The 45,929-nt window shown below is 60.4% G+C and carries 36 protein-coding genes and 1 rRNA gene (1 of these 37 running past the window's edge); 17 read left to right on the top strand and 20 right to left on the bottom strand.

The features are described from left to right. A 16S ribosomal RNA gene (locus tag H7687_RS05680) occupies positions 1–72 on the bottom strand; the annotation flags it as partial. Between the two features lie 187 nt (positions 73–259). Between H7687_RS05680 and H7687_RS05675 the strand changes: the two genes are divergently transcribed. Then, positions 260–439, top strand: coding sequence for a hypothetical protein (locus H7687_RS05675; protein ID WP_183345966.1), 180 nt, complete (start codon positions 260–262; stop codon positions 437–439). Between the two features lie 58 nt (positions 440–497). Next, entirely contained in the window at positions 498–1,370 is an 873-nt protein-coding gene (locus H7687_RS05670) for an EamA family transporter (protein WP_183345965.1), read from the top strand. 79 nt (positions 1,371–1,449) lie between these two features. On the opposite strand, the gene H7687_RS05665 is transcribed toward H7687_RS05670, so the two are convergent. After that, entirely contained in the window at positions 1,450–1,704 is a 255-nt protein-coding gene (locus H7687_RS05665) for a YtxH domain-containing protein (protein WP_246404621.1), read from the bottom strand. 139 nt (positions 1,705–1,843) lie between these two features. Between H7687_RS05665 and H7687_RS05660 the strand changes: the two genes are divergently transcribed. Next, the gene (locus tag H7687_RS05660; protein WP_246404618.1) at positions 1,844–2,158 is read left to right on the top strand and encodes a hypothetical protein; all 315 of its coding nucleotides are present in this window, start codon (positions 1,844–1,846) and stop codon (positions 2,156–2,158) included. 85 nt (positions 2,159–2,243) lie between these two features. Here the strand turns inward: H7687_RS05660 and H7687_RS05655 are convergent, their stop codons facing one another. Beyond that, positions 2,244–3,680: an aminotransferase-like domain-containing protein gene (locus H7687_RS05655; protein ID WP_183345962.1), complete on the bottom strand. Its 1,437-nt coding sequence runs from the start codon at positions 3,678–3,680 to the stop codon at positions 2,244–2,246. A gap of 529 nt (positions 3,681–4,209) precedes the next feature. Here H7687_RS05655 and H7687_RS05650 point away from each other — a divergent pair. Further along, the gene (locus H7687_RS05650; RefSeq protein WP_183345960.1) at positions 4,210–5,229 is read left to right on the top strand and encodes a glycosyltransferase; all 1,020 of its coding nucleotides are present in this window, start codon (positions 4,210–4,212) and stop codon (positions 5,227–5,229) included. Position 5,230: 1 nt separating this feature from the next. On the opposite strand, the gene H7687_RS05645 is transcribed toward H7687_RS05650, so the two are convergent. The 6 genes from H7687_RS05645 to H7687_RS05620 form a co-directional block, all read right to left on the bottom strand. After that, a complete protein-coding gene (locus tag H7687_RS05645; RefSeq protein ID WP_183345958.1) occupies positions 5,231–5,764 on the bottom strand; it encodes a DUF1003 domain-containing protein in 534 nt (177 codons plus the stop codon). 126 nt (positions 5,765–5,890) lie between these two features. Further along, the gene (locus H7687_RS05640; RefSeq protein ID WP_183345956.1) at positions 5,891–10,807 is read right to left on the bottom strand and encodes a S8 family serine peptidase; all 4,917 of its coding nucleotides are present in this window, start codon (positions 10,805–10,807) and stop codon (positions 5,891–5,893) included. 292 nt (positions 10,808–11,099) lie between these two features. Beyond that, positions 11,100–11,804, bottom strand: coding sequence for a helix-turn-helix transcriptional regulator (locus H7687_RS05635; protein ID WP_183345954.1), 705 nt, complete (start codon positions 11,802–11,804; stop codon positions 11,100–11,102). A gap of 169 nt (positions 11,805–11,973) precedes the next feature. Continuing rightward, positions 11,974–12,327, bottom strand: coding sequence for a helix-turn-helix transcriptional regulator (locus H7687_RS05630; RefSeq protein ID WP_183345952.1), 354 nt, complete (start codon positions 12,325–12,327; stop codon positions 11,974–11,976). Positions 12,328–12,372: 45 nt separating this feature from the next. Further along, positions 12,373–12,903 (bottom strand): permease, encoded by a 531-nt coding sequence (locus H7687_RS05625; RefSeq protein ID WP_183345949.1) that lies wholly within the window; start codon positions 12,901–12,903, stop codon positions 12,373–12,375. Continuing rightward, positions 12,900–13,373 carry a permease gene (locus H7687_RS05620; RefSeq protein ID WP_183345947.1) on the bottom strand — a complete coding sequence of 158 codons (474 nt, stop codon included), beginning with the start codon at positions 13,371–13,373 and terminating at the stop codon, positions 12,900–12,902. The genes H7687_RS05625 and H7687_RS05620 overlap by 4 nt, the downstream gene beginning before the upstream one ends. Positions 13,374–13,571: 198 nt before the next feature. Here H7687_RS05620 and H7687_RS05615 point away from each other — a divergent pair, with 198 nt between their 5' ends. After that, the gene (locus H7687_RS05615; protein ID WP_183345945.1) at positions 13,572–15,197 is read left to right on the top strand and encodes a methyl-accepting chemotaxis protein; all 1,626 of its coding nucleotides are present in this window, start codon (positions 13,572–13,574) and stop codon (positions 15,195–15,197) included. Positions 15,198–15,304: 107 nt separating this feature from the next. Here the strand turns inward: H7687_RS05615 and H7687_RS05610 are convergent, their stop codons facing one another. From H7687_RS05610 to H7687_RS05600, 3 genes are all read right to left on the bottom strand, one after another. After that, complete coding sequence (locus H7687_RS05610) at positions 15,305–18,961, bottom strand: fibronectin type III domain-containing protein (protein WP_183345943.1); 3,657 nt, start codon at positions 18,959–18,961, stop codon at positions 15,305–15,307. Between the two features lie 211 nt (positions 18,962–19,172). Beyond that, positions 19,173–19,640 (bottom strand): hypothetical protein, encoded by a 468-nt coding sequence (locus H7687_RS05605; protein WP_183345941.1) that lies wholly within the window; start codon positions 19,638–19,640, stop codon positions 19,173–19,175. A 236-nt stretch (positions 19,641–19,876) separates the two neighbouring features. Beyond that, positions 19,877–20,308, bottom strand: a complete 432-nt coding sequence (locus H7687_RS05600; RefSeq protein ID WP_183345939.1) for a GSU0071 family protein — start codon at positions 20,306–20,308, stop codon at positions 19,877–19,879. A 572-nt stretch (positions 20,309–20,880) separates the two neighbouring features. On the opposite strand from H7687_RS05600, the gene H7687_RS05595 reads away from it, so the two are divergent. Continuing rightward, complete coding sequence (locus H7687_RS05595) at positions 20,881–21,198, top strand: hypothetical protein (protein ID WP_183345937.1); 318 nt, start codon at positions 20,881–20,883, stop codon at positions 21,196–21,198. Positions 21,199–21,329: 131 nt separating this feature from the next. On the opposite strand, the gene H7687_RS05590 is transcribed toward H7687_RS05595, so the two are convergent. Further along, a complete protein-coding gene (locus tag H7687_RS05590; protein ID WP_183345935.1) occupies positions 21,330–22,376 on the bottom strand; it encodes an acyl-CoA thioesterase in 1,047 nt (348 codons plus the stop codon). Positions 22,377–22,723: 347 nt separating this feature from the next. Further along, complete coding sequence (locus tag H7687_RS05585; RefSeq protein ID WP_183345933.1) at positions 22,724–24,502, bottom strand: ABC transporter ATP-binding protein; 1,779 nt, start codon at positions 24,500–24,502, stop codon at positions 22,724–22,726. 168 nt (positions 24,503–24,670) lie between these two features. Between H7687_RS05585 and H7687_RS05580 the strand changes: the two genes are divergently transcribed. Continuing rightward, complete coding sequence (locus H7687_RS05580) at positions 24,671–26,056, top strand: beta-galactosidase (protein WP_183346094.1); 1,386 nt, start codon at positions 24,671–24,673, stop codon at positions 26,054–26,056. Between the two features lie 369 nt (positions 26,057–26,425). Beyond that, positions 26,426–27,382, top strand: a complete 957-nt coding sequence (locus H7687_RS05575; protein WP_183345931.1) for a GGDEF domain-containing protein — start codon at positions 26,426–26,428, stop codon at positions 27,380–27,382. A 127-nt stretch (positions 27,383–27,509) separates the two neighbouring features. On the opposite strand, the gene H7687_RS05570 is transcribed toward H7687_RS05575, so the two are convergent. Next, positions 27,510–28,406 (bottom strand): OmpA family protein, encoded by an 897-nt coding sequence (locus tag H7687_RS05570; protein WP_183345929.1) that lies wholly within the window; start codon positions 28,404–28,406, stop codon positions 27,510–27,512. Positions 28,407–28,571: 165 nt separating this feature from the next. Between H7687_RS05570 and H7687_RS05565 the strand changes: the two genes are divergently transcribed. After that, positions 28,572–28,757, top strand: coding sequence for a hypothetical protein (locus tag H7687_RS05565; protein ID WP_183345927.1), 186 nt, complete (start codon positions 28,572–28,574; stop codon positions 28,755–28,757). Positions 28,758–29,058: 301 nt separating this feature from the next. Here H7687_RS05565 and H7687_RS05560 read toward each other — a convergent pair whose 3' ends face one another. Continuing rightward, positions 29,059–30,240, bottom strand: a complete 1,182-nt coding sequence (locus H7687_RS05560) for an MFS transporter (protein ID WP_183345925.1) — start codon at positions 30,238–30,240, stop codon at positions 29,059–29,061. A 929-nt stretch (positions 30,241–31,169) separates the two neighbouring features. Here H7687_RS05560 and H7687_RS05555 point away from each other — a divergent pair. Further along, positions 31,170–31,577, top strand: a complete 408-nt coding sequence (locus H7687_RS05555) for a hypothetical protein (protein ID WP_246404612.1) — start codon at positions 31,170–31,172, stop codon at positions 31,575–31,577. 237 nt (positions 31,578–31,814) lie between these two features. Here H7687_RS05555 and H7687_RS05550 read toward each other — a convergent pair whose 3' ends face one another. Continuing rightward, positions 31,815–32,444 (bottom strand): acetate uptake transporter, encoded by a 630-nt coding sequence (locus H7687_RS05550; protein WP_183345921.1) that lies wholly within the window; start codon positions 32,442–32,444, stop codon positions 31,815–31,817. Positions 32,445–33,185: 741 nt separating this feature from the next. Here H7687_RS05550 and H7687_RS05545 point away from each other — a divergent pair. From H7687_RS05545 to H7687_RS05535, 3 genes are all read left to right on the top strand, one after another. Beyond that, positions 33,186–35,462: a protease pro-enzyme activation domain-containing protein gene (locus H7687_RS05545; RefSeq protein WP_183345920.1), complete on the top strand. Its 2,277-nt coding sequence runs from the start codon at positions 33,186–33,188 to the stop codon at positions 35,460–35,462. A gap of 164 nt (positions 35,463–35,626) precedes the next feature. Continuing rightward, a complete protein-coding gene (locus H7687_RS05540) occupies positions 35,627–36,073 on the top strand; it encodes a MarR family winged helix-turn-helix transcriptional regulator (protein ID WP_183345918.1) in 447 nt (148 codons plus the stop codon). 296 nt (positions 36,074–36,369) lie between these two features. Beyond that, complete coding sequence (locus H7687_RS05535; protein ID WP_183345916.1) at positions 36,370–37,209, top strand: (Fe-S)-binding protein; 840 nt, start codon at positions 36,370–36,372, stop codon at positions 37,207–37,209. A 732-nt stretch (positions 37,210–37,941) separates the two neighbouring features. Here H7687_RS05535 and H7687_RS05530 read toward each other — a convergent pair. Next, positions 37,942–38,619 carry a fibronectin type III domain-containing protein gene (locus H7687_RS05530; protein ID WP_183345914.1) on the bottom strand — a complete coding sequence of 226 codons (678 nt, stop codon included), beginning with the start codon at positions 38,617–38,619 and terminating at the stop codon, positions 37,942–37,944. Between the two features lie 373 nt (positions 38,620–38,992). Here H7687_RS05530 and H7687_RS05525 point away from each other — a divergent pair, with 373 nt between their 5' ends. The 4 genes from H7687_RS05525 (at position 38,993) to H7687_RS05510 (ending at position 41,977) form a co-directional block, all read left to right on the top strand. Next, positions 38,993–39,472 (top strand): TIGR02594 family protein, encoded by a 480-nt coding sequence (locus H7687_RS05525; RefSeq protein ID WP_183345912.1) that lies wholly within the window; start codon positions 38,993–38,995, stop codon positions 39,470–39,472. Between the two features lie 17 nt (positions 39,473–39,489). Next, a complete protein-coding gene (locus H7687_RS05520) occupies positions 39,490–39,969 on the top strand; it encodes a hypothetical protein (RefSeq protein ID WP_183345910.1) in 480 nt (159 codons plus the stop codon). Between the two features lie 121 nt (positions 39,970–40,090). Then, entirely contained in the window at positions 40,091–41,065 is a 975-nt protein-coding gene (locus H7687_RS05515; RefSeq protein ID WP_183345908.1) for an HNH endonuclease, read from the top strand. Between the two features lie 24 nt (positions 41,066–41,089). Then, positions 41,090–41,977: a nuclease-related domain-containing protein gene (locus tag H7687_RS05510; protein WP_183345906.1), complete on the top strand. Its 888-nt coding sequence runs from the start codon at positions 41,090–41,092 to the stop codon at positions 41,975–41,977. Positions 41,978–42,111: 134 nt separating this feature from the next. Here H7687_RS05510 and H7687_RS05505 read toward each other — a convergent pair whose 3' ends face one another. Together H7687_RS05505 and H7687_RS05495 are read right to left on the bottom strand one after the other, a co-directional pair. Beyond that, complete coding sequence (locus tag H7687_RS05505; RefSeq protein WP_183345904.1) at positions 42,112–45,237, bottom strand: DEAD/DEAH box helicase; 3,126 nt, start codon at positions 45,235–45,237, stop codon at positions 42,112–42,114. 386 nt (positions 45,238–45,623) lie between these two features. After that, positions 45,624–45,929, bottom strand: the final stretch of a protein-coding gene (locus H7687_RS05495; RefSeq protein ID WP_183345900.1) for a DUF2845 domain-containing protein. It continues 378 nt past the right edge of the window; only the last 306 of its 684 coding nucleotides appear in the window; the start codon falls outside the window, past its right edge; the stop codon is at positions 45,624–45,626.

The raw sequence follows: 45,929 nt of genomic DNA, 5'->3' as shown, positions 1-45,929 counted from the left end.
ATCCCGTTCGACTTGCATGTGTTAAGCACGCCGCCAGCGTTCGTTCTGAGCCAGGATCAAACTCTCCAGTTTAAAGTGAAACCGGAAAATCCGATTCTAGTTTGAAACAACTGACTTGTTACATTTTGAAACTCGCAAATGCTGTTTCGTCTACTATTTAGTTTTCAAAGACCAAGCCGCCGTGTTGCGACAGACTCAGCACCCTACCTGAACCGTTGCTGCCTGTCAAGATTTTCTTTCAAAAATTTTTCGAGGCATTTTGCAGTGGCTCGATCCGGAGATCGCGCCCGAAGGACTGTCAGAACACCGCGAGGTGCTTCTGTGGCCCTTCTTCCTGCCGGCTCAATATTCGGTTGCAAAGAACGTCGTTGCTGCGGAGTCCAGCTTTATAGCAAAGCGCATCCCGAGCGTCAACGAATTAATGAATAAAATTCTCTAACCGAAAAAGAAGGGCGAAAAGATTCACTTTCTCCACCCGCCTCGGTTATACTCCGGCCATGTCCAACCTAGCCTTCGCCCTCATCATCTTTTCCGCCGTCATGCACGCCACCTGGAATACCCTGGTAAAACAGAGCCGGCACAAGACGGTATTCATATGGTGGATGTTCATCGCCTCGATGTTCCCCTTCACCGCCATCATCGCGATAGTGGACGAACCGTTCCACTGGCCCGGCCCACACACCCTGGCCATGATCTCCATCGGCTCCGTTAGTTTTGTCCTCTATCACCTGCTCAACGGCCGGGCCTATCGCGACGGCGACCTCTCCATCATCTACCCGCTTTCCCAGACCTCGATGGTGTATGTCCCGATCTGGGGAGTCCTGCTGCTGGGAGAGCGGCTTTCCCTGGTCGGGGTCTGCGGCATCCTCCTGGTCATCTTCGGCACGTTTTGCGTCCAGATGCAAAGGGTGTCGCTGGCCGAGGTGGCCCGCCCCTTTCGCGATCTCAAGAGCAGCGCGGTACGCGCCGCCCTCCTGGCCGGCTTCATCTATTCCATCGGCTCGATAGCCGAAAAGACCGGCGTCAGGGACTACCCTCCCGTTTTTTTCACCTATTTCCTGGTGATCGCCATGCTGTGCCTGATGTCGCTCAACCTGTGCCGCCCCAAGTACCGCGACCTCATTGCCGAGGAATGGCGCACCAACTGGCGCCTGATCCTGTGGAGCGGCCCCACCGTCATGCTCTCCTTTCTGAGCTTCCGCTACGGCCTGAACATGGCCCGGGTCGGCTATGCTGTCCCGGTGCGCCAGGTGAGCATTATGGTCGGAGTCCTGATCGGCATCTTTTTCCTGCGGGAATCCTTCGGCCGGATGCGCCTCATCTCGGCGGCCCTGATCGTGGCCGGGGCGGCCCTGATCCGGTTGGGGTAGGACAAAGAAAGGCCCGCGGCTTGTGCAACCGCGGGCCAAAATCGTTTGTTTTCCGCAGAAGGGGGATCGGCCTGTCTTTTTAACGCAGGTGCATGAACTTCCCTGCCTTCCCGCTCATGCTGGACATCATGCCCGCAATATCATCCATCCGGTCGCTCAGGTCGCGCATCATCCTGTCGCTCTTGTTGCCGATCGTCTTACCCATGCGCATCATTTTCTTGCGGCTCTTCTCACCTGCGCAGGGAGCAAAGAGAAGCCCCAGACCAGCACCGAGCACCCCGCCGCCAACCAGCATCATCAGGCCTGTCATCTGTCTCTTCATCCTTTCTGCCATGATAGCGCCTCCTTTAGGACGATATCTACTGATGCCCCATTTTACCGCTCTTCAAAAAGGGAAGTCTATCCATAAATAGTCCTTTAAATCATGAACTTCATGTCGGCTTCATGTTCCTGACGCAGGTCATGTATTCAAGATGGACAACAAACAAGGTCAGGTGTTAGAAAATATCACAGTTGCCATTGATGTTTTTGGTTGTATGTTTACGTCATCATTCTTCAAGGAGCGGCCCGCCATGCTACTGGAACGACTGATTGAAAAGGCAAACCAGGAGCCCGAGTATGATTGGGATGCGTATTACCAATGGTTCTTCACCGAACAGGCTGGGCACGAGGTAAGCGGCTATACCTTCTGGGAATGCAAAAAGTGTCTTACCATCAACGTACTCTATCTTCCCGCGCGCTACGGGAAATGCCGCTGCTGCTCCCTCATCTACCTGACATCCTCATAACGTTCTTCCAGTCACATCCATTTCCTCTAACATGCCTCCGACTGTCAATTCCTGAACGGCACTGTTACATCTGCAGATCGAAGATCTACAGCATCTCCTTGACCAGATCTCCTAAGGTTTCGACGCCGCGCTCGGCTTTTTCATCCCAGAAGGCGGTCGAGAGCCTGATGAAATTCCGGTATTTTCCGGACAGGGAGAAGATCGCGCCCGGGGTGATGCTGATGCCCCGCTCCAGGGCGCGGTGGAACAATTGCACCGAGTCCACCTGCTCCGGCATTTCAATCCAAAGCATGAAACCTCCGGAAGGACGGGTCATCCGCGTTCCCTCAGGGAAGTGGCGCACCACCGCGTCGGTCATCTGCGACGCGTACTTGGCGTACAGCCTCCGAATCGCCCGCAGATGGTGGTCGTAGCCGCCGGTGGCCAGGAATTCGGCTATGCCCAGCTGGGTCGGCGAGGCGGTAGCCAGGTTGTTCATCATCTTGAGCCGCTCCATCTCCGCCTGGAACCTGCCGCCGATGGCCCAGCCGACACGGTAACCGGGAGCAAGGGTCTTGGAGAACGATGAGCAGTAGATCACCAGCCCCTTGCGGTCGAATGACTTGGCCGCGATGGGACGCTGTTGCGCGAAGGTGAGGTCGCCGTAGATATCGTCCTCGATGAGCGGGATGTCGTGCTGCGCCAGGAGCTGGACCAGTTCGCGCTTGCGCTCGTCGGGCATCACTGCCCCCAGCGGATTGCTGAAGTTGGGGATCACCAGGCAGGCGCTGATCTTGTTGTTCTCGATGGCGTAGCTCAGGGCCTCGATGCTGATGCCTTCACGCGGCGTGGACGGGATCTCCAGGGCCTTCAGCCCCATCTCCGCGATCAGTTGCAGGAAATTGAAGTAGAAAGGGGATTCGACCGCGATGGTGTCGCCTGCCTTGCAGGTGGCCCGCAGGGCGAGTTGCACCGCCTCGACGCACCCCGACGTTATCAGAACCTCGTCGGGACGGACGCTGACCCCGCAGAGCAGCGAACGCTTGGCGATCTGGGTGCGCAGCCGCTCGCTGCCGGGCGGCATCATGTACGAGATGCTCTGGGCGCCGAAGCGCCTCATTTCCGCAGCAGTTATCCGGTTCAGCTTGTCCATCGGGAAGTGCTGCGGATTGGGAACCGCACTCGCCAGGGGGAGGAGTTCCGGCTTCATCATGTTGCGTATCACCAGTTCACAGAGGTCGCTGAAGGTGACCGCGGTCGGCTGCAGGCGCTGGTTTTTTGCCAGGGGCGGCGCCGTGATTTCGGGGACCTTGGGGCAGACGTAGTAGCCGGACTGCGGCCGTGCCTGGATGACCCGGCGGTCTTCGAGCACCGCGTAGGCCTGCATGACCGTGTTGATGCTCACGTTGAGTTTGGAACTTAGCTGCCGGATGGAAGGGAGCCGCTCCCCGACCCGGAAGGTCCCGCCGTCGATGAGCGACACGATCTCGCTCCCCACCCGCTCGTACAGAGGCCTGCACTCTCTCACCGTTTCCAAGGCCATACCACCTCCCCCGTCCTCACCTGCCGTGCGTGCCGCGGCAGGGCTGCCGTCGTCAGAAGCCGCCAACTCTTGAAAGTTACTGGGCAACTGTACCGCATATCCGTCACAGGCCACAGTCACAGTTGTGCTCATTTCAAAAGGGTACAGTTATCATAGACGTGAACTGTTACCATTACAATCCACAATCACTGGATCAGTATTGCCCGCCCCCCTCTGCCAGTCCCAGGTTTGGCAGTGCGGTAACACAACATCTTCTTTACTTAAAAAAGCAGCCTGTCCCCTTTTCTCCTTTTCTCGATGTCTCCTTTTCTCCATGACTCAGAGGTCCAGTAGCTCAATATACTCTCTGCACGAAGCGGAGAACGCCCCCCTCACGTCCTCCCCTTTGCGAAGGGGAGACAGAGGGGATTTGTCTCAGACAGTGGGAGGCAGAACCTTCCGGCAGTTCCGGAGGTCCAATTTTCCCTTTGGCAGCCGGCCCGGCAGCTGGTAATGTGGCGGCGCAACGTCAAAAAGGAAGGAAGTCCCAATGGCACCAGCAACGTCCAATCCGTCACTCTCCATACTGATGCCGGTCAGAAACGAAGAGCAGCACCTGCCGGCGGCGCTCGCCTCGCTGTCGGCGCAAAGCTTCCGGGACTGGGAACTGGTGGCGGTGGATGACGGCTCCACCGACCGTACCCCCGACATCCTGGCGCGGGCCGCCGCGGCCGACGCGCGCGTGCGGGTACTGGCGACCGGCGGGCAGGGGCTGGTGCCAGCTCTCAACCTGGGGCTTGCCGAGTGCCGATCGGAGCTGGTGGCACGCATGGACGGCGACGACATCTCCCACCCTGCCCGCCTGCAGGCACAGATCGGCTACCTGGCCGCGCACCCCGAGGTGGGGCTCCTGGCGACCAGCTTCCACCACTTCCCCCGGCGCCACATCGGCAGCGGCATGATGGGCTACCAGCAGTGGCAGAACTCGCTTTTGTGCCACGATGCCATCCTCGCCGACATCTTCGTCGAATCGCCCTTCGTTCATCCCAGCGTCATCTTCAGAAAGGAAGAAGTCCTGCAGGTGGGAGGCTACCGCGACATGGGGTGGGCGGAAGACTATGACCTGTGGCTGCGCCTGGCGGCGGCCGGGACACGGTTCGCCCGCCTTCCCGAGACGCTCTTCTTCTGGCGCGAGCGCCCCGAGCGGACCACCCGCACCAACCCCGCCTACGCCGCGCAGGCGATGAGACTGTGCAAGCTGCACCACCTGCTGCAGGGATTTCTCAAAGGGGAGCGGAGCGTGATCCTCGCCGGTGCCGGACTCGAGGGGCGTGCCTGGTACCGCATTTTGGGTGAGGTGGGGATCCGGGTCGAGGCCTGGGTCGACGTCGACCCGAAGAAGATCGGGAGGCAGTTGCACGGCGCGCCGGTGCTGGCAACAAGGGATCTTGAGACCAGCGGCACAAAACTTTTGATGACGGTGGGGGCCCGGGGGGCGCGTGCCGTGGTGCGGGAGAGCACCCGGCAGGCGGGCTTCGTCGAGGGAATCGACGCCGTCTGCGTAGCCTGAGCTACTCCTCCTTGTTCTCCTGCTCGACCTGGTCCATGGTGTCCAGCACCTTCTCGGGCTGCACATCCTTGGTCAACTCCTCGAGTTCGGGGTTCCTGGACTCCTCCACACCGAGTTTCTCTCCGATGGCGGTTAAAAGGGTGATGATCCTCGTCACCTCGTGCTCCGCCAACAGGTCGATGTGCAGGTTCAGCTCGGCGCGCCGGTCGGCCGAGGCCTGCATCCGGTTCTGGCTGATGAGGACGAAGGTGGAGAGGAAAATTGCCTCCACCGACGCGAACATGGCGAGTATTACCAGGGTGGGGTCGAAACGGGGCAGGAAGGTAAGCCAGCCGACGTTGATGAGGATCCAGGCACCGAAGAGGACCAGGTGGATGTAGACGAAGGTCATGCTGCCGGTGAAGGAGGTGATGGCGTCGGCCAGCCGCTCCTGCGCTCCCTTGCTGCGCTCCTCGGCTTGGCGCCGCTCCAGAAGAGCCGCGATGTTGCGGCTCACTACAGAGGCCATCGCCTGGTCGGATTCGGGCTGGCGCATCGCTCTCCTCCACGCGCGGAACCCACCCCGGTGGGCTCAACGCCGAAACACTACCAGTACCTCCGGGCAAGTCAATGAAGCGCCGCGGGCTCCCCTGCCCCGCGGCGTTCGTTTTGTCGCCTCACCTTAAAGTGTCACGACGCACGGGGCAGGAGACGTTATGTAGCGGCTTTCCGCATAGCCGGTTTTGGTCGCCTTCACCCGGAAGCTGTAACTGCCGCTGGTGGCTGTGCTGAAGTAGACGTAGTTGCCTGTCCCACTGTAGGCGGGCAGCCAGGCTCCGCCATCGCGGCTGTACTCTACCACATACGTCACGCCGGAGACGTTGCTGTTGCCCCAGGCGATCTGGAACCTGCCGGTGCTGTTGGTTGCCGGCACGGTTATGGACGCGGGGGCGGCACAGGCCAGGAAAACCGTGCAGGGGGTGCCTGTCGCGTAAGGGCTATCGGCATAGCCATTCTTCACGGCCTTGACCCGGAAGACGTAGCTGCCGTTCAGCGTCACGCTTGGGTAGGCGTAGGTGCTGGTACCGCGGCTGACTTCGGTCCAACCGCCGCCGTCACGCTGATGCTCGAGGACGTAGGTAACACCCGCCACGTTGCTGGTTCCCCAGTTGATCTGGATCTTCCCGGTGCTGTTGGAGGCGGGGACGGTGATGGTGGATGGGGCGGCGCAGGCCAGGAAGACCAGGCATGGGTTGGCTGCCCCGGTGTAGGGGCTGTCGGCGTAGCCGGTCCGGACCGCCTTGACCCTGAAGCTGTAGCTGCCGTTGTCGGCCACGGTCGGGTAAGCGTAGGTGCTGGTACCGCGGCTCATCTCACTCCAATCCCCGCCGTCGCGGCGGTATTCCAGCACGTAGGTCACACCGGAGATATTGCTGCTTCCCCAATAGACCTGGAATTTGCCGGTACTGTTGGAGGGGGGGACTGCCAACGATGACGGGGCGCCACAGGCGAGAAAGACAAGGCAGGGGTTAGCACCGACGGTGTAGGGACTGTCCACGTAGCCGCTCTTCACTGCCTTGACCCGAAAGCCATAGCTGCCATTTTGTGTCAGTGTCGGGTAGGCGTAGGTGCTGGTACCGCGACTGAACTCGCTCCAGTCGCCGTCGTCGCGCCGATATTCCAGGACGTAGGTCACGCCGGAGACGTTGCTCCCCCCCCAGGTAAGCTGCACTCTGCCGGTGCTGTTGCTGGCCGGAACGGCTATGGAGGCCGGGGCGCCGCAGAGTAACACCACCGTGCAGGTGTTGGCGCTTACGGTGTAGGGGCTGTCGGCATACCCGTCCTTGACCGCCTTTACCCTGAAGGCGTAACTGCCGTTTTGGGTCACGGCCGGATAGCCGTAGGTGCTGGTGCCGCGGTTTGTCTCGGTCCAGTTGCCGTCGTCGCGACGCATTTCCAGCACATAAGCCGCGCCCGAGATGTTGCTGGTCCCCCAGTAGACCTGGAACCTCCCGGTGCTGTTGCTGGCCGGAACCGTCATGGAGGCCGGGGCGCCGCAGGTCAGGACCACGGTGCAGGGGGTGCCGGATACCACGTACGGGCTGTCCTCATAGCCGCTCTTGACGGCCTTGATCCTGAAGGCATAGCTGCCGTTTTGCGTCACGCTCGTGTAGCTGTAGGTGCTGGTGCCGCTGTAAATCTGGCTCCATCCCCCACCATCGCGGCTGTACTCCAGGACGTACGTCACCCCGCTCACGCCGCACCCCCCCCAGGAGACCGTGAATTTGCCGGTGCTGTTGCCGGCCGGCACGCTGATGCCGCCCGGAGCAGGCAATGGCAGCGCGGGAACCACGAGGACAGTACCGACCCGGCAGTTGTTGGTTTCATTCTCTTCTTCTACCTGGTTGCTGTAGTCGGCGCAGGCAATGAGGTAGAAGGTGCCGCCGGGCAGGGAAGCAGGGATGGAAACCTGCGTGCTGGCGCTGACACAGCTTCCCGCGGCCAGAGGTGCAGTAAGGCTGCGGCTGCCGACAAAGCGATCGTCGGCGGAATAGGCGGCATCGGCGGAGAGCACGAATCCCACCAGGAAAGAGGTCGTGGCACCCGGTCCGTTGTTGCAGACGGTGTCGGTAACCGTGATGCTCCCCCCCTGGACTGCCGTGGGCGGCCCCGCTACCGACTGCACCGTCAGGTCCGCTTTGGCCAAGCGGGTCACGGTGAGATCCTGGCTTTTGGTGTTGCCGAGGGTGTCGCTGGCAAGGACGCGGAAGAGGTTGTCCCCCAGCGCGAGCGGCAGTTCCACCTCGAAATAGCCGTCGCTGGACCGGTAATTCGCGACAACGCCATTGACGGTTACCGACGCCACCCCGGAGGGGTCGGTGCTGGTCCCCGAGATGACCGTGGTGGCACGGTAGGTGGTGCTTCCGGTGGAGGCGGTGGCCAGCAGCGACGGTGGCAGGCTCAGGGTAGCGAAGCTGGTGCTGCAGGTGGAGGAGTTGCCCGCCTCGTCGGTCGCGGTGACGGTAACGTAATAGCCGCTCGCCTCCCTGAGTGCGGCAAGGGTCATCTCGTGCTGCGTGAGCAGCCTTTTGTCGGTGACGCTGGCGCCCAGGGCCGGCGTCGTCCCGTACCCGAGCAGCGTCCCTGACGGTTCATCGGTACGCCAGACCACGGTGGCGCTGGTGTCCGTTTTCGCGCTGACGCCGAGCCCGGAGCAGACCGGCGCCACGTTTTCCACCACCGCGCTCGCCGTCACCACGGTCCCCCTTCCCGACCCGTCATCGGCGTCCTGGTAGCTGACGGTAACGGTGTCGCTGCCGTTTACCTGCAGCACCCCATCGCCCGACAACGCGGGCGGCGCTGCCAGACTAAGCTGACCGGTAAAGATTGCGCTGTCGGGGGCGGTTTCCCGTAGGGACACCATTTCACCGGCAGGTTCACCGGAACTGGTCACCCTGATCGAGACCTGCTCCACGGCCAGGTGGTCGCGGTCCAGTCCCGTGTCGATCAACCGGACCTGCATCGTCGACCCGGTACGGTAGCTCTTGCGGTCGAGGCTCACCGTACCGCGCTGGCTTGCGCCGACGACTCCGGTGACGACCAGGGCGAACGGCTGCGGTCCAAGCGGCACGTTGTAGCCGGACACGGTGACCCGGTACATCCCCGCCAGCGGAGCCTTGACCAGCACCTGTTCCTCCACGTTCAGCCGGTCCGCCGCGCCACCCGGCACCGACTCGCCCGCAGCGAAGACATTGCCCGCCAATCGCGTACCGTCCGGTGCCGTCACCGTGAGGTCCAGGTCGTTGACCAGAGCTTTCGCCGCCCCGATCGCGCCGGGGTAATCAGTCCACGCCAGGGTGACCTTGACGGGCTCTCCTCCTGCCACCGGGAATTCTGCGTCCCACGTCCCTCCGGTCGCGAGTCCTGCCTCGTTGTTGACCACGGCCAGCCTGCCGGCCTCGACCGAAAAAGGAAGCACCCGGTCCAGCTGGATCCGTCCCCACCCCTGTCCCGGGGAAGGGATCGCCCCCTCGGTCCCGGAACCGGTCATATCCTGCGCGCTGTTGATCAGCACCGCTTTCACCAGAGCGCCCGAGGGGAAGAAGGCGTTGGCAGGGGTGGGGGTGCCCAGGGGGTAATAGCCGAGGGTGAAGTACTGGCGCACCAGGGCGGCCGCACCGGCTACGGTCGGGGTCGCCATGGAGGTCCCGCTCATGGCCACGGTGCCGCTGTTGAAGCTGTCCTTGACCCCGTCGGAATCGGCAGATACCAGGTTCACCCCCGGCGCGGTCAGGGTCGGTTTGATGCGGCCGTCGGCCGTAGGCCCCCTGCTGCTGAAGGAGGCCAGGTTCTGGGCAGTGCTGCCGTTGTAGCTCGCCCCCACGCTGATCACGTTCTTGGCGTTGGCGGGACTCCCCACCGTGGAGAGTGCGGAGCCGGAGTTGCCGTTGGCCACCAGCACCAGGAACTCCTTGTGCTCCCACAGGAACCGGTCGGCGCTTTGGGTGAACAGGCTGTAGTTCCGGTCGCTGTTCCCCCAGCTGTTGCTGTGCAGGCGCGCACCTGCCTGGTAGGCACGGCCGAAGAGCAGGCCGAGATCGTCGGGGGGGTAGACATAACTGCTGGCCCCCGGGGTGAGGTCCTGCAGGAAGAGCCTGGCCTTGGGGGCCATGCCGTTGGCGCTGTCCAGCCCGTCCACCGGGGTGCGGTCGCCTGCCAGCGTTCCGCAGACGTGGGTGCCATGCCCGGGGTAGGCGCTGTCGTAGTCGTCGCCGTAGGTAGTGTCGTAGCCCACCAGCTTGCGGTGCGCCGCCCCGATCGCGGTGCCGGCCGGGTCGCGGATCCAGGGGATGTCGTGGTCCAGCCCCGAGTCCCCCACCCCAACGGTCTCCCCTTCGCCGTAGATCCCCCTGTCCCAGATGGAGAGGCGGCCGGGGACGTTGCTCTGGATGACCCAGCGGGCGTTGTCGTTGAAGAGTTCCATCTCGAAGTGCTCGCCCACCCAGATGACCTGCTCCAGCGCGGCGATGTCCGCAATGCCGCCCGCCTCCGCCCGTACCCTGACCGTGTCGCGCCCCACGTCCAGCAGCGCCACTCCCTGCCGACGTAGTTCCGACAGTACCGCCGTCAGCGACGCCGGGTTATCGAGCTTCAACTGCAGGGTCACCGGCTCGCCCGGCGCGGGCTGCAGCGCCATCTCGCGCAACTTGCCATTCATCTTGTGACCGGGATGGAAGCGGGTGACCCCCTCGATAAAGGAAAGTGCCAGCACCTTCTTTCTGGTCGCGTCATCCATGCCGGCCAGGAAGGCGAATTCCGGCAGGTAATCATCCAGATGCACCCCCAACCGCTCCACGGTTCCCCGCTGCTGTTCGGTAATCGGGCCCCTGAACTGCAACACCCACAACCGCACACCCCGCTCCGAGCGGGCCTGCAGCACCGCGGGGACGACACCGTCGCCGGCGCCCCCCACGGCGAGGCCGTTTACGCTAACCTGGTGCCTCACGGTATCTTTGGCCCAGCACGTGGGTCCTTGTGGGCTGGTGAGGGAAAGGATGGAGAGAACTACGAACGAGGCAAGCACCTTCTGACCGCACATGGCATCCTCCTGTCTCTTTTGGTGTTCCCGGCGACCATGCGCTGCCGTCCCAAAATAGAGGCATATCAAGTGCTGAAGACATCAAGGTTTCATGCTGTTCTTTGCGTTGGAGGCTCCCTCCGCAAGGTGGCGACAGACGCTGCTGATGTTACTGGGCCGATTGTACATCCAGGCTTCAAGAGGAATAAATACGAGGATTGGAGTATTTGCTGCGGTATATTGCTCCCCCCCGGCTCCTACGCAGGATGACGTAGCCGCGCCAGTTTCCTACGCGCCATGGGGCGGGCAATCTTCAGTTCCGGTACTGGGGCAGGAAAAGGGAATCAGCCGCCCAGACCGCGGCCTCGAGCCGGCTGGAGACGTTGATCTTGCGGAAGATGTTGTTGAGGTGGGTGCGCACGGTGTGGGGGCTTATGAAAAGGGTGTCCGAGATGCACTTGTTGGTGGCGCCCGCAGAGAGCAGCCCCAGGATCTCGACCTCGCGGTGGGTCAGACTGTGCTGCACCATGTCGTGCGCGACGACCTTTCTGCGTCGGTGGGCGAAACCGTGCTCCAGGATCACCTCGGTCATCATCTGGCGCGAGATCCACAGCCCCCCCTCGAAGATCGCCGCCAACCCCTTCAACACGGTCTGCACCGAATCCTCGGCATAGAAGAACCCTTGGACCCCGACCTCGATGGCCTGTTTCTCTATCCTGGCCTGCCGGTCGAGGTTGAAGAGCACCAGTGAGATCTCACAGGGGAGTTGGCCCATTTTGAGCTGCAGGGATTCGCTCAGCGCCTTTTGCTGCAGATGAAAACAGTCGTAGAGCAGGGCGATGCGGCAGGGGAAGGTCTGCTGATGGCAGAGGATGAAGCTGTCCAGGCTGTCCATGACGCAGCAGCTGCAGATGCTGTAATTTTCAATGAAAGTGGCCAGGAGGGTGTTCTGAAAATGGTTGGGGCCGACGATCACTACTCGAGAATCGGTGCTATTGGCGAGGGAATCTTCACTCATAGCGCACCTCCTACCAAGTATCAGGCATCTGCCCGGCTCTTCCTGATCCCAAACCGCATACGCGCGACGCTCACCAGACTAGCAGCAGCTTGGCCACTGTCAAGAGCCGGCATGATGATCTCGCACCTGCGCACTCTCTGATACGCTGGGGTTCTATCAGCAGCGTTATTCACACCTTCCTGTGACTTCTGATTTCCGCATAGGTATCGAGGAAGTAGCGCAGGTTCGCCATGCGCATCTCGATGTCTTCGCGCCATCCCTCCAGCTTGTCCCACCCCGCTTGCGTCAGCCGGTACACCCTGCGTGCCGGGCCGCTGCCGCTGGTATCCCAGCTGGACACTACCTGGGCCTCGTCCTCGAGCTGCTGCAGGGTGCGGTAGACGGCGGCGCTGTCCGGCTTGAAGAGCGGGATGCGCTGGGACAGCACGTTGAGGACGGCGCCGCCGTGAATCGGTTCCTCGGCCAGGGCAAGCAGGATGAAGGCCGGGAGGTGTCGGTACTGTTGCTTTCTTCTGGGAGGCATCTCGGTTCCTTTCTCGGTCACAACTCTCAGGCAGGGAAGGCGCGCTCAGGCCTGGGCGGCGCCGGTTTCTTCCTCGAGCTCCCGTTCCGGCAGGAGCCGCTCCATCAGGTAGCCACAGGCGAGGATACAGGGGACAGTGAGCACAAGCCGCAGCAGGGCGAAACGCAGGCTGATGAAACTGCTCTCCATCAGTATCATGGGGATCTTGATGGCGCCCCAGGTCCCCAAAAAGATGACGATGTTGGCCAGGCGCGCCCCCTTTTTCCGGAGCGAGACCGCCACCGGGAAGGCGGCATACAGCGGACCGGCGGCCGCGGTCCCCAGCAGCATGGCGACCCCCGCGCCCAGCGCACCCGAATCCGGTCCCAGGTGCGCTTCTACCAGCCGGCGCGGCACCCAGACGTCCAAAAGCCCCATGAGCACCATGACCGGCGGCACTATCGCGAGCACCTCCAGGAGAAACCCGCTGGAATTGAGCGCGGCCAGCCGCGCCGTCTCCGGCTGCCACCAAGAAAGGGCCAGGTTGGCGGCGAGCACGACGAAAAAGAGCCGGTAGTCGACCAGTTTTTCCCTCATAGCAGCACCCCCATGGCCAGTCCGATGACGATGGCCACCACGAAGCTCAAGGCCTGCCGCAGCAGCGTGAAGCGTTTGCCGAAGCACGAGATCTCCATGGGTGCGGTCATGACCCCCACCATGGTCAGCGTGGTGACGAAGGTGGCCAGGCTGGCTGGGGCGGCCCCCAGCTTGAACAGCGAACCCACCAGCGCGAAGGCGATCGGTGCCGGCATGGTCACGATGGAGCCGATGGCTGCCACCAGGCTGAAGCCCCCTATTCCGCCATGGCTGAACAGCTTCCTGATCGCCTCCGGCGGGACCAGGGCGAGCACCAGCCCGACCAGGGCCACCATGCCCAGGATGCGCGGGGCCAGCCCGTGCAGCGACTTCGCGCCGATGCGCAGGGCCCGCTTCGTCTTCTCGGGGTCCAGCCGCCAGGATACCAGCACTGCCAACACCGTCCCGCCGTACAAAACTGCCGACATCATGACTTCTTCCTCCACTGTCAACCCGTGCACGCAATACTGTTAAATACAGTATGGTGTTTCATACGACAAGTCAACTGCAAAAGTCTGAAGTCTCCGGCTATGGCGGTTTTTCACTCAAGATGACAGATCTTTATGTCGATCCTGTCTGAGAGAAGACGACATGTGGCTCTGAGACTATGAACCCAGGAGGAAACAACGATGACCCTTTCCGGAGTCAAGCTTCGCACAAGACTTGGGATAGCCTTTGCCGTGGTAGTGGTCCTTATGACAGTGGTCGGAGGGTACTCCATCAACAGGATGGCGCTCTTCGACGGCAAGGTCCGGTCCCTGATCGAGGACAAGTGGCCCAAGACGGTGGCGCTCAACGACCTCAAGTCCCAGGTCAACGTGGTGGCCCGCGGGCTGCGCAACATGGTCATCCTCCAGGACCCGCAGGAGGTGCAAAAGGAAGAGAAGCGCATCGGGGAGTGCCTCCAGGCGGCCGACAAGCGCATCGAGGAGCTTGGAAAGACCGTGCGCAGCGACTCCGGCAAGGCGGCTCTGAAGGAGCTGATCGATGCCAGGACGGCCTACCAGGAAGCCCAGCACCACGTCATTGCCACCCTCAAGGAGGGGAACAAGGATAAGGCGGGGCAGGAACTGATCGGGCCCATGCGCAAGGCGCAGAGTGCGTACTTCGGGGCGATGGACAAGATGCTCTCCCACCAGGACAAGGAAATGGTGCGGGTCGGAGAAGAGTCGAAGCAGATGATCGACCAGGCGCGCATGGTGGTGATAGGGCTCCTGGTCCTTGCCGTCATCCTCTCGGTCCTGCTGGCCATGATGATCGTGCACAGCATCACCGCCCCGGTCGCGGAACTGATCGCGGTCAACGACCGGCTGGCTGACAATGACCTCACCGTGACCATCACCCTGAGCGGCAACGACGAGTTGGGGCACCTCGCCGACTCCGCCCGCAAGGTGGTCGGCAACCTGCGCGAGATGCTCGGCAGGGTATCGGAGAACTCCAGCGAGATCGCCTCCGCATCGCAGCAGCTAAAGGCCACCGCCGAACAGATCGCCACCGGCGCCGAGGAGCTCGCCTCCCAGACCGGGTCGGTGGCAGTCGCCAGCGAGGAGATGGCGGCCACCAGCGGCGATATCGCCCAAAACTGCGTCCGCGCCGCCGAGGCCTCCCGCCAGAGCAGCGAGTCGGCGGCGCAGGGGGGGCACGTGGTGCAGGAGACCATAGCGGGCATGGTGCGCATCGCCGAGCGGGTCAAGGACAGCGCCGCCACGGTGGAGAGCCTCGGGGCGCGCTCGGAGCAGATCGGCGACATCATCGCCACCATAGAGGACATCGCCGACCAGACCAATCTCCTCGCGCTCAACGCCGCCATCGAGGCGGCGCGCGCCGGCGAGCAGGGACGCGGCTTCGCCGTGGTGGCTGACGAGGTGCGCGCCCTTGCGGAGCGGACCACCAGGGCCACCAAGGAGATCGGCAACATGATCAAGGCCATCCAGGACGAAACCAAGGCGGCGGTCAGCGCCATGGAGGAGGGGGTGGTCGAGGTGGAAAAGGGGACCCAGTCGTCCCAGCAGTCGGGCGAGGCGCTGCAGATGATCCTGCAGCAGATCGGCGAGGTCACCATGCAGGTGAACCAGATCGCCACCGCGGCCGAGGAGCAGACCGCGACCACCAGCGAGATCACCATGAACGTGCAGCAGGTCACCGACGTGGTGCAGCACACGGCGCGCGGCGCCAACGAGACCGCTGCCGCGGCGTCGCAGCTGGCGCACAGCGCCCAGAGCCTGGAAAGCCTGGTGCGGCAGTTCCGGCTGTAAAAGCGGTCACAGGGGCGAAAGGAAAAAGACGGGCCAGGCGAAACGCCTGGCCCCTCTTTTGTTGCGGCAGGTACTCCCCGGCTGACGCCGGGGGAGCGGTGTCGCCGTTACAGGAAACCTGCGTATTTGGACCCGGCCAGGAAGCTCTTCCAGGCGCTGTCCTTGTAGCCGGTGGCAACAGCCTTGACCCGGTAGTAGTAGGTGTAGGTCGGGCCGGCATTGAGGACAGTGACCACCGTTGCGGTATCGGTCCCGGCGTAGACCTCGCGCACGCCGGCGGTGAAGGTGCTGTTGGTCGCCTCCTGGACCACGTAGCTCACCCCCGGTACCGCCGCAGCGCTCCAGTTCAGGCTGATGGTGCCGTCCGTGTAGGTTGCCGGCACGGTCAGGGTGGCCGGTATGGGGATGATGGTTCCCGGCGCACGGCACGGTGCCAGGGCGGTTTTCCAGGCGCTGTCCGCGTACTCGGGATGCACCGCCTTGACGCGGTAGTAGAAGGTGGCGGGGAGCGTCTTGGTGAGGGCCTTGGTGATCCCGGTGACCGGGTAATCTACCACGTTCTGGGTGAAGCCGGCATCGGTTGCCTCCTCGAGGATGTAGGTCACCCCCTTGGTGGCCGAAGCCCCCCAGGAAACCGTGTAAAGACCGTCCAGATCGGAAGCCGGCACGGTGATGGTGAGCGGGGCCGCTGCCGGGACACCCGCACCGATCACTTTGCACCCGGTGGGGAGGCTCTTCCAGGCGCTGTCCTTGTAGCCCCCTTCAATGGCCTTGACCCGGTAGAAGTAGGTGACGCCCACGCTTTTCCCGGTGATGGCCGCGCCGGCGTCGCTGCCGCGGTACACCTCCTGCGCGCCGGTGAAGGTGGCGTTGGTCGCCTCCTGCAGGACGTAGGTGACGCCCGGGACGGCGGAGGCGCCCCAGGAAACGGTGTAGTTGCCGTCGGCATCGACGGCGGGGACGACCAGGCCGGTCAGGGTCGCCAGGATGGTACCGGGTACGGCACAGCCTGCGGCAGCCGTCTTCCAGCTGCTGTCGACGTATTCGGGGTGCACCGCCTTCACCCGGTAGAAGTAGGTGGTGGCGAGACTCTTGCCGGAGATGGCCTTGGTGAGGCCGGTCACCGGGTAATCAATGACGTTCTGGGTGAAGGCGGCGTCGGTGGCCTCCTCGAGGAGGTAGGTCACCCCCTTGGTGGCGGAAGCACCCCAGGAAACGGTGTAGGAGCCGTCCGGGTCGCCAAGCGGCACGGTAAGGGTGAGCGGCGCCGCGGCCGGAACATCCGGGCCGATGACCTTGCAGCCTGTGGTCGAGCTCTTCCAGAGGCCGTCCTTGTAGCCCCCCTCGATGGTCTTGACGCGGTAAAAATAGGTCGCGCCGGCACTGTGCCCGGAGATGATGGCACTGGTATCGCTGCCACTGTAGACCTCCTGCGCACCGGTGAAGGTGGCGTTAGTGGCCTCCTGCAGCACGTAGGTCACCCCCTGGACGGCCGAGGCGCCCCAGGAAACCGTGTAGCTGCCGTCGGCGTCGACCGGCGGCACGGTGAGGGTGGTGAGCGTCGGGAGCGCGGTGCCCGGCACGGCACAACCGGCAGCGGCGGTTTTCCAGGCGCTGTCGACGTATTCGGGATGCACGGCCTTGACGCGGTAGAAGAAGGTGGTGCCGAGGCTCTTGCCGGTGAACGCCTTGCTGAGGCCCGTCACGATGTAGTCAGTGACGTTCTGAGTGAAGTCCGCGTCGGTGGCCTCCTGCAGGAGGTAGCTTACCCCCTTGGTGGTCGAGGCGGTCCAGGAAACGATGTAGGAGCCATCCGGATCGGCCGCCGGAACGGTGAGGCCGGCCGGTGCCACGGCTGCGACGTCCGGGCCGATCACCGTGCACCCGGTGGTCGAACTCTTCCAGAGGCCGTCCTTGTAGCCCCCTGCCACGGTTTTGACGCGGTAGTAGTAGGTGGCGCCCAGCACCCCCCCGATGATGGAGGCGCTGGTTTCGCTGCCGCTGTAGACCTCCTGAACGCCGGCGGTGAAGGTGGAGTTGATCGCTTCCTGGAGCACGTAGGTGACGCCCGGGGTGGCAGAGGCGCTCCAGGAAACCGTGTAGGCGCCGTCGGCGTCGACGAGCGGCACGGTGATGGTGGTCAGGGTCGGCAGGGCGGTACCGGGAACGGCGCATCCGGCGCCGGCAGTTTTCCAGCTGCTGTCGGAATAGCCCGAGGCTGTCGCCTTGACCCGGTAGAAGAAGGTGCTGCCGAGGCTCTTGCCGTTCACGACTTGGCTTACGCCGGAGGTGCTGTAGGACTGCACGTTTTCGTTGAAGTCGGCGTCAGTCGACTCCTCGAGGATGTAGGTGACCCCTTTGGTGGTCGAGGCGCCCCATGAAACCGTGTAGCTGCCATCCGCGTCAGCCGCGGGGACCGTGATGGTGGGGGGCTGAACGCAGGTGGCCTCAGGCCCCCTGGTCGCAAAGACCTGGAAGACGTCATAGTCAGTCCCATTCGCGGTCGTCTCACTGAAGAGGCCGCCACCGAGAAGAAATTTACCGTCGGCACTGAACCACAAGGTGCCGCCGTCGCCGTCGCCCAGGTCAAGGGTCATGTGCCCCGAGGGGGAAATGGTGTAACTGCAGGGGAAGGGGCCGGCGTTGTCGGGCTGGCTGATAACCCCCGAGTTGGCAGCCAGGTTCGCCTCGAACATGGTGCCGGTGTAGCTCATGGTGCACCCGCCGTTGGCATCGAGGACAAGCGAGCCGTTGTTGACGAAGATGCCGTCGGTTACACTGCCGTTATAGGCATAGAAGGCGGACTCTTGGTAGACGAAGTTATACCTTCCAGCCACGGACGCAAAGGTGAAGCTCTCTCCCTGCTTCACGCCGACCACTTGGTCTGCGCTATAGTAGGTGCCGTCGGAGGAGGTCTCCTGGAGCGGGGATCCGGCCACGAGCACTGTGCCATCGGGGCTCAGCTCGAAATCCTTCCCGCCGTCGGGGGTGGTGATCGAGACATGCCCGGTTCCAGAAACCGTGTAGCTACAGGAAACAGGCCCCATGGCATCCGGCCACTCGTTGACGCTGCTCCTGTCAGCGGTCAGCCCGACCTCGTAGGTGCTCCCGGAGTAGCCCACGCTGCAGCCGCCGCTGCCGTCGAAGCTGATCGTTCCGGTATTGCCATAAATGTTGTCAGCAATATAGGACGAGCCGGAGCCTGTGGACTGCCATAAGGCGAACTCCTGACTCACGAAGTGGAACGTGCCGTTCAGGGATGCCGCACTCATGCCGCTGCCGCTTTTGACCGCAATGATCTGGTCCGCCCAGTAGTCGGTGCCGTAGGTGCCATCCACCTCCCTGGTGCCTGATCCTGCAATGAACAAGTTGCCGTTCTGGCTTAGCTGGAAGTCCTTGGACCCGCCGTCAGGGAAGCGGATAGTCATGCCCCCGGCCGGCGACACGGTGTAGGTGCAGGCTGCGTCCGTTACCGGATCGGTCCAGGTTTCCACCGTGGAGTTCCCGACCGCGCTCTCGTAACCATGGTCGACATAGGTGAGGGAACAGGCCCCGGCACCGTTGAAGTTTATCGTCCCGTTGCCGCCGTGGAAGTTATCCCTTACCCCGCCGCCGGTGGGCGCGTAAAACCCTGCCTCCTGACTTACGAAGTTGTAGCTGCCGTTCACCCTGGCGACCGACATGGCCCAGGCCGACGGCGCGGCCAGAGTTGTCGTCGCGGCGAGCAGCAGTGCTGCGATGACTTTTCCCATTCTCCTTTTCACAAACACTCCTCCCTTGACATGATAGATGCACCACATACATAAAATAAAATAGCGTTTACGCTATCATGAGAATTCAACAAAAACCAGAACAAACACCGTCGTAAGCGCTTTTTTGCCCATAAAAAGGGGTTTTTGCCACAATTACGACACAAAAAAGGCCGGGGCAGAGCTCCGGCCTTCATTGAATTCTTTTTTTGTGGACTATTGTCCTCTATTTGTTGTGCCCCTTGCCGTGCCCTTTGCCTTTGCCTTTGCCCTTGCCCGGGCCGCCATCTTCCTGTCCGCCATGTCCCATCGGCTGTCCGGTCAGGCGCAGGTCCCCCCTCTTGAGCGCATGGAACTCGGGAGAGCCCGGCTTGATCCCCAGTTCCTTGGCGATGGCGCCCCACCCCTTTTTCTTGTTGGGCTGGTATACCTGGTAAACCTGGTCCACCGGCTTGCCCGAGAACTGCCCCAGTTGGAACAGCATGAAGGCATCCGCCGGCTCCGGGACCGATTGCAGCACCATCTGGACCTTGGCCGTCGGCACTCCGAACTGGGCGCTCACTTTGGCGGAGAACCCGTTCATATCGGCGCGGGCCTGAACGTTGAGGCTGGAGAGGAACGAATCCAGACTGGCAAACGCAGTCATGGGCACCACAAGCACGAGAACCAGCGAAAGTAAAATCAGGCGTTTCATGTTTCCTACCTCCATCAATGGAATGATATGCCGCAACAGGCAGGAAACACTATACCTAACCTCAAAACCATTTGCCACGGAGAACATCTGAGAAAATCTGAGAGAAGCAAAAGATTGTAACCTAAAGCCTGTTACGGTTTCAGGTTTTCTCAGAAGTCCTCAGATTTGCTCCGAGCCGTTGCGCTGAAGCGCTATGGCCCGCAAGCGTGGCCAATGGTTTGGTTTTTTTGTTTTGGTTACTGCAGGGTTTCCCGCTGCAGGAACTCGGCGAACTCGGTGAAGACCGCCTCGCGTACCGAGTGCTGCTGCCAGTTCCGGATCAGCTGCCGGACGCACTGCAGCACGCCGATCAACCCCGCCGAGGTCCCCCCTGCGATCAGGGCGCTGGTTTCACCGGAAAAGACCATGACCAGGCTGGAGACCAGGAGCACGAGGCTCGTCAGCAAAAGCGGCAGTTCGACGTGCTTGAACGGAGAGCGAAACATGTGGTGCACCGATGAGTACACCGACGCGTGCGCCTTGACCAGCTTGAGGTAGCGCTCCAGTTCCGCGCCGTTGCAGCGCGATACGGCGCGCAGGTAGAAACGGCGGCAGGCTTCCCTGCTGCTGGTAGCCATGCGGTCGCCATAGTAGTGTTCCAGTTCGACATCGATCGTGTATGTGTCCATCTCCGCCCTCGATTCTGCTCCGTCACTAAAGCAGTGGTAAGTGGTATGCTCCGTCAAATAGCATGATGTATACCAATGCAGCAGGCACACCCGAAATGCGCGACAGTCCTTGTCGCAGGCGCACACATCGCAGCGCCCCATGCTCAAAAATGTCGCAAGATGCGCCACTTTAACACAACGAGGTGTTCCGATTCCCCCTTAAGTTTTCCACAGGAGATTTTGCTAAGGAGGCATCACCGGGTTCGAAACAGTTCCCACCCCCCGCTATTTCGCGCAAGCGCAAAAAGCGTCTTTGCAAAGTTGCAAACCGCGCCCCCTGCCCCCTGCCCCCTGCCCCCTGCCCCCTGCCCCTGCCCTCTCTCGTCGCTCTCGTCGCTCTCGTCGCTCTAGTCCCCCTTCTCTCCTCCGCCTCCCATTCCTCCCATTCCTCCCATTCCTCCCCCCCTGACCATCGCGCCCCCCGGCACCGGTTTTCTTATTGACAACCACCGTCGGGCAGTGCTATTGAAAATAACATTCACTTTCCAACGAGGTGTCTCGAAAACGGGTTGCCCGTTCCAGCAGGGGGCAGTATGTGCATAGCGGTTGTGGGCAATGAGAAGACGGTAGGATGGGACTGGATGACGGCCGCCGCACGGGCGGGGTTCGACCTGCGCATGGTGCATCCCGCGCTGGTTACCAGTTTGGAAGATATGGAAGGGGTGGACGCCCTGGTGATAGGCTCGGAAGGGGTTTCCGGAGAGGTGCAGGAGCGTGCGATGCAGATCGCGTCAGCCCGTGGCATCCCCTCGATGTGCGCCAACTGCGCAGCCGCTCCCCTCTGCTACGGTAAACCATCGGCCACGCTTGCGGGCCATAGCGCTCGGCGCGAAGGCTCGGAGAAAATCTGATAAAACAAAGACGGAATGACCGAGGGGACTGGCTCCGCAGGTGCCTGTCCCCTTTCGCAAGCCACAGGCGAGGGTCTTTCCGTCACCCCTGGGCGCCGTAGAACGTAGAACGTAGAACGTTGAACGTCCATTTAAATAAGGTGGATATGCTCGGAAAGCGCCTTGAAGCTCCGCTCGGCCTCCAGGTACCTGGCATCCTCGGCGTAGGTGGTCGGGTAGACCGCCGGCACCGGCCGGTGCACCAGATCCTGGTCCACATTGACGAAGGTGAAGAGGCAGGAGTTGGATAGCGCCTTGCTGGTGCGGTCGCGGCTGATGCGCTCGATATTGGCCTCAACGCAGATGTAGCTGCCGCAGGTGAACACCACGCGGCTGGTATAGTGCAGTTTGTCCCCCATGCGCACCGGGTGGAAAAAGTTGATGCGGTTCACCGCCGCCATGACCGACCGGTCCGGCGCTACCAGCTCCGAGCAGATCGAAGAAAGTTCGTACGCCTTGCGTACCAGGTACCCGCCGAAGATCTTCTGCGGCACATTCTCGAACTCCGGGTACATCCTCTCCCAGGAATCCGTCACGACACGCCCCGCCAAAAGCCCTTGGAAATCCGGCTCGTCCTGTGCCTTGTGCAGCGCGGCCAGCATCCGGTACTCCTCCGAGCTCGGTGGCCCTGACATGAGCGCCTGCTGCTGCCGGTACTCCTCCCGGCGCGCCACGGCCTTTCTCGCCCGTGCCTGTTCCCGCTCCGTCGCGTATTCGAGCGGCGGCAGGGCCACGCTCACCGCCCCCTCCCCCATGCCTGACCGCGCCACCATGGTGAAGTAGCAGGAGGCGACATGGTTGGCCGGCTCACCCGGCTGCTCCACGCGAATCCCGATTACCAGCGACGACCTCCCCACCTGGTTGATGCGCGCCTCGCACACGATATCCCGCGTCACATCCGCCACGTGGCGCACGATGATGTTGTCAATGGCGGCCGTCACCACCCGCGCGTCCGGGTAGAACCGGTTCACATAGCGCAGTGCAGTCTCCTCCGCCACCTTATCCAGGATCTCCAGGAGCAGTCCGAAGCGCAGGTTCCCTAACAAGTCCTCGTCCACCACCATGAAGCGGCGCCGCAGCGCCAGGTCGTCGCCCAGCGACAGGGTATGCAGGAACGAGGTTTCCGCAGGCGTCGTCATAATGAAGCTCCTTCCCTTCCCGCGTTAACAATCACCCTTAAGTTGTACCACCTCCCAGGCCGACATCAAAACCAGAAAAGCGAAACACAGAGGACACGAAGGAAAAGACACGGCGGACACAGAGTACCAGAATGTTTTGTTTCTCCCCTCAAACCGTTCCTCTGTGCCCTCTGTGCCATCTGTGCCCTCTGTGCCCTCTGTGCCCTCTGTGTACCTCCGTGTCCTCTGTGGTGAGGGTTGAACAAAAAGGCCCGAGGTTTCCCCGAGCCTTTTGCCGTTCTTTGCGCCTTTGCGGCTTTGCGTTAATACCAGCCTTTAATTTTCTCGGTGTCCTCTGTGATGGGCTTTTACGCCGGCAGCAGCCCCCGCGACTGGCACCTGACCAGCGAGGCGTAGTAGCCGTCCTGCTCCATGAGCGACTCGTGGCTGTCCGACTCGATGATTTCGCCGTCCTTCAGCACCAGGATCCTGTGGGCGCCGACCACCGTGGAGAGGCGGTGGGCGATGATGAAGCTGGTGCGTCCCTGCACCAGCCGGTCCAGCGCCTCCTGCACCAGCACCTCCGACTCCGCGTCCAAGGCTGAAGTCGCCTCGTCCAGGATCAACAGGGAAGGGTTCTTCAAGAGGGCGCGCGCGATGCTGATGCGCTGGCGTTCACCCACAGAAATGCGGCAGCCCCGCTCCCCCACGACGAAGTCGTACCCGCCCGGCAGGTTGCCGATGAAGCCGTGGGCGTTGGCGGCCCGGGCTGCGTCCTCGATCTCGGCGTCAGTGGCGTCGGGCCTGCCGTAGGCGATGTTGTTGCGGATGGTGTCGTTGAAGACCAGGGCGTCCTGCAGCACCACCCCGATCTGCCGCCGCAGGGAGCGCTGCTGCAACTCCCTCAGGTCGTTGCCGTCGAGTTTGATGCAGCCGGTGGTCGGGTCGTAGAAGCGCTGCAGCAGCGAGATCAGCGTGGTCTTGCCCGAGCCGCTGGGACCGACGATGGCGATGGTCTGCCCCGGCTGCACGTGCAGGTCGATGCCGTTTAAGACCCGCCGCTCCTCGTTGTAGCCGAAGCTTACCTGGGAAAAGACAACCTCTCCCTTGACGTCGTGCAGCGGCAGCGCGTGCGGGGCGTCCCGCAGCCGGTCCTCCGCATCGAGGATGGAGAACACGATATCGAAGGAAATGCCCGCCTTCCTGAGGGTCTGGTAAACGCCGGTAAGGCTGTTCACCGGTCCGAAGATCCCCCCCTGGTACCCCAGAAACGCCATCAGGGTCCCCACCGTGGTCTCACCGCGCTGAATCAGGTAGATGGCAAGGCCGATCGATGCCGATTTGGCCAGCATCACCACCAGGTTCTGCGCCGCGCCGATCCGGGTGTCGGTCAGCACCCCTTTCCTGACGATGCCGTGCGCCTGCGCCACGTCCCCCATAAAACGCCTGCGCTCCGCTTCCTCCATGGCGAAACTCTTCACCGTGACGATGCCGGAGAGCACCTCGTTGAACCGGGAGAAGATGACGCCCCAGCGGTAGAGCAGCGAACTCTCCCGGGCGGTCTGCTCGTGGGAGGCGGCCACCCCGATCATCGCCGGCAGCGGGGCGAAGAACACCACCAGCAGGGAGAGACGCCAGTCGAGACGGAACATGACCACCACCGAGATGGAGAGGTAGATGAGCCCGGGGAGGATGTTGAAAGCGAGGTCGGAGATACCGGTCACGAACCCGTTGATGCCATGGTTCAGCCTGGTCATCAGCCCCCCCACGGTCTCTTCACGGTGGTAGGAAAGCGGCAGGGAGTGGAGCCTGGCCGTGGTCACGTCGAGGAGCTTGTAGTTCACCGACAGCCGGACCTTCCAGCTGAGCCAGTTGCTGAGCCCGTTCAGCGCCTCCTTGACCAGTGCGGCGGCCACGATGGCGCCCACTGCCATCAAAAGGCGGGCGAAGCCGGTGTTGCTCCCCAACCGGTCGAAGACCAGCTTGTAGATCAGTGGCTCCAGTGCGCCGAGTGCGGCCACCAGCAGCATGAGTACCAGGATCACGGAAATGGTTTTACGGTGCGGTGCGATGAAAGAAAGGGCGCGCCGTGCCTGCTGGACCTTCCTGCCGTCCATGCCGGCCAACGCGGCTAAAGCTGAAAACATCGGGGCCTCGTGTGGATGGAAGTGGTTGTTGCTCCCCATGAAAGTAGAGAGATCCGGCCAAAAAGGAAGTGACAGTTGTCACATAAAGGCCGCCTCTTCAATGGACAGGCGGATGTTTTTGTTATAATCCTCCAATCTTTCCACCCAAGGAGGTCTCCAGTGAAGAGAATGCCCCGGTTCCTGCTCCCGCTGGTGCTGCTGACACTTACCCTCGTCACTGCCCCCCCCGACGCTCCGGCACAGGAGCCGGCCGGCCCCGCCCCGGGCTCGGCTGCGTTCCGTGGCCCGAGCCCCGCTTCCGCCATCACCAAACGGATCTCGTTCGCGATCTTGCAGGACTACCCCAAGGGGGAGAGCTTGCAAGAGGTTGCCAGCGACTTCCAGATCATGAAGGAGCTGGGTGTGAATACCTGGCGCGGAAGTTTCAGCTGGATCGATTACGAACCGCAGCGGGGGCGCTTCGACTACACCTGGCTGCACCGCTTCCTGGACCTGGCCGCCAAAGAGGGCATAATGCTCCAGCCCTACCTCGCCTACACGCCGGAGTGGGCGGCCCGCGGCGGGGGCACGGACCGGGTGGAGTGGAACGATCCCCCCCGGCACATCGAGGACTGGCGGCGGTTCGTGTCCAGGACCGTGACCGAGTTGAAGCCGTACCGGAACATCGAATCGTACGAGGTGTACAACGAGGAGAACGTGAAGCAGTGGTGGGACGGCACCGCCGCGGACTACAACCAGGTCCTGCGGGTCGCATCGGAGGTAATACGGAAGACGGCCCCCCTGAAGCTGATCATCATGGGGGGGATGGTCTGGCCTGATGCGGAGTGGGTGCGGCAGGCCTGCACCACCTACGGCAACGCCGGCAGGTTCGACGTGATCCCCATCCACGCCTACCCGGAAACCTGGACCCCGAAGGAGGTCACCGTGGAGAACTACCTGGACCAGGGGCGCCCGGGATTCTTTCGCCGGGAGTTCCTTCCGGTTGTGGACCGCGCCTGTTCGGGCAAGCCGATCTGGCTGAACGAAGTCGGCTACGCCACCCCGCCCGGCAAGAGCGAACTGGATCAGGCCAACTGGTGGGCCAGGGCCTTCGCCACCTTCCTGGCCGATCCCCGGGTGGAGCACCTGGGCATTTACCAGATCCGGGACCGTCAGCCGCAGACCAAGGTGATCGGCGAGAGCGAAAACTACTACCTGGGGCTGCTCAAGGCCGACCGCCGCAAGAAGCTCGCCTTCCACACCGTGAAGCGCCTGCTCGCCCTGCTCAACGTCGGCAACCTCACCGTCGCCGATGCCCAACTCGGCGTGGAGGTGTCGGAAGGAAGCAGGGGCGAGTTGTACCAGCACCTGTTCGTGCGCCCCGACGGGCGGCAGGTGCTCCTGGTCTGGGACAAGAAGGGGAGCCCCACCCTGCGCATCAGGACGCGTCCCGGCACCACGGTCACCGAATATTCCCTGGACGGTACCCCCATGCCCTTCACCTCCTTCGACGGCCGGGTGCTGAGCCAGGTGCGGCTCAAGCCAGGCATGGTGCGCATCTTCGAGATCCGTTAAGACCAAAAGACGGAACACAGAGGACACGGAGGAAAAGCCAGTGCGGGCACAGAGAAAAGACAATCTTTGGGGTTAATCCCGGAGATGTTTTCTCTGTGTCCTCAATGGGCCTCCGTGTCCTCTGTGTTCATGCTTCCTGTGGGTTCCCGAATCGATCGAGCCTTTGTCGTTCCTTGCGCCTTTGCGGCTTTGCGTTACATACCAGCCTGTAAGTTGTTCTCTGTGTCCTCAGTGGACCTCCGTGACCTCTGTGTTTAGCTTTTGATGTGCCCTCTGCGTTGATGCTTTATGCATTTTGTGCTGTACAATCAAGAGAGCGGGCCCCGCCTGTAACAGGGGTGCCTGTGACAGTAACGTCGGAGGTTCTGCATGTCCAAGATGATGCAGGTTTTGGGTGAGCTCCCTCTAGAGAGAGTCCAGCTGTTTCGCGATGTCACCCGGGAGTCGCTCCAGGGCATCGTCGACAGCTGCGACTTAAGGGAAATTGCCTCCGGGGAGATCCTGCTGAGGCCGGAGAGCGTCAACCACGAGCTCTTCATCCTGCTCGCGGGGCGGCTGCGCGTGCACCTGAAAGACCTCGATTCCGACCCGGTGGCCACCCTGGAGCCGGGAGAAGTGGCCGGCGAGCTCTCGGTGCTGGACGGGAAGCCTACTTCCGCTTACGTGGTCGTCGACGAGCCCGGCCGGGTCATGGTGATGCCGCGGGAGCTGGTCTGGAGTCTCGCCACCGTGTCCCACGCCGCCGCCTGCAACCTCCTTACCATCCTGTCGGGCCGGGTGCGCCAGGCGGACCGCACCATCACCGAGCAGATGCTGAGGGAGCGTTCCTTTCACTGTTACGGCACCGTCGACGCCCTGACCGGCATGCACAACCGGTACTGGCTGAACGACATGCTGGGGCGGATGGTCACCCGCAGCATACGCAGCGGCACGCCCTTGGCCGTGATGATGATCGACATCGACAACTTCAAGGAGTTCGACGACAGCTACGGGCACCTGTGCGGCGACCGGGCCATCCACACCGTGGCCCAGACCATCCTGGACAACCTGAGGCCCACCGTCCTTACCGCGCGCTACGGCGGTGACGAGTTTTTCGTTGCCGTACCCGGGGTGGTGGTGGGGCAGGCCCTCGAAATTGCCGAGAGGTTGCGCGAGGCCGTCGCAGCCACGCCGATCCCGCACTCCCCCGCTCCGCTTGCGCCGGTCACCGTTTCCATCGGCGTGGCCGGTGTCAGTAGCGGCCATGGTGTCGACGACGTGATCGCCGCCGCCGACGCCGCCCTCTACCGCGCCAAGGCCCTCGGCCGCAACAGAGTGTCGCAGTAACAAAGCAAACAGGGATGAAGGGGATAAAAGGGATATAACCAAGTCGTGGTTCATCCCCTTCATCCCTTTCATCCCTGATTGTTTTTGGGTCCGCCTTTTTTGCGCCTTTGCGGCTTTGCGCGAGCGCTTATTCCTTTGCCACCAGTACGATCTCGATCCTGCGGTTCTTGGCCCGCCCCTCGTCGGTGTCGTTGGGCGCCACCGGCTTGAACTCGCCGTAGGCGACCGCACCCAAGAGCGCCGGGTCGAGTCCCTGCTGCTGCAGGTAGCGGGTCACGTTGATGGCGCGCGCCGCCGAAAGCTCCCAATTGGTGGGGTAGCGCTTGGCCAGCTGCCCGACGATCTGCACGTTGTCGGTGTGCCCCTCGATGCGAACCGCCTTGTCCTTCACGGTCTTCAGGATGTCCACCACCTTCTGCAGCACCACCAGGCCTTCAGGCTTCACCTCGGCCTTGCCGGAATCGAAGAGCACCGAGTCCACCATGTTCACGGTGAGCTTCCCCTTCAGCTCCGAGATGGTCACCTGCCCCTTGGCGATCTCCCCCTTCATCTGTTCCAGCAGGTCGCCGTAGGTCTTGCTGGTCTTCTGGACTTCCTCCTTCTGCTTTTGCAGGCGGGCCACCTCGTCCTTGAGCCGCTTGTTCTCCGCCTCCAGGTCCGCCGACTTCTGGGTCAGGTCTCCCACCTTCACGTTGAGGTCCCCCACCTTCTGGCTCAGCTCGCCGATCTTCTGGTTCTTGGCGTCCGAGGTCGACTTCAGCGTCTCCTCCAGCCCCTTCTTGTCCGCCATGAGTGCGTTCTTCTCGCCAGTCATGGCGGCCAGTTCCGTGGTCAGCCTCTTGATGTCGTTTTTGAGCTGGTCGTTCTCGCCCAAGAGGATGTTGTACTGTCCCCGCTGCTCCTGGAGGCTCTTCTCCAGGTTCTGGGCCTCGAGCTCCTTCTTCTGATAGGTACCGCTCGTAACACACCCCGACAGGGCGAAGCACACCAGCACTGAGAGACAAAACAACAGATTGCGCTTCATACTCTTCCTCCTTGCATCGGTTTCTCATGTCATGCAGCCAGTGCACAATTATGGCGCGGAAAGCAGATCTTTCAATAAGAAAGATGCAATCGGCCTCGCTATGACTATGGGAGTTGCAGCCTCGGAGTGATATACTTACAACCAGAGAGAAAGGAGGTGTCGGCTATGAGAGATACGAAAGTGCCTATGACACCGAAGATGAAGGTCATGATGGAGCGTGAAAGGAAGACAAGCAAGGCCATGGTGCCTCCCAAGCACGAGATGATGATGCGGCGCGAGCCCAACCACAACGTCCATGTCATCACCCACCATGGCAAGATCCACTCCGGTCGCAAGGGGCGCACCATGTAATGTCCTCCCGCCACAGACTCCGCACTCAATCATGAAGCTGGCCCTACCGGGGACCAGCTTTTTTCATATCAGAATGGCTCCCCTACCCTTGATCTCGTTCCCAAGGTCCACCTTGGGAACGCAAAGCCTCTCCCCGAAGCTCCAACTTCCCTCGGATGCAAAGCTGGAGCTTTGCGCCATATGGGGTTCCCAAGCTGGAGCTTGGGAACCAGCAATGCTGCCTGCAAAAACCGCTGCCGGTGCCTCAACGCCCCCCCCTTTGCTCACGCTACCGGTGCCCCAGGGGGGATTTGCCTTCAGCTTACCCCTCCCGCGGCGCGTACCTTAGGAAGAGAACGGCAAGAATCGGCAGGCTCACCAAAAACGCGTAGAAGAGCAGATAGAAGCTCTGCCCCACTCCCCCCTGGTCGGCGAGCTTCCCCACCAGCGGCCCGGTGACCACGAAGAGGAGCCGGAACGACACCGACTGCAGCGACAGCGTTGCGGCGCGGTTGGCGCTGGCGGATTCGCGCTGGGTGTGGGCCAGCATCATGGGCCCGCGCAGGCCGCGCATGCAGGTCAAAAGGTAGTAGAAGAGAAAGCCCCACATCCCGCCGGCAAGGCCGAGCCCCAGGTAGCCGACCACGACCAGGAGCAAAAAGAGCAGCACCATGCCCCGGTCCCCCAGGTGCTCGTGCAGGCGGTGACTGGCGAGGGCGCACAGGGCCACGGTGAGGTTGGCGCCGGCCCAGACCGGGCCGAACCAGGCCACCGGCACTCCGGCGTGCTGCATGTAGGGCTGGATCAACCAGACCGGGTAGAAGGATGCCACGCCCAGCACCGTGTTGAGCAGGATGGTGTAGCGCAGGTGCCGGTTATCCCGGAAGGCGTAGCGTGCGGTGGCGAGGGCCTCGGCGAGGTGGGAGCGGGCCGGCGCGTGAGCTCTCGGGGACTCCACCAGTCGCCTGGTCACCAGGAGTCCGGCGCCCCACACCGCCACCTGCAGGATGAAGGGAAGTCTCGGTTGATAGGCGTAGATCACGCCGGCCAGGACCGCGCCGGCCGCCTCCCCCGCCTGTGCGAAGCCGTGCATGCGTCCCTGGTGGCGCGCGTAGGACTGCTCCTCACCCTGTGCCCGCAGCGTCTCGAAGAGAAGGGCGCTGTCCGAGCCGCTGATGAAGGAAAGCGACATCCCCAGGGTGATCTCCGCCAAGAGCACCGTGGCGAACGAGTCGGCCCAGATGTAGATGCCCCAGCCGATGATGCCGAGGACCGAGGCGATGTTAAGGGCGCAGCGGTAGCCGAGCCGGTCGCTCACGTACCCCGCGGGGTAGTCGAGCGCGAGCGTGGCCACCGAGAAGATGCTCTGCAGGAGCAGGATCTGGGTCAGTGACAGCCCGGCGTGGTCCTTCCAGAAGAGGGTGATGATCGCCATGGGGAACAGCATCATCTGGAGGAAGGAAAAAAGGTACAGCTTGCGGATGTTGTCGGAGAGCTTTCCCATGACAGCATCCGTACCCGCTCCCGATGATTTTTGCAAGAGTAAAGGCAAAGGCCTATTCTATTGACGCAAAGCCGCCAAGGCGCGAAGGCGCAAACACTGCTAAAAACATTCAAACAGGGATAAAGGGGATAAAAGGGATAAGTCAAAAGCATGTTTTTGTAACGTAAAGGCTCAAGACCCAAAGATTATGGGCAACCTAATGCCTTTTGTTTCTCTTAGCGTCTTTGCGTCATTGCGTTAAAATCAGGCCTTTCGCCTCTGTGCCTTTGGGTTTAAACCTCAAGCCTGTCTTAACGCAAAGCGGCAAAGGCGCAAAGAAGTGCTAAAAACATTCAAACAAGGATAAGGGGATAAAAAGGATAAGTCAAAAACATGTTTTTGTAACGTAAAGGCTCAAGACCCAAAGATTATGGGCAACCTAATGCCTTTTGTTTCTCTTAGCGTCTTTGCGTCATTGCGTTAAAATCAGGCCTTTCGCCTCTGCCTTTGGGTTTAAACCTCAAGCCTGTCTTAACGCAAAGCCGCAAAGGCGCAAAGAAGTGCTAAAAACATTCAAACAGGGATAACGGGGATAAAAGGGATAAAACCACTAATGCCTTTTGTTTCTCTTAGCGTCTCTGCGTTATTGCGTTAAAATCAGGCCTTTCGTCTCTGTGCCTTTGGGTTTAAACCTCAAGCCTGTCTTAACGCAAAGCCGCAAAGGCGCAAAGATTATAAGTTGGGTAACCCTATTGTTCTTGGTTCTCTTAGCGTCTCCGCGTCTCTGCGCCTTTGCGTTAAAGCTTCGGGTTGTCGATTGTCAATTATCAATTGTCAATCGAGCCACCCTCCTGCTACTATGTCGCGGCTCCAGAAAACGCTGCCAAACGAGGAAAGAGTTGAAAGAAACGGACAGGGTCATGCCTTCTGGCGACGATAGGAAAAGGAGTTTGGTACTGGTCCCGCTGACCGGCGTCTACCTCCTTGCCATGATGGTCACCCTTTCCGACCTGGGGGGCACCTTCCCCTTCATGGGGCAGCTGTACACCGGCGACCAGGCCGAGCACCTGATCTTCACCAACAGCATCATCACCCTTTACCTCATCGTCGGCATCCTGAAGCGGCAGCGGCTCACCCTCTGGCTGCTCATCGCCTACAACTTTGCCGCCAGCGCCAGCGGCATGGCGAACCTCATCATGCTCCCCGTCCAGCAGGTCCTTACTGCTTCCGGGACCCTGGTCCCCGACTACGGCTACCGCATCAACGCCTTCTGTGTCTTCCTATTGTTCCTTCTCCTCAACGTCTTCCTCTACTTCCACAAAGACCGCTTCGACAACAAGTCCATTTACCTCTGGTAGTCCGAACTACAAGGTCTCCCCCCCCTGCACCCCCAAAGGCGTTTACCTAACGCAAAGCCGCAAAGGCGCAACCATGCAAACCTAAGGTGGTTTTTTGTTTTAACCAAAATCTTATGGTTTCAGGTGTTATCCCTTTGATCCCTTTTATCCCTGTTAAATGATTCCAGGTTTTGCCTCAAAAAAAAGAGCCACGGCAATGCCATGGCTCTTCCTTTCACTTCTCTGTACCCGAACTACTTATGCCTTAACCTTCTCAGCCGCGAGCACCCCTTCCGCCGCGGTGCTTTCCTTGATCCACGGCTCACCCACCGGCAGGTTGATGCCGGACTCGGCGTAAACCGCAACGGTCATCAGGTAAAGGGCGGAGAAAGCGCAGACCAGCAGGTCGTAAGCCGCGAAGGTGCCGGCCAGCGCGCTGCCGGTGAACTCCTTCACGTCCAGCCCGATGAAGCCCAGCAGCAGGGTGAGGAAGATGAAGGCCAGCGTCGCGTGGTGCTTCATGGAGGCGATGAAGAGGATGAAGGTGAACACGGTCCAGGCCACCAGGTAGAAGCCGAGGTCGTTGGCGTTGAAGGCCAGGGTCGGATAGGCTTTCACCAGGTCCGCGTTCTTGCCGAAGATGATCATGAGGCAGAGCGAGATCCAGAAGGCCCCGTAGCCGGTGAAGGCGCAGAAGCCGAAGTTGTTGCCGGTCTTGAACTCCATCAGGCCCGCAATCATCTGTGCCGTACCGCCGAAGCAGAGACCGAGCCAGAGCACGGGAGCGATACCGCACCAGCCCAGGTTGTGGCATTGCAGCACGAATGTCGTCAGCCCGAACCCGGCCAGACCGACTACCGCAGGATTTCCCAGTTTCACATTACTCATTATTACCCTCCTGTTTGCATTGCGATATCACGTCGCTAAATCATTCCGTATACGCAATAACCGTACCGCCCATCGCTCCTGATCACCACATCAAAAGAACGTTCGATTTTTCAGCAGTTACGGCACCACCATCCCGTGTCAGCATTGGACCGTTTTTGCAGGTTTGCGAAATAGCTACCGCTACCCGGCAAACGTGCCGGCAAGATCGGCGCAACTCCGGCCACTTGCACCGTATACCGTCATTTGGCAGCCTTTTTCGCAGTAGTGCAAAAAAATGGTTCATCTAAGACTTCCCGCAAAAGCGGCAAAGGGGATTTGCCTTGGCTAGTCAAGAAGCAGAAGGGACTGGCTCCGTTAGGTGCCTGTCCCTTTAGCGGAACGCCCCTTTCGGCTCAGCCACCGCCCCCACACTTTTTGTAACGTAAAGGAGCAAGACACAAAGATTATGGGGGTAACCCAATAGTCTTTTGTTGCTTAGCGTCTTTGCGCCATTGCGTTAAGAAATAAGCCTTTCCGCCTCTACGCCTTTTGGTTGAAAACTCAAGGCTTTCTTAACGCAAAGCCGCAAAGCCGCAAAGAACTGCTAAACATTCAATCGGGGATAAAGGGAACAAAGGTTCCGCTAACTTCGCCCGCCACAATGTTTTTCTTTGCCGAAGCATTAAAGTTCCGAGCAACGCTGCCGATGGTGAATCCAGCCGCACAAACTCCCCTTTTCCACCCCTTGCTCGGAGGCACGTCTTGAAAGTCGCGTTGAAACAGTTCCCCCTTTGCCTCGGACTCCTTGTTGCCGTCGCCATGGCGGCGGGAGCCCCGCCATCATGCTGGGCCGACAGCTCGGCACGGGTCCGCCTCGCGGGACACGTCCCGGCGCGCAGCATGGCCAGCGCCAGACGGCTGGGCAGACTACCCGCGGTGGCGCAGATGAGGTTCTCCTTCACCCTGCCCTTGCGCAACCAGCAGGCGCTGGACGACCTGCTGCGGCGCATCTACGACCCGGCCGACCCGCTCTACGGCCACTACCTCACCGTTCCCCAGTTCATCGAGCGCTTCGCCCCCTCCGTCGCCGATTACGAGGCGGTCAAGCGCTACGCCCGCGGGCTGGGCCTAACCATCACCGGCACCCACGCCAACCGCACCGTCCTCGACGTCGCCGGCCCCGCCGCCGTCGTCGAGGCGGCCTTCGACGTGCAGATGCACCAGTTCCAGGCCCACAGCGGCCACAGCTTCTTTGCCCCCGACCGCGAACCCGGCGTCCCCAACGCGATCGCCTCCTGCATCTCCGGCATGGTCGGCCTGGACAGCTCCGCCGCCTGGCACACCCACAGCCATGCCGCCCGCGCCACGGACGCCCCCATGGCCACGCCTTACCAGATCGGCACCGGCCCCGGCGGTGGCATGACCCCGAAAGATATCACCACCGCCTACAACCTCGGTTCGGTCAGCGCTAACGGCGCCGGCCAAACTCTGGCCCTATTCCAACTGGACGGCTATACACCTTCCGACATCGCCACGTACGCCAGCTACTACGGGCTGCGTGCCGTGCCGCTGCAAAACGTGCTGGTGGACAGCTTCTCCGGCGCGCCCGGGTCCGGCGCCGGCGAGGTCACGCTTGACATCGAGTTGCAGATGGCGCTTGCACCCGGCGCCAGCAAGATAATGGTCTACATGGGCCCCAACACCAGCAAAGGGGTCCTGGACACCTACAACCGGATCGCCACCGACAACATCGCCAAGCAGATCAGCAGTTCCTGGGGGCTCAGCGAAGGTGAGAGCGGTTCCTCCTTCCTGAACAGCGAGAACGCCATCTTTCGGCAGATGGCCGCCCAAGGGCAGACCGTCTACGCCGCCGCCGGCGACAGCGGCGCCTACGACAACGGCAACACCCTCAGCGTGGACGACCCCGCCTCCCAGCCCTACGTCACCGGCGTCGGCGGGACCACCCTTTACCTGAGCAGCGGCAGCTACAACCGCGAGTCCACCTGGAACGCCGGCACCATCAACGGCGGCGCCGGGGGGGGCGGCGTTAGCGCCTTCTGGCCCATCCCCACCTGGCAGCAGCAGCTGGGCAACGTCGCCTCCTCCGTGATGAGGAACGTCCCTGACGTCGCTCTCAACTCCGACCCCGGCACCGGCTACTCCATCTACTTCCAGGGCAAGTGGTGGATCTACGGCGGCACCAGCTGCGCCGCTCCCTTGTGGGCCGCCTTCACCGCCAGGGTGAACCAGCAGCGCGCCGCCGGTGGCCTGGCGCCGCTTGGCTTTGCCAACCCGGTGCTGTACCAGGTAGGCACCGGCACCGGCTACGGCACCACCTTCCACGACGTCGCCGACAGCACCACCAATCTTTATTACCCCGCCATCACCGGCTACGACAACGCCACCGGCTGGGGTTCCTTCAACGGCGCCAACCTCTTGGCGGCACTGGCGCCCGCATCCTCCTCAACCACCTCGACCTCGACCACGCCCACCGTCACCGCGCCCGCCGCTCCGGCCGGGCTGAAGGCTTCGGCCGGTAACGCCACTGTGGCCCTCAGCTGGACCGCAAGCAGCGGCGCCACCAGCTACAACGTGTACCGCGGCACCGCCGCCGGGCGGGAGGGGACTACCCCGGTCAGGACCGGCATCACCGCCACCTCCTTCACCGACAGCGTCGCCAACGGCGCCACCTACTATTACAAGGTCGCCGCCGTGAACAGCGCCGGCAGGTCCGCGCTCTCCAACGAGGCCTACGCCACCCCAACCGCGCCGCTCGCCTTTAGCAGCGGCGTGTACGGCACCATCGGTACGACGTCCGCCAAGATCCAGTGGAGCACCAACCTGGCCTCCAGTTCCGTGATCCGCTACGGCACTTCGTCCGGCAGTCTGACCAAGTCGCTGTCCAGCAGCACGCTGGTCACCTCGCACGTGCTGACGTTATCCTCCCTCGCCCGGAGGACCATCTACTACTTCCAGGTCTCCTCCAGCGCCGGGAGCAGCACCGTCACGTCGCAGACCTACTACTTCAAGACGCAGTAGCGGAAGGCTCAGGCCCGCCCCACACAAGATTTATCACGACGACAAGTGCCGGTTTCCCAGTTCGGAAACCGGCACTTTCGCACCTGCCCCCCCGTTTAAGATGATTGTTATTGAATGCAGGAAATTCGTTGACAATCTGGCAGTGATGATGTTGTATATGCAACATGAACACTCCAGGTAAGTCCGCAAACGAGATTGCCGAGCTGGTTGCCGCCCAGTGCATCGCCGGCCGGGCCAGGCGCTTGAACCGCGTCATCACCGGCCTGTACGACCGGGCGCTGCAGCCGTACGGCATCAAGATCAACCAGGCCAGCATCCTCGTGTGCCTGCTGACTGTCGGGGACGCGAGTCCCGGTGAGATCGGCGCGCGCCTGCAGATGGAAAAGTCCACCGTGAGCCGCACCGTCGACCGCATGGCAAAGAGCGGCTGGATCCAGGTCTCAGGGAAAGGGCCGGGACAGATCGTTCGAGTCACCGAAAGCGGCAGGCAGCTCATGGTGGATTGCCACGAACAGTGGCAGGAAGCCCAGCAGCGCGCATTGGCCCTGTTAGGCGAGGAAGGCGCCTCCTCCCTCAAAGCCATCGCCGACCGTCTCAGAGTAAGCTGCTAATTTTTTTAAAGTGCCCCTGGTCAAAGCGGGATTTAGCGGGATTTGCTTTGGTTAGGCGGAAGGACCTACAACAATCAGAAGGGACTGGCTCCGTCAGGTGCCTGTCCCTTTAGCGGAACGCCCCTTTCAGCCCAGCCAACGTCCAGAAGCTGAAGGGGACAGGCACCTTCGGAGTCAGTCCCCTCCGTCGCCAATCGGTATTTTTTTTGTCCGCAAAGTTGCATATACAACATAACAAGCCTGAACTTTGCCGATGCACCAACGTCTGTTTTTCAGCGCGTTAAATGGAGGTGAACATGAAGGACCTGATACGCGAAGTGATCACGCAGTCCATCGTCGACCACAAGGGGAACTGGTCCGACTCACTGGCGGACCGCTACTTCGACGAACCGCTGGTTAATTTCGCTGCCGGTGACGACCCGATCTTCGAGGAGTTCAAGCAGATCATAGGTCCCTGGCACAGAACGCCACGGGAGGCCTACGAAGCCGCGCACGGCGAGGGGAGCTGGCGTGGCGGCACCGTCGTCAGTTGGGTGATGCCCTGGAGCAAGGCGTTACGGGACAGCAACCGTCGCTGTACCGATAAGCCCTCCGTCGAGTGGACCAAGGCCTACGACCTGTGCGCCAAGGTGCTGCAAAAAGAGGTACGGAGAGGGCTGTTGCAGGAGATGGAGCGGCACGGCGTACACGGCGTGGCCCCGGCCGATGCCGAGTGGTTCCGCATCATGGACGCCCCCAACGGCAAGACCTCCCCCTGGTCCGACCGGCACGTAGCATACGCCGCCGGGCTCGGCACCTTCGGTCTGAACAGCGCCTTTCTCAGCGCCAAAGGGATGGCCATCGTGCTCAATTCCGTTGTCATCGATGCCGTGCTCGACCCCGACCAGCGCACCGCCGAGCACCATCGCGCCGACTGTCTCCACTTCAAAACCGGCGCCTGCGGCGCCTGCATCCGCCGCTGCCCCGCCCAAGCCGTCTCAACAGCAGGACATGACAAAGTCCGCTGCATGATCTTCGGCTACGGTCCCGACTCAGTCCGTCTGGCTAAAGAACGTGGTGTGGAGGGACCCGCCGGCTGCGCCCTTTGCCAGGTAGGAGTGCCCTGCGAAGCACGCAACCCTGCTGGTTGTAATTAGGGGAAGCATTCACACGCCATACGACACAAGACGCAATATCATCAGGATGGTTGCCGGTCTCCCAGCCTTGGGAACCGGCACACCCTTTCAGTCCCGCCCAGTTTTAGTTCCTCGCCAGCAATTCAAATTCTGGACCTCGAATTTTAATTGCTCGCCTAAGATTCGAATACTCCGCCGGCAGTTTTAATTGTTTCCCAACCATTCGGAGTCCCCGCCGCCAGTTTTAATTCCTCGCCAGCGACTCGAATTCCTCGCCGTCGGTTTTGATTCCTCGGCAGCAATTCAGATTCTCCGCCAGCAGTTTTAACTGGTCGCCGGCAATTCGGATTCCCCGCCGCCCGTTTTTAATTGCTCGCCAGCAATTCAAATGCTCCGCCGCGGATTTAATTTCTTGCCAGGGATTCGAGTGCCTCGCCGTTGGTTTTAACTGCTCGCTGGAGATTCAAATTCCTCGGCGCCAGTTTTGAACGCTCGCCAGCGATTCGAATTCCTCGCCGGCAGTTTTAATTCCTCGCCCGTGATTCGAATTCTTCGGCAGCAGTTTTAAATGTAGTCACGGCATTGCTACGGGGGGGCGCAGGCCGGTAACGGCTGCCTCTGATTAGCGGTTATGCGTAAGGGATAGAGCGGTAGGAAGAGAAGGTCGTTGCAATGGAGGAGTGGCAAACAAAATGAGGGCGGCGGGGACACCTATCGCGTCCCATGCCGCCCTCGTTTCTAAATGTTCGTGCATCAACCTACGATGATGTCGACCGGCATGCTCCAGGGGCTCGTTTCGTTGTCGCCGTGGCTCCGAACCCTGAAGTAATACCAGCCTGACCGCTCCAGGTCCGGGATGAAGATCCTTACCTTTTTGAAGTTACCCAGCAGCTGCCATGACTTCTCGTCAACCGGGGTGCCTTTGCAGAACTGGACTTCGTACACACCGGCGCCCGGGTCCCTTTCTATGGTCAGCACTATCGTTCCCGGTTCGTCACCTCTCTTCGCCGTCACCTTCAGCGGCAACTTGGTAACAGAAGTGGGCGCATGAGTCCTCTTTGTCTTTTCCTTCAGTTCGTGGCCAACGTTGTGGAGCAGGCTTTCATCGTTTTCGTGCCGGACCCTCATGACGATGTAGCTCGCGTTGAAGTGGATCGACTCCAGGGTGGCGGCACGCTCGAGGTCACGCTCCTTGATGGCTTGAATGTCCTTATTCTTTGCCGCCTCCTCCTTCTGTGACAGGGCAGCCGCATGTTCCCGGAAACGGGTGAATCCAGCCACCCAATCGGGCGTGTTTTTTCCATGATAGTGGTGCTGCTCCTGTTTTGTCGCCGCATCCAGCAGCCACCCTATCAGCTGATGGTGGTTCATATCCGCGAAGTGGTTCATGACGAAGACATTGTTTGTTACGGGAATCACCGATGGGAACATGCTTATCCCTCCTTGGGCTAAGGATTTCTCTCAACGTGCTCCCGTTGAGGATAGCGTCCGCAACCGCGAAGTCAATTATATTTTTTTAATTCTCATCGTGAGACTCTTCCCCGTTGCTAATGCGAAGGGGTGTGGCAACATTCCACGAGAACGAGCAAGCGTGAACACCGTCTAACGGAGATAGCCCATGAGTGACTTGCTTGAAGACCTGCTGGCTTTCTTCTATGCCACCCAAGACGAGCCGGTCTCCTGTGCCCGGTGCGGCAGGAAGTTTTCGGAAGGGAAGACATACGGGTTGGATGATAACGGAGAGCCACAGTGCCCGGACTGCAGTCTGCAGGAGGATGAGGAATAAGTCCCGGAGGTGCTAACCATGACCAGCAACAGCAAAAGATCTCCTCTGCAGCATGCCCCTTGGCTGGATATTGCTAGACAAGAGGTTGGGCAAAAGGAAATCGTCGGCCATGAAGACAACCCGCGCATCCTTGCCTACCACGCCACGACCACGCTCAAGGCCACCGACGACGAAACGCCGTGGTGTTCCTCCTTCGTCAACTGGTGCCTGAAGCAGGCGGGCATCAAAGGCACCGACTCCGCTGCTGCAAAAAGTTGGGTCCATTGGGGTATCCCGTCAGGCCCTGTCCCGGGGGCGATCACCGTGATCTGCAGCAGCAAGGCGACAGACAGGAGCTTCTCAACCTCCGGCGCCCACGTCGGCTTCCTCATCAAAGAGACCGCCACCCACTTTAAACTGCTCGGAGGAAATCAAAGCAATACCGTGAAGGAGTCGAGCTTTCCGAAGAAGACTTGGACCTTGCTGGGGCTACGCTGGCCCGAGAATAGTCACCAGTGAGAATACGAGGTGCTGCAATGAAGATCATGCCCCTCACGTGGGTAATCGTGGTGCTCATGACAGCAGCCAAAGTCGCCGCAGCCGAGCTACCGTCGCGTGACGAGCAACGGCAGGAGCCTCGACGAGCCACGCCGCACCCTCCCCAGTCACCCTTGCGTTTCACGCTGGTAAAAGGAAACGAGCGGCAGTCACTGGAAGTCACCTACATTGATTCCAAGACAATCGACTTCAAAATTGCAAAGTCCGGGACCTGCAGACGAGATGAGCACGGGAAAGCCAGGATCGCGGGTTACTGGTGGTTAGGAGCAGAGACAGATGATAACCAGGCCGGAGTAGCTGTTGCCGTGCAGGAATACGTCAATAGCAAAAACAGCAAGTGTACTATCAGCCTTCGGATCGATGAAGGAGATTGGACACAGGCAACAATACAGGAGTCTGCCGAGTGCAGACCAGACTGCAAGCTGTCAGCTGAGTCGATGCATCTGAGAAAACGGTAAACCATCCCATGCCCTCACATCCTCGCCTGCCATCGCTCCCACCATCATTAAGCTTGATTCTTTCCCTCCGTTAATCTAAATTGCATCTAACTTACCGCCTAGCTGACCTGACGAGGGCGAGATGCCAGCAGATTACATCAAGCAATTCACCACCCTTAAACGCGCTCCCGGTCCCGTCTGGACCGATTCGACCAAAGGCAGGGCCCCCCACAAGCCGTTCCTCCTGTTGGCTGTCATGGACCTGGTGCAGCGTGGTGTAATAACCGCCCCGTTCATAGATGCATCAAGCGACCTCCTCGAGTTGAACGAACTCTTCTGTCTCTACTGGCGACGCATCATTCCTCTTGGTCAGACCAGCAGCATCGCCTTTCCCTTTTCGCGGCTGGACAGGGAACCGTTCTGGCACCTCGTTCCTCAGCCGGGTAAACAACTCTCCGATGCCGTCATCAACAATACTGCCACAGTCACCTATTTAAGGAAGCACGTCCTTGGAGCCACCTTGGATGACGACCTCTTCCTGCTTATGAAGTCAGAAGCAGGCCGCGAGGCCTTGAGAGAAGCCTTACTGCAGTCGTGTTTTTCTGAGATGGCGCAACTGCTACTGCGCGAACAGTCGGCCATCAATCGTGAAGCCTCCGAGTACAGCCGCATCCTTGAAGAAAAGTCGCACCTGCCGCTGGTGAAGGAAATCGTTGAGGCAGAGATTTACCGTCCCGCCGCGCGTGCCCAGGCTTTTCGAAGGATGGTCATCAAAGCCTACGACCACCGCTGTGCCTTGTGCGGGGTTCGCATCATCACCCCAGAGCAGCACACCGCAGTAGACGCCGCCCACATCGTCCCGTGGCGCAAAACCCAAAACGACGACATCCGAAACGGCATGGCCCTCTGCAAGCTTTGCCACTGGGCTTTTGACGAAGGGATGATGGGCGTCTCCACCAACTACAATGTCCTTACATCCCGTCAGATCATGGCAGATCCTAATGTCCCAGGTTTTTTGCTAACCCTCAACGGCCGCGCCATGATCCCGCCCCAGGACCATGACCTCTGGCCGGCCCAGGAATACCTGTCGGAACATCGGAAAGAATGGCGGTTATAAGAAATCCAAACAAGCGAGAGGTCCATGAACCTTCTTTACGTCCAGCTTTTGCCACTAGCATTCTTCGCCGTCTCCCTTACCGTGCCCCTTTGCCTTACTTTGTGGATTCGCCACCAACGCAAGCGGCGAAGAAACCCGCTGACGTTCCAGATGCTCCGCAATCCTGGAGAATCCATCAGCGAACGAATCGAGCAATTGAACGATGACATCCAGTCGTATTTTGCTTTCACAGGCATCATGCCCTTGTTCTGCTACTCAGGCTTTTTAAGCACTCGATATTTCACTAACGCTAAAACTTCGCCCTGGGCCTATTTTGCCTTAGCACTTGGCCTTTTAGGCTATTTTACTTATCGGTTAAACAAGGCACTTCGACAAAGGCATAATGAAAAACTTGGCCTGGATTGCGAGCGTGCGGTCGGACAAGAGCTGAACCAACTAATGCTCGACGGATGCCGCGTTTTTCATGACTTCCAAGCTGAGAAGTTCAACATCGACCACATCGTCGTCAGCGAAAATGGGGTTTTCGCGATTGAGACAAAGGGCCGGGCTAAACCAGACAGAGGCAAAGGACAGGAGGACGCGAGAGTAATCTATGATGGGCAGACTCTGCAATTTCCAACGTGGCGGGAGCCGGAGCCAATAGATCAAGCCAAACGTCAGGCATTTTGGTTGTCAGAGTGGCTAACGAAAGCGGTAGGGGACCAGGTGTATGTTAAGCCAGCACTGGCATTGCCTGGATGGTATGTAGACCGGAAGAAGGCAGACTTAATTATTTTCAACGGGAAGAACCCACAGTTTCTCACCAAACTACGTACTGAGTCGCTGCTATCTCCACAAATGATTCAGAGGATATCGCACCAATTAGAGCACAAATGCCGAGACGTTGCTCCGCAAGCATATAAAAAGGACTAACTAAACCGGCGTTGCAACTTAAAATTACGATATGGGAATAACAGCATTAATAAGCTACATAACTTATCGGCACCGCCCACAATAGCGCCGAATAAGGTGAATATGCGAGCGCATCTCTTCCCTTCTTCGAGCCTTTACCCCCCCCTTCTATTATCCTCAAACATCTGTACCGGCATGGGACGCCGAAGTCGCCAGACCATCTTTATCGGCCGCTCGCTCTCGTAATTCACCAGATCAACCGGTCCCAAATAGGTAAAAGGGACTGTCACACCGTTGCGCTTTTTCATGCCACGGGCAAATACCAATACGGTGTAGCCCCGGTCCTGATGATAGATCAGATTCTGTCCATCCACGTGGTGCTGAGCGGTGTTGGCTTGGGATTCCCAGTGCAGTAGCTCCCGGTTGATGGGGTAATCCGCATACATGGTGCTGGGGGAGAATTCCTTTTCCGTTTTCTGGAACGTCACCAGCAACGCATAGGCCTTTACCTCCGCAAAGTGCATCACCCCGACTCCGGTCTGACCGCTACTCTTCAGGTTTGCCCGGCCAAACGCTGCTTGAACTTCCCTGATGCCATATTGGGCGTGCAGTTCCAGTGGCGCATTAAACGGCAGTTCCGGGACCGCACCAGCAACCTCAGTGCAGTCCAGCGACCAGGCCAGGATCTCGTCCATATCGGCGCAAACTGTTGGGTTGCCAGCCAACCGCCGGAAGGCATCCTCCAGCGATGTAATCCCGAACCGTTCCGCTGTGTCCCCCCAGATGCGGTAATAGAGCAGCATGGCTGATGATCCGGCCAAGCCTAATGCCTCAGTCACCTTTCCGGCTGTTAGCTTCACCAAAACCTTACGCAACAGTGTGGCTTCCAGTGGTCCATTGATAAAGGCTGCGCGGAGCATGGCCTTTTTCAGTCGAGCTAGGTCGGGATCAATGGGGATCGGCGCTAGTAGGGCCTTGGCTTTCCACTCGCTCCATGATTCTTTGGCCAGCAGCACCTCCGGCTCGTAATCGTGGTAGTTGATAAAGTTGCCAAAGGTAAGCTCCTGCCCTGTCTCGCTGGTAAAGGTCTGCAGCCGATCCGGCACCTGCACGGCGAGGCGACCGAAGTTCTCACGAATGTTTTCGAGTACATACTGCCGGGAGAGTCGGTCGAGTTGAATGGCGCAGCCAGCCGGTAGGTGAGGAAAATCCTGCTCCACTTCCTTGTCAATCGCAAAACGGTGCCTGGGGAGAAGCGCTTTCAGCTTTGTATCAATACGGTAGCGGCGGTGGGCTTGGCCGACAAAGTCGAGGACGGTTAGGCAGTCTTTTTCCGGTGCATGCCGCAGACCACGGCCAAGTTGCTGGAGAAAAACCGTCAGGCTCTCTGTAGGCCGAAGAAAGAGGACCGTATTAATCTCCGGCACGTCTACCCCTTCGCTTAACTTGTCCACAGTGAACAGAAAGGTGAGTTCACCATTTCTCAGCTTGGCCAGCAGGTCAGCAGACCGCTCTGAGTCAATGCCCGAGACAAAGGGGGCTGACGGGATGCCCCGTTCGTTGAACTGCTCCGCCATGTATTCGGCATGGCCGATGGTAACGCAGAAGCCGATCCCCTTCAGTATCGCCGCGTCAGGTTCATAGCGATGCAGAGCAGTAATGATGGCCTCCACCCGCTGGCGGGCTCGGGCTTGATCCAGCACGTACACACTCTCCAGGGCCGCGGCGTCATATTTGCCATTGCGCCAGAACTGATCACCATTGATAGCTATTGGGTCGGCAACTCCGAAATAGTGGAAGGGGCAGAGGAGTTTTTCTTCCAGGGCTTCAGGCAGGCGTATTTCTGCAGCAAAGCGATTTCCGAAATCGGCGGCGACGTTGTCTCCGTCCATCCTCTCAGGTGTTGCGGTCAGACCGAGTAGAATCTTCGGCGCAAAATGGTCGAAGATGGGGCGATAGCTGGTAGCTGTGCCATGGTGGGCTTCGTCAACAACAATGTAATCGTAGAACTCCGTCCCAACTTGGTCCCAGAACCGACGGGAGGTAAGCATACCGACGGAACAGAACAGGTGCTCCAGTCGGGTTGCTTCATAGGGGCCGACCTGCAACTCGCCAAAGTTTTGGTCGCGCAGAATATTGCGAAACGTCGTCTGTGCCTGCTGGAGGATCTCTTGTCGGTGAGCCAAAAAAAGCAGGCGTGCTTGGCGTTGCCGCTGCTGATAGAACCGCTGGAAGTCAAAAGCAGCCACTACCGTCTTGCCGGTGCCGGTAGCGGCGATGACGAGATTACGCCAGCGGTCGTGGGCGCTCCGCTCCCGCTCCAGTGCCTCTAGTATCCGCTCCTGAAAGGGGTGGGGGCGAAGGTCGAAGAACACTGCCTGGGCACTTGTCCCCTTGTCCTTGGCACGGGCCAGAGCACTTCGGAACAGTTCGGGCCGGTTCGGATCAAACGGGACGAACTCTCGACTGTTCCAGTAGGTCTCAAACTCCACGGAAAATTTTTCCAGAATGTGTGCCATATCCTGGGCGGTAACCTTGAGGTTCCACTCGAGACCACTGGTGATGGCGACGTGTGACATGTTGGCCGAACCGATATATGCTGTCGAGAAACCACTCTGCCTCCGGAAGTGGTACGCCTTGGCATGCAGGCGAGTCCGTTCTGTGTCGTAGGAGACACGAACCTGCACATTTGGGAATTGCGCCAACCACTCCACCGCCGGGGCATCGGACGCCCCCATGTAAGAGGTGGTAATCAGTCGTACCGGCACATGACGGTCGCGGAGATCCTCAAACGCCGGCATCAACAACCGTAGACCAGACCATTTGATGAAAGAAACCAGGATATCTACGCCATCAGCGGAGCGCATCTCTTCCAGCAGTTCATGAGCCAGTTGCGGTTCTTGTGGTGAACCTGTAAACAGGCTGCTCTCTGTCAGGGAGGTGTGGGGTCTGGGGAGTCCGGTCCGATTGTAATTTGGTGGGGTAATTTCCAGCAGGAGCGGCTTGGCGTCAGGAACCAGGCGATGCTTTGCTAAATGGCCCCTTCCCGGCTCAGTTGCTACGGTGCCAAGGATGCGGTTGCACAGCGCCAGCCGTTTCTCAGCGTCCGCCTCCTCACGCAGAGCCTGCTCAAGCACCTTAGCAACGAAGCTGGCATAAAGTGCCGGTTGTTCCTCGGCATCTATCTTTCCGAAGATGCGCCGCAACTCCGGGCGCTTTGCCAGCGCTTCCTGTAAGACTTCGTCGAGAAGTGCCTCATATATGCCGTGTGCTAAGTGCATTTAACCTCAATCCAAACTCACTTTTGGAATTTATCTAGTTTCCTTCCAGGGGCCTGAGAGCGCGCCACCCTTGCTGCCCCAGAGAATGACTAAGCAAATCGAAAGAATCTTCAACCTCTCTTCTTCATGGTGAATACTCCCTTTTCCAGAAACCACCCCCATACTCCCGGCTTGCCTTGTTAAGCATATAGCTGTGTGAACCTGCAACGGGGATAATCAGAGCAGACCCAGTACCTGTGCCCACTTTTGTCTCCAGACAACCTGGTGCGTAACACCATCTCCCTACCACACACTTCGCATTTGTTATTCATCTGCTCATCCTGATTTATACGATCTGTTGCTGCACATGTCAGCGCCAGGGTTTCTGGAAGAAGGGTAGATTGGTTTCAGTAACCGTGGTCGAGACTGAGGACTTTGGTCACACGACTGCGGCGGTCAAAACAGATCCCTTGCATGAATTCATTGGCGCCGAAGTTGTACACCCAGATCTCGGGGCAATCCCTGTCACCGCGAAATCTACCGGCGGGTTGCGCGCATTTCTCTAACACCTCTTGCCTTGAGTCACCTTTTGTTGCCAGGCCGTTATTGCACCGGCACGATTCAAACACGTTCATGCCTGTACGACCCTTTGCCACGGCGTTCATGGCAATTGAAGCGAGATTTGGCGGTGGTGAGGCCTGCACAGGTGCATT

The organism is Geomonas paludis, from assembly GCF_014193585.1.
In the GTDB taxonomy this organism is placed as follows: Bacteria; Desulfobacterota; Desulfuromonadia; order Geobacterales; family Geobacteraceae; genus Geomonas; species Geomonas paludis.
The sequence above is the reverse complement of the archived record's forward strand: the minus strand, read 5'-3'. Positions and strand labels throughout refer to the sequence as shown.

Coding starts and splice junctions, on each gene's coding strand:
- H7687_RS05520 (WP_183345910.1), top strand. CDS start 39,490: ATGAAGATCATGCCCCTCACGTGGGTAATCGTGGTGCTCATGACAGCA.
- H7687_RS05530 (WP_183345914.1), bottom strand. CDS start 38,619: ATGTTCCCATCGGTGATTCCCGTAACAAACAATGTCTTCGTCATGAAC.
- H7687_RS05655 (WP_183345962.1), bottom strand. CDS start 3,680: ATGGCCTTGGAAACGGTGAGAGAGTGCAGGCCTCTGTACGAGCGGGTG.
- H7687_RS05650 (WP_183345960.1), top strand. CDS start 4,210: ATGGCACCAGCAACGTCCAATCCGTCACTCTCCATACTGATGCCGGTC.
- H7687_RS05585 (WP_183345933.1), bottom strand. CDS start 24,502: ATGTTTTCAGCTTTAGCCGCGTTGGCCGGCATGGACGGCAGGAAGGTC.
- H7687_RS05625 (WP_183345949.1), bottom strand. CDS start 12,903: ATGAGGGAAAAACTGGTCGACTACCGGCTCTTTTTCGTCGTGCTCGCC.
- H7687_RS05615 (WP_183345945.1), top strand. CDS start 13,572: ATGACCCTTTCCGGAGTCAAGCTTCGCACAAGACTTGGGATAGCCTTT.
- H7687_RS05630 (WP_183345952.1), bottom strand. CDS start 12,327: ATGCCTCCCAGAAGAAAGCAACAGTACCGACACCTCCCGGCCTTCATC.
- H7687_RS05600 (WP_183345939.1), bottom strand. CDS start 20,308: ATGGACACATACACGATCGATGTCGAACTGGAACACTACTATGGCGAC.
- H7687_RS05590 (WP_183345935.1), bottom strand. CDS start 22,376: ATGACGACGCCTGCGGAAACCTCGTTCCTGCATACCCTGTCGCTGGGC.
- H7687_RS05635 (WP_183345954.1), bottom strand. CDS start 11,804: ATGAGTGAAGATTCCCTCGCCAATAGCACCGATTCTCGAGTAGTGATC.
- H7687_RS05580 (WP_183346094.1), top strand. CDS start 24,671: ATGCCCCGGTTCCTGCTCCCGCTGGTGCTGCTGACACTTACCCTCGTC.
- H7687_RS05505 (WP_183345904.1), bottom strand. CDS start 45,237: ATGCACTTAGCACACGGCATATATGAGGCACTTCTCGACGAAGTCTTA.
- H7687_RS05535 (WP_183345916.1), top strand. CDS start 36,370: ATGAAGGACCTGATACGCGAAGTGATCACGCAGTCCATCGTCGACCAC.
- H7687_RS05645 (WP_183345958.1), bottom strand. CDS start 5,764: ATGCGCCAGCCCGAATCCGACCAGGCGATGGCCTCTGTAGTGAGCCGC.
- H7687_RS05620 (WP_183345947.1), bottom strand. CDS start 13,373: ATGATGTCGGCAGTTTTGTACGGCGGGACGGTGTTGGCAGTGCTGGTA.
- H7687_RS05540 (WP_183345918.1), top strand. CDS start 35,627: ATGAACACTCCAGGTAAGTCCGCAAACGAGATTGCCGAGCTGGTTGCC.
- H7687_RS05560 (WP_183345925.1), bottom strand. CDS start 30,240: ATGGGAAAGCTCTCCGACAACATCCGCAAGCTGTACCTTTTTTCCTTC.
- H7687_RS05565 (WP_183345927.1), top strand. CDS start 28,572: ATGAGAGATACGAAAGTGCCTATGACACCGAAGATGAAGGTCATGATG.
- H7687_RS05595 (WP_183345937.1), top strand. CDS start 20,881: ATGTGCATAGCGGTTGTGGGCAATGAGAAGACGGTAGGATGGGACTGG.
- H7687_RS05510 (WP_183345906.1), top strand. CDS start 41,090: ATGAACCTTCTTTACGTCCAGCTTTTGCCACTAGCATTCTTCGCCGTC.
- H7687_RS05660 (WP_246404618.1), top strand. CDS start 1,844: ATGGACAACAAACAAGGTCAGGTGTTAGAAAATATCACAGTTGCCATT.
- H7687_RS05515 (WP_183345908.1), top strand. CDS start 40,091: ATGCCAGCAGATTACATCAAGCAATTCACCACCCTTAAACGCGCTCCC.
- H7687_RS05670 (WP_183345965.1), top strand. CDS start 498: ATGTCCAACCTAGCCTTCGCCCTCATCATCTTTTCCGCCGTCATGCAC.
- H7687_RS05640 (WP_183345956.1), bottom strand. CDS start 10,807: ATGTGCGGTCAGAAGGTGCTTGCCTCGTTCGTAGTTCTCTCCATCCTT.
- H7687_RS05550 (WP_183345921.1), bottom strand. CDS start 32,444: ATGAGTAATGTGAAACTGGGAAATCCTGCGGTAGTCGGTCTGGCCGGG.
- H7687_RS05525 (WP_183345912.1), top strand. CDS start 38,993: ATGACCAGCAACAGCAAAAGATCTCCTCTGCAGCATGCCCCTTGGCTG.
- H7687_RS05605 (WP_183345941.1), bottom strand. CDS start 19,640: ATGAAACGCCTGATTTTACTTTCGCTGGTTCTCGTGCTTGTGGTGCCC.
- H7687_RS05665 (WP_246404621.1), bottom strand. CDS start 1,704: ATGGCAGAAAGGATGAAGAGACAGATGACAGGCCTGATGATGCTGGTT.
- H7687_RS05570 (WP_183345929.1), bottom strand. CDS start 28,406: ATGAAGCGCAATCTGTTGTTTTGTCTCTCAGTGCTGGTGTGCTTCGCC.
- H7687_RS05575 (WP_183345931.1), top strand. CDS start 26,426: ATGTCCAAGATGATGCAGGTTTTGGGTGAGCTCCCTCTAGAGAGAGTC.